The 57,671-nt window shown below is 40.7% G+C and carries 61 protein-coding genes and 1 riboswitch (2 of these 62 only partly in view); of the genes, 46 read left to right on the top strand and 15 right to left on the bottom strand.

Annotated elements, in window-relative coordinates:
• From HCB49_RS10360 to HCB49_RS10340, 5 genes are all read left to right on the top strand, one after another.
• On the top strand, window positions 1-425 hold the 3' portion of the coding sequence (locus tag HCB49_RS10360; protein WP_185399664.1) for a DUF3284 domain-containing protein. The gene continues 40 nt to the left of window position 1, outside the view; the window shows 425 of its 465 coding nt (coding positions 41-465); its start codon lies beyond the left edge, outside the window; the stop codon is at window positions 423-425.
• Between the two features lie 353 nt (window positions 426-778).
• Window positions 779-2,518 (top strand): DNA polymerase III subunit gamma/tau, encoded by a 1,740-nt coding sequence (gene dnaX, locus HCB49_RS10355; protein ID WP_185604884.1) that lies wholly within the window; start codon window positions 779-781, stop codon window positions 2,516-2,518.
• 29 nt (window positions 2,519-2,547) lie between these two features.
• Window positions 2,548-2,865, top strand: coding sequence for a YbaB/EbfC family nucleoid-associated protein (locus HCB49_RS10350; RefSeq protein WP_003722063.1), 318 nt, complete (start codon window positions 2,548-2,550; stop codon window positions 2,863-2,865).
• A 108-nt stretch (window positions 2,866-2,973) separates the two neighbouring features.
• Complete coding sequence (gene recR / locus HCB49_RS10345; RefSeq protein ID WP_003722062.1) at window positions 2,974-3,570, top strand: recombination mediator RecR; 597 nt, start codon at window positions 2,974-2,976, stop codon at window positions 3,568-3,570.
• A gap of 14 nt (window positions 3,571-3,584) precedes the next feature.
• Window positions 3,585-3,830 (top strand): YaaL family protein, encoded by a 246-nt coding sequence (locus HCB49_RS10340; RefSeq protein WP_185480395.1) that lies wholly within the window; start codon window positions 3,585-3,587, stop codon window positions 3,828-3,830.
• A gap of 43 nt (window positions 3,831-3,873) precedes the next feature.
• Here HCB49_RS10340 and HCB49_RS10335 read toward each other — a convergent pair whose 3' ends face one another.
• Window positions 3,874-4,716, bottom strand: coding sequence for an aldo/keto reductase (locus tag HCB49_RS10335; protein WP_185480394.1), 843 nt, complete (start codon window positions 4,714-4,716; stop codon window positions 3,874-3,876).
• Between the two features lie 108 nt (window positions 4,717-4,824).
• Here HCB49_RS10335 and HCB49_RS10330 point away from each other — a divergent pair, with 108 nt between their 5' ends.
• Window positions 4,825-5,280: an NUDIX hydrolase gene (locus HCB49_RS10330; protein WP_185604883.1), complete on the top strand. Its 456-nt coding sequence runs from the start codon at window positions 4,825-4,827 to the stop codon at window positions 5,278-5,280.
• Between the two features lie 13 nt (window positions 5,281-5,293).
• Here the strand turns inward: HCB49_RS10330 and HCB49_RS10325 are convergent, their stop codons facing one another.
• The 5 genes from HCB49_RS10325 to dhaK1 all read right to left on the bottom strand — a co-directional run bounded on the left by HCB49_RS10325 (window position 5,294) and on the right by dhaK1 (window position 9,215).
• The gene (locus tag HCB49_RS10325; RefSeq protein WP_185604882.1) at window positions 5,294-6,133 is read right to left on the bottom strand and encodes a Cof-type HAD-IIB family hydrolase; all 840 of its coding nucleotides are present in this window, start codon (window positions 6,131-6,133) and stop codon (window positions 5,294-5,296) included.
• Between the two features lie 117 nt (window positions 6,134-6,250).
• Window positions 6,251-7,102, bottom strand: a complete 852-nt coding sequence (locus HCB49_RS10320; protein ID WP_185604881.1) for a MurR/RpiR family transcriptional regulator — start codon at window positions 7,100-7,102, stop codon at window positions 6,251-6,253.
• Between the two features lie 127 nt (window positions 7,103-7,229).
• Entirely contained in the window at window positions 7,230-7,604 is a 375-nt protein-coding gene (gene dhaM1 / locus HCB49_RS10315) for a dihydroxyacetone kinase phosphoryl donor subunit DhaM1 (RefSeq protein WP_185604880.1), read from the bottom strand.
• Between the two features lie 3 nt (window positions 7,605-7,607).
• Window positions 7,608-8,204 (bottom strand): dihydroxyacetone kinase ADP-binding subunit DhaL1, encoded by a 597-nt coding sequence (dhaL1, locus tag HCB49_RS10310; protein WP_185604879.1) that lies wholly within the window; start codon window positions 8,202-8,204, stop codon window positions 7,608-7,610.
• Window positions 8,205-8,225: 21 nt separating this feature from the next.
• Entirely contained in the window at window positions 8,226-9,215 is a 990-nt protein-coding gene (dhaK1, locus tag HCB49_RS10305) for a dihydroxyacetone kinase subunit DhaK1 (protein WP_185604878.1), read from the bottom strand.
• Window positions 9,216-9,398: 183 nt separating this feature from the next.
• Here dhaK1 and HCB49_RS10300 point away from each other — a divergent pair, with 183 nt between their 5' ends.
• From HCB49_RS10300 to darA, 3 genes are all read left to right on the top strand, one after another.
• Window positions 9,399-10,778 carry an aminotransferase class I/II-fold pyridoxal phosphate-dependent enzyme gene (locus HCB49_RS10300; protein WP_185604877.1) on the top strand — a complete coding sequence of 460 codons (1,380 nt, stop codon included), beginning with the start codon at window positions 9,399-9,401 and terminating at the stop codon, window positions 10,776-10,778.
• A 52-nt stretch (window positions 10,779-10,830) separates the two neighbouring features.
• Window positions 10,831-11,457, top strand: a complete 627-nt coding sequence (gene tmk / locus HCB49_RS10295) for a dTMP kinase (protein WP_185604876.1) — start codon at window positions 10,831-10,833, stop codon at window positions 11,455-11,457.
• A gap of 108 nt (window positions 11,458-11,565) precedes the next feature.
• Window positions 11,566-11,895: a cyclic di-AMP receptor DarA gene (gene darA, locus HCB49_RS10290; protein ID WP_185403628.1), complete on the top strand. Its 330-nt coding sequence runs from the start codon at window positions 11,566-11,568 to the stop codon at window positions 11,893-11,895.
• Between the two features lie 214 nt (window positions 11,896-12,109).
• Here the strand turns inward: darA and HCB49_RS14450 are convergent, their stop codons facing one another.
• Window positions 12,110-12,196, bottom strand: a complete 87-nt coding sequence (locus HCB49_RS14450) for a putative holin-like toxin (protein WP_220089436.1) — start codon at window positions 12,194-12,196, stop codon at window positions 12,110-12,112.
• A gap of 275 nt (window positions 12,197-12,471) precedes the next feature.
• Between HCB49_RS14450 and HCB49_RS10285 the strand changes: the two genes are divergently transcribed.
• Complete coding sequence (locus HCB49_RS10285) at window positions 12,472-12,795, top strand: hypothetical protein (protein WP_260479521.1); 324 nt, start codon at window positions 12,472-12,474, stop codon at window positions 12,793-12,795.
• Between the two features lie 166 nt (window positions 12,796-12,961).
• Here the strand turns inward: HCB49_RS10285 and HCB49_RS10280 are convergent, their stop codons facing one another.
• Window positions 12,962-14,758: a 1,4-beta-N-acetylmuramoylhydrolase gene (locus tag HCB49_RS10280; protein WP_185604875.1), complete on the bottom strand. Its 1,797-nt coding sequence runs from the start codon at window positions 14,756-14,758 to the stop codon at window positions 12,962-12,964.
• Window positions 14,759-14,920: 162 nt separating this feature from the next.
• Between HCB49_RS10280 and HCB49_RS10275 the strand changes: the two genes are divergently transcribed.
• From HCB49_RS10275 to HCB49_RS10260, 4 genes are all read left to right on the top strand, one after another.
• The gene (locus HCB49_RS10275; RefSeq protein WP_185605081.1) at window positions 14,921-15,487 is read left to right on the top strand and encodes a TetR/AcrR family transcriptional regulator; all 567 of its coding nucleotides are present in this window, start codon (window positions 14,921-14,923) and stop codon (window positions 15,485-15,487) included.
• Between the two features lie 102 nt (window positions 15,488-15,589).
• Window positions 15,590-15,756, top strand: a riboswitch (M-box (ykoK) riboswitch).
• Window positions 15,757-16,041: 285 nt separating this feature from the next.
• Window positions 16,042-18,612: a magnesium-translocating P-type ATPase gene (mgtA, locus tag HCB49_RS10270; protein ID WP_185604874.1), complete on the top strand. Its 2,571-nt coding sequence runs from the start codon at window positions 16,042-16,044 to the stop codon at window positions 18,610-18,612.
• The gene (locus HCB49_RS10265) at window positions 18,613-19,734 is read left to right on the top strand and encodes an FtsW/RodA/SpoVE family cell cycle protein (RefSeq protein ID WP_185604873.1); all 1,122 of its coding nucleotides are present in this window, start codon (window positions 18,613-18,615) and stop codon (window positions 19,732-19,734) included.
• The gene (locus HCB49_RS10260; RefSeq protein ID WP_185604872.1) at window positions 19,731-20,852 is read left to right on the top strand and encodes an FtsW/RodA/SpoVE family cell cycle protein; all 1,122 of its coding nucleotides are present in this window, start codon (window positions 19,731-19,733) and stop codon (window positions 20,850-20,852) included. Before HCB49_RS10265 ends, HCB49_RS10260 begins: the two co-directional genes overlap by 4 nt.
• Window positions 20,853-20,873: 21 nt before the next feature.
• Here HCB49_RS10260 and HCB49_RS10255 read toward each other — a convergent pair whose 3' ends face one another.
• From HCB49_RS10255 to HCB49_RS10245, 3 genes are all read right to left on the bottom strand, one after another.
• The gene (locus HCB49_RS10255; RefSeq protein ID WP_003722042.1) at window positions 20,874-21,176 is read right to left on the bottom strand and encodes a PTS sugar transporter subunit IIA; all 303 of its coding nucleotides are present in this window, start codon (window positions 21,174-21,176) and stop codon (window positions 20,874-20,876) included.
• A gap of 36 nt (window positions 21,177-21,212) precedes the next feature.
• Window positions 21,213-22,520 carry a PTS sugar transporter subunit IIC gene (locus HCB49_RS10250; protein WP_185480381.1) on the bottom strand — a complete coding sequence of 436 codons (1,308 nt, stop codon included), beginning with the start codon at window positions 22,518-22,520 and terminating at the stop codon, window positions 21,213-21,215.
• Between the two features lie 136 nt (window positions 22,521-22,656).
• Window positions 22,657-22,962, bottom strand: coding sequence for a PTS sugar transporter subunit IIB (locus HCB49_RS10245; protein ID WP_185396539.1), 306 nt, complete (start codon window positions 22,960-22,962; stop codon window positions 22,657-22,659).
• A gap of 254 nt (window positions 22,963-23,216) precedes the next feature.
• Between HCB49_RS10245 and HCB49_RS10240 the strand changes: the two genes are divergently transcribed.
• The 7 genes from HCB49_RS10240 to HCB49_RS10210 are packed head-to-tail and all read left to right on the top strand — an operon-like array spanning window position 23,217 to window position 31,883.
• Window positions 23,217-23,306: a potassium-transporting ATPase subunit F gene (locus HCB49_RS10240; RefSeq protein WP_185391896.1), complete on the top strand. Its 90-nt coding sequence runs from the start codon at window positions 23,217-23,219 to the stop codon at window positions 23,304-23,306.
• Window positions 23,303-24,988 carry a potassium-transporting ATPase subunit KdpA gene (gene kdpA / locus HCB49_RS10235; RefSeq protein ID WP_185604871.1) on the top strand — a complete coding sequence of 562 codons (1,686 nt, stop codon included), beginning with the start codon at window positions 23,303-23,305 and terminating at the stop codon, window positions 24,986-24,988. The genes HCB49_RS10240 and kdpA overlap by 4 nt, the downstream gene beginning before the upstream one ends.
• An 11-nt stretch (window positions 24,989-24,999) precedes the next feature.
• Entirely contained in the window at window positions 25,000-27,045 is a 2,046-nt protein-coding gene (gene kdpB, locus HCB49_RS10230; protein WP_185604870.1) for a potassium-transporting ATPase subunit KdpB, read from the top strand.
• 14 nt (window positions 27,046-27,059) lie between these two features.
• Window positions 27,060-27,632, top strand: coding sequence for a K(+)-transporting ATPase subunit C (gene kdpC, locus HCB49_RS10225; protein ID WP_185604869.1), 573 nt, complete (start codon window positions 27,060-27,062; stop codon window positions 27,630-27,632).
• Between the two features lie 18 nt (window positions 27,633-27,650).
• Entirely contained in the window at window positions 27,651-30,341 is a 2,691-nt protein-coding gene (locus HCB49_RS10220) for an ATP-binding protein (RefSeq protein WP_185604868.1), read from the top strand.
• Window positions 30,338-31,033, top strand: coding sequence for a response regulator (locus HCB49_RS10215; protein ID WP_185604867.1), 696 nt, complete (start codon window positions 30,338-30,340; stop codon window positions 31,031-31,033). Before HCB49_RS10220 ends, HCB49_RS10215 begins: the two co-directional genes overlap by 4 nt.
• Before the next feature lie 37 nt (window positions 31,034-31,070).
• Window positions 31,071-31,883 carry an alpha/beta fold hydrolase gene (locus HCB49_RS10210; RefSeq protein ID WP_185604866.1) on the top strand — a complete coding sequence of 271 codons (813 nt, stop codon included), beginning with the start codon at window positions 31,071-31,073 and terminating at the stop codon, window positions 31,881-31,883.
• A 1-nt stretch (window position 31,884) separates the two neighbouring features.
• Here the strand turns inward: HCB49_RS10210 and HCB49_RS10205 are convergent, their stop codons facing one another.
• The 4 genes from HCB49_RS10205 to HCB49_RS10190 all read right to left on the bottom strand — a co-directional run bounded on the left by HCB49_RS10205 (window position 31,885) and on the right by HCB49_RS10190 (window position 34,665).
• Window positions 31,885-33,141, bottom strand: a complete 1,257-nt coding sequence (locus tag HCB49_RS10205; protein ID WP_185604865.1) for a Y-family DNA polymerase — start codon at window positions 33,139-33,141, stop codon at window positions 31,885-31,887.
• A gap of 12 nt (window positions 33,142-33,153) precedes the next feature.
• Window positions 33,154-33,495: a hypothetical protein gene (locus HCB49_RS10200; RefSeq protein ID WP_185480372.1), complete on the bottom strand. Its 342-nt coding sequence runs from the start codon at window positions 33,493-33,495 to the stop codon at window positions 33,154-33,156.
• Between the two features lie 198 nt (window positions 33,496-33,693).
• Window positions 33,694-34,149: a ribose 5-phosphate isomerase B gene (gene rpiB, locus HCB49_RS10195; RefSeq protein WP_185604864.1), complete on the bottom strand. Its 456-nt coding sequence runs from the start codon at window positions 34,147-34,149 to the stop codon at window positions 33,694-33,696.
• Window positions 34,150-34,194: 45 nt separating this feature from the next.
• Window positions 34,195-34,665 carry a universal stress protein gene (locus HCB49_RS10190; RefSeq protein WP_003722030.1) on the bottom strand — a complete coding sequence of 157 codons (471 nt, stop codon included), beginning with the start codon at window positions 34,663-34,665 and terminating at the stop codon, window positions 34,195-34,197.
• A gap of 115 nt (window positions 34,666-34,780) precedes the next feature.
• Between HCB49_RS10190 and HCB49_RS10185 the strand changes: the two genes are divergently transcribed.
• The 25 genes from HCB49_RS10185 to HCB49_RS10065 form a co-directional block, all read left to right on the top strand.
• The gene (locus tag HCB49_RS10185; protein WP_185604863.1) at window positions 34,781-35,587 is read left to right on the top strand and encodes a helix-turn-helix domain-containing protein; all 807 of its coding nucleotides are present in this window, start codon (window positions 34,781-34,783) and stop codon (window positions 35,585-35,587) included.
• A 45-nt stretch (window positions 35,588-35,632) separates the two neighbouring features.
• Entirely contained in the window at window positions 35,633-36,001 is a 369-nt protein-coding gene (locus HCB49_RS10180; protein WP_185604862.1) for a VOC family protein, read from the top strand.
• Window positions 35,998-36,360 carry an MmcQ/YjbR family DNA-binding protein gene (locus HCB49_RS10175; protein ID WP_185604861.1) on the top strand — a complete coding sequence of 121 codons (363 nt, stop codon included), beginning with the start codon at window positions 35,998-36,000 and terminating at the stop codon, window positions 36,358-36,360. The genes HCB49_RS10180 and HCB49_RS10175 overlap by 4 nt, the downstream gene beginning before the upstream one ends.
• Window positions 36,361-36,432: 72 nt before the next feature.
• Entirely contained in the window at window positions 36,433-37,245 is an 813-nt protein-coding gene (locus tag HCB49_RS10170; protein ID WP_185604860.1) for a putative ABC transporter permease, read from the top strand.
• A 369-nt stretch (window positions 37,246-37,614) separates the two neighbouring features.
• Window positions 37,615-39,684, top strand: coding sequence for a BglG family transcription antiterminator (locus HCB49_RS10165; RefSeq protein WP_185604859.1), 2,070 nt, complete (start codon window positions 37,615-37,617; stop codon window positions 39,682-39,684).
• Between the two features lie 33 nt (window positions 39,685-39,717).
• The gene (locus HCB49_RS10160; protein ID WP_003722024.1) at window positions 39,718-40,182 is read left to right on the top strand and encodes a PTS sugar transporter subunit IIA; all 465 of its coding nucleotides are present in this window, start codon (window positions 39,718-39,720) and stop codon (window positions 40,180-40,182) included.
• 56 nt (window positions 40,183-40,238) lie between these two features.
• A complete protein-coding gene (locus HCB49_RS10155; protein WP_003722023.1) occupies window positions 40,239-40,520 on the top strand; it encodes a PTS sugar transporter subunit IIB in 282 nt (93 codons plus the stop codon).
• 61 nt (window positions 40,521-40,581) lie between these two features.
• Entirely contained in the window at window positions 40,582-41,853 is a 1,272-nt protein-coding gene (locus HCB49_RS10150; protein WP_003722022.1) for a PTS galactitol transporter subunit IIC, read from the top strand.
• A 36-nt stretch (window positions 41,854-41,889) separates the two neighbouring features.
• Complete coding sequence (locus HCB49_RS10145) at window positions 41,890-42,942, top strand: galactitol-1-phosphate 5-dehydrogenase (RefSeq protein ID WP_014601183.1); 1,053 nt, start codon at window positions 41,890-41,892, stop codon at window positions 42,940-42,942.
• 1 nt (window position 42,943) lies between these two features.
• Window positions 42,944-43,975 carry a zinc-binding dehydrogenase gene (locus tag HCB49_RS10140; RefSeq protein ID WP_070255231.1) on the top strand — a complete coding sequence of 344 codons (1,032 nt, stop codon included), beginning with the start codon at window positions 42,944-42,946 and terminating at the stop codon, window positions 43,973-43,975.
• Between the two features lie 194 nt (window positions 43,976-44,169).
• Window positions 44,170-44,610 (top strand): ribose 5-phosphate isomerase B, encoded by a 441-nt coding sequence (gene rpiB, locus HCB49_RS10135; RefSeq protein ID WP_003722019.1) that lies wholly within the window; start codon window positions 44,170-44,172, stop codon window positions 44,608-44,610.
• An 8-nt stretch (window positions 44,611-44,618) separates the two neighbouring features.
• Complete coding sequence (locus HCB49_RS10130; protein WP_185604858.1) at window positions 44,619-45,293, top strand: ribulose-phosphate 3-epimerase; 675 nt, start codon at window positions 44,619-44,621, stop codon at window positions 45,291-45,293.
• 33 nt (window positions 45,294-45,326) lie between these two features.
• Entirely contained in the window at window positions 45,327-47,342 is a 2,016-nt protein-coding gene (gene tkt, locus HCB49_RS10125) for a transketolase (RefSeq protein WP_185604857.1), read from the top strand.
• Window positions 47,339-47,983 (top strand): ribulose-phosphate 3-epimerase, encoded by a 645-nt coding sequence (gene rpe / locus HCB49_RS10120; protein ID WP_185604856.1) that lies wholly within the window; start codon window positions 47,339-47,341, stop codon window positions 47,981-47,983. The genes tkt and rpe overlap by 4 nt, the downstream gene beginning before the upstream one ends.
• A gap of 133 nt (window positions 47,984-48,116) precedes the next feature.
• On the top strand, window positions 48,117-48,596 hold the full coding sequence (locus HCB49_RS10115; protein WP_185604855.1) for a GNAT family N-acetyltransferase: 480 nt from the start codon (window positions 48,117-48,119) through the stop codon (window positions 48,594-48,596).
• Between the two features lie 14 nt (window positions 48,597-48,610).
• Window positions 48,611-50,008, top strand: coding sequence for a deoxyguanosinetriphosphate triphosphohydrolase (locus tag HCB49_RS10110; RefSeq protein ID WP_185604854.1), 1,398 nt, complete (start codon window positions 48,611-48,613; stop codon window positions 50,006-50,008).
• A gap of 192 nt (window positions 50,009-50,200) precedes the next feature.
• The gene (gene rpsL / locus HCB49_RS10105) at window positions 50,201-50,614 is read left to right on the top strand and encodes a 30S ribosomal protein S12 (protein ID WP_003720973.1); all 414 of its coding nucleotides are present in this window, start codon (window positions 50,201-50,203) and stop codon (window positions 50,612-50,614) included.
• A gap of 30 nt (window positions 50,615-50,644) precedes the next feature.
• On the top strand, window positions 50,645-51,115 hold the full coding sequence (gene rpsG / locus HCB49_RS10100) for a 30S ribosomal protein S7 (protein WP_003753956.1): 471 nt from the start codon (window positions 50,645-50,647) through the stop codon (window positions 51,113-51,115).
• A 65-nt stretch (window positions 51,116-51,180) separates the two neighbouring features.
• Window positions 51,181-53,268 carry an elongation factor G gene (gene fusA, locus HCB49_RS10095; protein ID WP_003724965.1) on the top strand — a complete coding sequence of 696 codons (2,088 nt, stop codon included), beginning with the start codon at window positions 51,181-51,183 and terminating at the stop codon, window positions 53,266-53,268.
• Between the two features lie 107 nt (window positions 53,269-53,375).
• Window positions 53,376-54,563, top strand: coding sequence for an elongation factor Tu (tuf, locus tag HCB49_RS10090; protein WP_185480361.1), 1,188 nt, complete (start codon window positions 53,376-53,378; stop codon window positions 54,561-54,563).
• 183 nt (window positions 54,564-54,746) lie between these two features.
• Window positions 54,747-55,154: a DUF2712 domain-containing protein gene (locus tag HCB49_RS10085; RefSeq protein WP_069890480.1), complete on the top strand. Its 408-nt coding sequence runs from the start codon at window positions 54,747-54,749 to the stop codon at window positions 55,152-55,154.
• 65 nt (window positions 55,155-55,219) lie between these two features.
• Window positions 55,220-56,005 carry a hypothetical protein gene (locus HCB49_RS10080; RefSeq protein WP_185604853.1) on the top strand — a complete coding sequence of 262 codons (786 nt, stop codon included), beginning with the start codon at window positions 55,220-55,222 and terminating at the stop codon, window positions 56,003-56,005.
• Window positions 55,992-56,690, top strand: coding sequence for a hypothetical protein (locus HCB49_RS10075; RefSeq protein WP_185604852.1), 699 nt, complete (start codon window positions 55,992-55,994; stop codon window positions 56,688-56,690). The genes HCB49_RS10080 and HCB49_RS10075 overlap by 14 nt, the downstream gene beginning before the upstream one ends.
• 1 nt (window position 56,691) lies before the next feature.
• A complete protein-coding gene (locus tag HCB49_RS10070) occupies window positions 56,692-57,441 on the top strand; it encodes a hypothetical protein (protein ID WP_185604851.1) in 750 nt (249 codons plus the stop codon).
• 11 nt (window positions 57,442-57,452) lie between these two features.
• Window positions 57,453-57,671, top strand: partial view of an ABC transporter ATP-binding protein gene (locus tag HCB49_RS10065; protein ID WP_185604850.1) — the 5' end (the start) only. Its footprint extends 426 nt past the window's final position; only the first 219 of its 645 coding nucleotides appear in the window; it begins with the start codon at window positions 57,453-57,455; its stop codon lies beyond the right edge, outside the window.

The raw sequence follows: 57,671 nt of genomic DNA, 5'->3' as shown, positions 1-57,671 counted from the left end.
GCTTTGATACGCTTGTAAGCTCAGCAATCTATGACGTGAAAAATGCCACTGGTAAAACGCTACAAGTACGCAAATTAGAAGGATATAAATACCAACGTACAATGTCTAACGGCGCGCTTGCAACAACAAAAATTGTGAAAGTGACACCTAATGAACTTTATCAATTTGAAACAAGCAGTCGAGTAAACAAACATACAACGACTTATACGATCAAGTCTACAAGCGAAACAACTTGCGAAGTGACGTATAACGAATTAATCGAAACGGAAAAAGCAATGAATAAAATGAATAATATTATTGTTGGTTTTATGTTTGGTTTCTTCCGGAAGAAACGTGTGAAAAACTTGCTGAGATCGATTGAGCTTTCCGTTATTAATGAAAGTAAGAAGAAACAGGAGAAATTAGCTGCTAAAAGTGAACAGTAAGGGTTTGGAATCGGGCTTTTTCGGGGGTCTGGTTCTTTTTTTGGATTGGGGTGTTGGGATGGGTTTTAAGACTGTTTGACTCGGGATGGTTTTGATTGTTGTTTTTTGAGGCTAGCCCGACTCAGAATGTTTTGAAACTTCTATTAAGGATTAAATCATCGCTTGGCTCAGATTTATATTGAAGAAGTAGATCAAAACAAAGTACGTTTTGAAAGTTCTATTAAGGATTAAATCATCGCTTTGCTCGGATTTATATTGAAGAAGTAAATCAAAACAAACAACGTTTTGAAACTTCTTCAACAATACGTTATAATAAAACTACTAAAATGGTTTTAGGTGAAGGAGAGTGGCAGATGGCGTATCAGGCTTTGTATCGGGTTTTTCGGCCGCAGTCGTTTCAGGATGTTGTTGGACAGGAACATGTGACGAAAACGCTTAAGAATGCCATTGTGCAAAATAAAACTTCGCATGCTTATTTATTTTCTGGGCCTCGGGGGACAGGGAAGACTAGTGCGGCGAAAATTTTTGCGAAGGCGATTAACTGTGAACACGGCCATGACGGAGAGCCTTGCAATGAATGTGAAATTTGTAAAGGGACAACGGACGGCTCTATACCAGATGTTCTTGAAATTGATGCTGCCAGTAATAACGGGGTTGAAGAAATTCGAGATATCCGGGAAAAAGTGAAATATGCGCCAACTGTGGCGAAATATAAAGTATATATTATCGATGAAGTGCATATGTTGTCGACGGGAGCGTTTAATGCGCTACTAAAAACGCTGGAAGAACCGCCGAAACATGTCATTTTTATTTTGGCAACAACCGAACCACATAAGTTGCCACTAACGATTATTTCGAGGGTACAACGGTTTGATTTTAAACGAATCACGACACAAGATATTATTGGTCGTTTGAAATTTATTTTAGAAGAAGAAAAAATTCCTTATGATGAAAAGGCGTTAATGATTGTTGCGCGTGCGGCTGAAGGTGGGATGCGTGATGCACTTAGCTTGCTCGATCAAGTTATTTCTTACGGGTCGGAAGAAGTTACCGTGGACGATGCGCTTGAAATCACTGGGTCTGTTGCGCAAAACTTGCTTACAAAGTTAGTTAGTGCAGCATTTGATGGCGACGCAGCAGAAGCTATTTCGACTTTGACAGCGCTACTTGCGGAAGGTAAAGATCCGGTTCGCTTGGTGGAAGATTTACTTGTCTTCTTTAGAGATGTGTTGCTGTATCAAAAAGCGCCAAACCTTGAAGAAACATTAGAACGGGCTTTAATTGACGATGATTTTGTCGCTCTGGCAAAACGAGCAGATTCACTTAAAGTATATGAATTTGTGAAAATTTTAAATGCAGCGCAGCAACAAATGCGTTTTTCAAATCATCCGGGTATTTATGTAGAAGTGGCGCTCGTTCAGTTGACGCAAGCGGGACAATCAGTTTCAGGTGGCGGGAATGTACCAGCCGATGCAGCTTCTGGAAGTGATGTATCTGACTTGAAACGCCAATTAGAGCAAATGAACCAAGAGATTCAAACGCTCAAAAAACAAATTGCTAGTGGAGCAGGAGCAGCTCCGGCCGATAAACCAGCGCAAAGTCGTGGCGGTTCGAAAAAAGCAATCAACAACGGCAAACAATTTAAAGCACCAATTGGTAAAATTAACCATGTGCTAGGTGAGGCTAAAAAAGAGAATTTACAATTGATTCGTGGTTGTTGGGGTGAGCTATTATCCATGTTGATGGCATCTCAAGCAGCTCTTTTAAATGACGCAGAACCTGTAGCTGCATCTCAGGACACTTTTGTGTTAAAATTTAAGCATGAGATTCACTGTCAAATGGCGATGGATAATCCGAATTTTGTTGAAACCATCACATCAAGTATTGCACGACTGACGCAAGTAAATTATACTTTTATAGGAATCCCAGAAGATCAGTGGGCTGATGTAAGAGAGAATTTCCTTCATAGTCATGGTAGTGATGCTGATGCGGAGGACGGTGCAAATCCGGAAGCTAGAAAACCAGCGGAAGATCCTTTTGTTGCAGAAGCGGCGAAACTCGTTGGTGAAGATTTGCTTGAAATTAAAGATTAAAAAACAATAGAAGAAAGAGGAGATTATTCATGCGTGGAATGGGAAATATGCAAGGTATGATGAAACAAATGCAAAAAATGCAAAAGGAAATGGCGAAAGCTCAAGCTGATTTAGAAGCTCAAGAGTTCACTGGAACAGCTGGTGGAGGTATGGTTACAGTAAAAGCTACTGGTAAACGCGTCATTACGGATGTTGTTATAAACGAAGAAGTAGTCGATCCAGAAGATATCGAAATGCTACAAGATTTAGTACTTGCGGCAACAAATGATGTATTAAAACAAATTGAAGATACAACTTCACAAACAATGGGTAAATTCACACAAGGATTAAATATTCCTGGAATGTAATATTGTTTGGTCTGAGACTCTTGGCTTGTATTCAAGAGTCTCAACTATTTTTCAATAGAATGTTCCACGTGAAACATTTGTATTTTGAAGGTGAGAGGAAGACGAATTATGCATTATCCTGAGCCGATAACGAAATTAATAGATAGCTTTATGAAATTACCGGGAATCGGACCAAAATCGGCAGCTCGGCTAGCATTTTATGTGCTAGATATGAAAGAAGACGATGTGCTAGATTTTGCAAAAGCGCTTGTAGATGCGAAAAGAAATCTCAGCTTTTGTTCCGTTTGTGGTCATATTACGGATAAAGACCCGTGTTATATTTGCGCAGATACGTCACGCGATCGAAGTGTTATTTGTGTGGTACAAGAATCCAAAGATGTCATTGCAATGGAAAAAATGCGTGATTTTCATGGTTTATATCACGTGCTTCACGGTACAATCTCGCCAATGGATGGGATTGGACCGGAAGATATTAACATTCCCGATTTGCTGAAACGTTTGCAAGATGACACGATTGAAGAAGTAATTTTAGCAACAAACCCTAATGTTGAAGGGGAAGCTACCGCGATGTATATTTCGCGCTTATTAAAACCTTCAGGCATAAAAGTGACTAGAATAGCGCATGGCCTTCCAGTTGGTGGAGATTTAGAATACGCTGATGAAGTAACGCTCTCTAAAGCAATGGAAGGACGAAGAGAAGTATAAACCGAGGTGATAAAATGGAGTCCAGAAGCAGTAAGTTTGGTCGGAAAAAAGACAAGAAAATTGGTAAACTACACAAATCCTATGATGCTTATCTGATGGAGTTAATTGAAGTCTCGCAAGAAAAATGGCACAAACAAAAAGTGTTAATGCGTAAAAGCTTTGAATACGATCCTGATTTAGAATATGAGGAGAAAAAGGCAGAAGCTCGTTACTTCTATCTTTTCAAAGAAGCACGCAGACGCCAATTAAGAAATAAATAAAAAAAATCTACTAAGCCAGCTTGGTTTAGTAGATTTTTTTTGATTAAATTTCTGATCTCACATACATAACATCTGGTGCATGACTGACGCGTTCCCCGTTATTTAAACGAGCAACTTGGCGCATATCAGCTTCTGTCAATTCAAAATCATAAATATCCGCATTTTCTTGAATTCTGGAAGGAGTTTCTGATTTTGGAATGATGGAAATATTATTTTGTAAATGCCAACGAAGGACAATTTGTGCTGGTGATTTTCCGTGTTTTTTCGCTAAGTCAATGAGGATTTGTTCTTGTAAAACACCACCGCGACCGAGTGGGCTCCATGCTTGGTGAACGATATGTAATTCTTCTAAATAACGATGCAAAAGCTGATTTGGAAAGTGGGGATGCGTTTCAAGTTGATCAACTACCGGAAGTACGTTTGCGCTTGTACGAAGGCGGTCAAGATGGTGGGCTTCAAAATTACTCACGCCAATTGCGCGAACAAGCCCTTCATCATATAACTTTTCTACAGCGCGCCACGTTTCAAAAAAAGTATCTTGCTTTGGCCAATGAACTAAGTATAAATCGACTTGATCTAGCTGCAATTTTTTCTGTGATTTTTCAAAGGCACGAAGCGTTTCGTCATAACCTTGCTCCGTATTCCACATTTTTGTCGTCACGAAAAACTCATCACGTTTTAAACCGCTGGACTGAAAGAAGTCGCCAAGCTCTTTTTCGTTATGATAAAATGAAGCCGTATCAAAGAGTCGATAGCCAACATCCACCGCAGTTTCTAGTGCTGTGCGCATTCGCTGTTCGTCAGTGAGCTTGTAAACCCCAAAACCATGTCTAGGCATTTCGATTCCATTGTTCAATCTGTAAGTATCCGAGAAAGAAAGTGTCATTTAATTTACCTCCTACTTTAGTTTATTAATTTAAGCATACCAGAAAACGAGTGATTTCTGTAGAAAGAAGGGGGCAATTGAAGCAAATTTTTTAAAAGGAGTGAAAGAATGAGGCAACCTTTTCAAGTTTTAGTAATACCGTTTATTAAAAAAGTAGCTGATTATCAGTATGGCGTTTTGCTTAGGAGTGATGGAGCGGTTTGGCAGTTTGTAGCTGGTGGTGGGGAAGATGCTGAGTCGAGTACCGAAGCCGCAATCCGCGAGAGCATTGAAGAATTGAAGGTCAGTGATACTTTTAAAATGTATCAGTTGGATTCGCGTGCTCATATTCCGAGTTTTCATTTCGCTTTTGAAAAGCCATATGTTATTCCGGAATTTTGTTTTGCGATAGATTTAACTAGTCTTTCGTCTGAGGTCGAACTTTCTTTAGAACATAAGGAGCTAAAGTGGCTTTCTTACGAGGCGGCTTCAAATATATTGGCATGGGATAGTAATAAGACGGCGCTTTATGAGCTGAATGAACGCTTGAAAAACAATGATATGATGGTAATAAAAAAAGACTGAATTTCAGTCTTTTTTAACTCGGAATTAAACTATTTAGCACGTGCGCAATGCCATCTTCGTTATTGGATAAAGTTATGGAACTGGCTGCTGCTTTTAATTCAGGGACGGCGTTGCTCATGGCGATGCCTGTTCCAGCGTATTCAACCATGGTGATGTCGTTGTGCCCGTCTCCGAATGCGATAATGTTTTCTGGGCTAATTCCCATTGGAGTTAAAACGGTATCAAGTGCTTTGGCTTTGTCGATGCCTTGTGCGGTGAATTCAAAATAGAAATCGGCCGTGAAGACGCAGTTTAGATTATCTTTGAAAGGTGCCATCATCGCTTGGTAATTTTCCTGCATATAAGCTGGATCGCCGGCAGTTAGTATTTTGCTGATTCGATAATCTAAAAATGCTGCTAAATCATCTTTTTCGCAGAGCTTAAAGTTACCGCCGCGGGATTCGTATTGAATAATGTTGATTTCTTCGCCTTTATAAGGGACGTAGCAGTCGAATACATCGTTCACATACATATAGTCGTCTTTATCAATCATTACTTTTACTTCGAAATTTTTCATATGTTCTAGAACGGCTTTTCCTTCAGAAACAGTGAGTGCTTGGTTGAATAATTCCTCTTTTGTTTGGCAGTCGACCACTTTGGCGCCATTGTATGAAACTAGTAAGCCGTGGTATTTTTCCATTTCTAATTGTTCGGCGTAAAGGTGCATGCCGGTTGTTGGTCTGCCGGACGCGAGGATAAGTTTAACGCCATTTTGTTGGGCTGTAATAAGTGCTTCTTTTGTTTTGGTTGAGATTTTTTTGTCGTCGTTCAATAAAGTGCCATCAATATCTAAAATAATCGCTTGAGTCGTCATTTAATTTAGCTCCTTTTTTTCTTTATTGTATCATTAGAAAATAAAGGAAAGTGAGAAATAGCATAGATTGAGAGCTTTTTTTCAGTTCAAAGGGAAAACGATTGCTTTTTTGAAAAATCATTCCAATTCGCTATTCATTTTTTGGTAATTGGTTGTTTTATATTGGATATTTTTATCGTAATCGTGATTAAAATAAACGGAATATAGCGTGTCGAAAATGCTGAGTAATGACTGCCTTGTTGAGAATGAGGAGACTTTGTTGTAATGGTTTTCAGCGGATGCCATATAGATTTTGTGAGTGGCGAATTCGACTAATGGGTTAGCTTGCATGGAAGTGATTAAGATTATTTCGACGTCGTTTTCGGATAGGATTTTGACGACTCTTTGAAGTGTTCGACTGCGACCGCCGTAAGAAACAACGATGGCGATATGATTTTCATCACTATTTGCTGCGGACAAGCTTTGGATATAATCTTCTTCGGGAACGTTGACCAAAACCCCGATTTCCTGCATTTGGAATTTGAAATTTTGGGCGAAAAAAAGATTGGCGGAGGCGGCATAGACATCAATTGTTTTTGCCTTAGTTAGTTTTTCACCGATACGAACGAGTTCTTCTGGATCGGCGATGTTTAACGTTTCATCGATGGTTCCTTTGTAAATCTGTTGTAGATTGGTCATTATTTGGTAGGGCGTGTCTGATTCTAAAATCGGATAATCGTAATTTATTTCTTTTTCTGCAGTTGCTTCGCGGAGGCTTGTGGCGATTTCGATTTTTAGTTCGCCGATGCCGTTAATTCCTAGTTTATTAATTAAACGGTAAATGGTTGCAGTAGAAACAAAGGCAGCCGCGGCCAGCTCTTTAGGCTTGAATTGCAAGGTTTTTCGCGGATTTGCTAAAATATAGTTGGCAAGTTCTTTTTCACTATTGGTTAAATTAGTTAATTCTCTTATTTTAATTAAAATATTCATCGTTTCAAATCCTAACTTTTTAGAATGGGAAATTATATATGTCATTATACCACGGAAAATCCTCGCCTTTGGTTTCTGCTCGGATAATTAAAAACCCCTCGAACAATAAAAGTTCAAGGGGGTCAGTTTATTTAATTTCGATGCCTTTCAAGTTTTCCGCGATGACTTCTGGTTTTTCATCCATTTGAACTTGAGCCGCAGTAGCATAGGCACCTTCTAAAATTGGTGCATTAAAGAGAATGATTTCTTTTTCGCTAATTTCTTCTACGGTTTCAATATTCATTTTGGCGCTTCCGAGGTCATAGAAAGTGTAGACTTTGTCGGCTTCGTTATTTTCGATGGCTTCATTTACTGCGTCGAAACTTGTGCCGATGCCGCCATCTTCGGTTCCACCTGCGTGGGTGATAGAAACGTCTGGCGCGATTTCTTTGATAATATCATGTACCCCTTTTGCGACATCTTTGGAGTGGGAAATAATAACAACGCCATAAGGTTTAGTCATGAGTTAGCTCACCTCCGTTTGAAGCATTGCATGGAATAATAGGGCGGATGAGTAGGCGCCTGGGTCGAGATGACCAATTGAACGTTCGCCGAGATAGCTTGCGCGTCCTTTAGTCGCTTTTAAATCTTTTGTTTTTTGTAGGGCCGCATCCACCACATCATTGGTCAAATCTTCTTGGTGAAGCGCGTGAACAACTGGTTCCCAAACATCAATCATCGTTTTTTCGCCCGCATGCGATTTACCTCGTTTTTCAATGCCTTCCAGTCCTGCTTCAATTACTTTTGTAAGGCCAACCGCATCGATTGTATCCGCCTCAACAGCTTTACTCATATTTAAAAATGCTGTTCCGTAAAGCGGGCCGGATGCGCCGCCAACTTTGCTGACCATTGTCATTCCGGCTGTTTTGAAAACATCTTTTAAATCGGCAGGTTCTTTTTCTGCAAAAGCTTTTTTGAGTTCGCTGAGTCCGCGAGCCATATTGATACCGTGGTCTCCGTCACCAATCGCTTGGTCGAGATCACTTAATAATTGTTTATTTTCTTGTACACGTTCGCCGAAATCATTTAACCAGCGTAACGCCCAATCTTTATCATAAGTCATGATTCATTCCTCCAAATTTTATTACCAAGCAATTGTGTCCACTGGGAGTTTCAACATATCAACCCATTTTTCATCTTCTAATTTCAAAATGGTTAAGGATAATCCGGCCATTTCGAGTGAGGTCATATAATCTCCAACAAGTGTTTTTTCCACGCGAACGCCGGCATTTTTTAGAAGTACATGGACATCATTTGCGAAAACATATTGTTCCATAAGTGGTGTTGCGCCCATGCCGTTCACAAGGACAACCACTTTATCGCCAGCTAGGAGTTTGCTTTCATTGCTAATCCGTTCGTATAGTTGCTTAGCTAAACTTGCAGATGGCATAATTTTTTCACGAGTAAATCCTGGTTCACCGTGGATACCAATGCCGAGTTCGATTTCGTCGTCGCCGAGCTCAAATCCGGGGTGACCAACTTCGGGAACAGTACACGGCGAAAGTGCAACCCCAAGCGTTTTAACAGAAGCAATTACTTTTTCACCGAGGGCTTTCAGTTCATCAAGTGATGCGCCTGCTTCTGCCGCCGCCCCGATAATTTTATGCACGAGAACCGTTCCAGCTACACCGCGACGTCCCGTTGTAAAAGTGCTGTCTTCCACGGCAATATCATCATCTACTACAATTTGCTCTACTTTAATATCATCGGCATCTGCTAAATCGGCCGCCATTTCAAAATTCATTACGTCACCAGTATAATTTTTTACAATTAAAAGCACACCAGCGCCTTGATCTGCGGCTTTAATACCTTCATAAATTTGGTCTGGAGTTGGGGAAGTGAAAACATCGCCGCACACAGCCGCAGATAGCATTCCGCGACCTACATAACCAGCATGAGCCGGCTCGTGACCAGAACCTCCGCCGCTTACTAGCCCGACTTTGCCTGGACGTTTATCATTTCTTGCAATGACGCGAGTTCCTTCAACACGGTGAACAATATCTGCATGCGATTTAACTAAACCTTCCACCATTTGCTCTACAACTTGATCTGTACCGTTAAGAATCTTCTTCATCTGACAAAAAACCTCCTTTAAAATAGTCCTCTTACCTCAATTTCCCTTTACTAGAAAGTCAAAACGTGGTTGCTGATTTTATTATACAACTTATAAAATGAAAACGCTTTAAAACTGCAAGAATGTGTCATAAATTCAGCAAAATGGTACAATGAAAGAGAGAATTTGAAAAGGGGAATTGTTATGCGAGATCAAACTAAAATGCCTTTAGTGGAACGGTTAGATGCTCATGCTAAATCTTGCCCAATATCACTCCATGTTCCTGGACACAAAAGCGGAGCCGTTTATCCAGATCCATGGCAAAAATTATTAAAATGGGACGTAACAGAAATCACTGGAATGGACGACTTGCACCATCCGGAAGATGTGATTTTGGAAGCAGAAGAGTTACTTGCAGAATGTTATGGGAGTAAAAAAAGTTATTTTCTCGTAAACGGGACTAGCGGAGGAAGCTTGGCGGTTATTATGACGACTTTGAAGCGCGGGGAAAAAGTATTAGTGCCGAGAGATGCGCATAAGTCTATTTTGCATGGCATTGAACTGGCAGGTGGAGAGCCGATTTTCCTAACACCAGCGCTGAATAAAGAAGTCGGCGTTGCAAGCGGAGTAACGCCAGAACTTGTCGAAGCAACCTTACATAATCATCCAGATATAAAACTCTGTATTTTTACGTATCCGAGCTACTATGGAACGACTTTTCATTTGCAAAAATGTATCCGAATTGCGCATGATTTTGGCGCGGTTGTATTTGTCGATGAGGCGCATGGGGCCCATTTTTTAACAAGCTCCGAATTTCCAAAAAGTGCGGTGGAGCTTGGCGCAGACGTGGTCGTTCAATCGGCGCATAAGACGCTACCGGCGCTGACGATGGGATCCTATTTACATGTGGTCAATGATTTGCCGATTTTTGAAAAACTAGCTTATTATCTGCAAGTATTCCAAACGAGCAGCCCATCTTATTTAATTATGGCGTCACTGGATGCAGCCCGAAAATATGCGGCAACCTATACGGCGGCTGATGTGGAAGCTTTTTGGAAAATGCGCGCTAGATGGATTAAATGGCTAACGAAGAATAAATTTGAAGTCATTTTGCCAGATGATCCACTGAAAATAATCGTCCGCAAAACAGGCTATACAGGCTACGAACTGCAAGCGATTTTTGAAGAGAGCTCTTATTTTCCAGAACTAGCCGATGAATCACAAGTGCTACTTATTTTACCGTTAATAAAAAAAGGAATCGATTTCACGCCGATTAGTCGGATTCATTCTCCGGTGAAAAAAGAAATCGCGAAAGAACCGTACGAAATGTCGGCCCCGTGCGCATCTAGCCTCTCGCTAACGTATGAAGAAATGCACACGCGCGGCACCGAGTTTATTTCGATAGACGAAGCGACCGATCGCGTATCCGCCGAAACAATCTCGCTCTATCCGCCGGGGATACCAGCCGTAATCCGCGGAGAAAGCATCACAGAAAAACACATTCGCGAACTAAAAAGCATTCGCACACGTCACTACCAAGGCGGCGAAAAACTAGCCGAGAATTACATCCGTGTCTTCCGCTAATTTATGCTATAATCAAACAGAAAGCGACGCGAAAGGGAAAGGAAATTACTAAATGAAAGCAATTTTTATTACACTCGAAGGCCCAGATGGCTCTGGTAAAACAACAGTAGGAACACTACTCAATCAAAAAATGACGGAAGTTGGCATCGATTTCATTAAAACCCGCGAACCAGGTGGCAGCCCGATTTCAGAAAAAGTAAGAAATATCGTCCTCGGAATTGGCAATGAAGAAATGGACCCGAAAACAGAAGTGCTACTTATTGCAGGAGCGCGCCGTCAACATGTCGTTGAAACAATCCGCCCAGCTTTAGAAGCAGGAAAAACGGTACTTTGTGACCGTTTCATGGATAGCTCGCTTGCTTACCAAGGCGCTGGACGTGACATGGATATGGAACAAGTTTTACAAGTGAATTTATATGCGATTGAAGATACGCTGCCTAACCGGACGTATTATCTCGATGTACCTGCCGAAGTTGGTTTAGCTAGAATCGCCGCCAACAAAGGCCGTGAAGTCAATCGTTTGGATAAAGAAGACATTACTTACCATGAAAAGGTTCAAGCTGGTTATGAAAAAGTCATCAACATGTTTCCGGACCGTTTTATGCGAGTAGATGCTACAAAGACACCAGAAGAAATTGCAGAAACTATTTTAGCCGACATTTTACAACAATTATCCTAACATCCAATGTGACTTAAACACGTTGCCACAAGTGCATATCACTCTTTAAAATGGCATTTATTTGCTATAATAGAAAAAAGATAGATTTTTTAGGAAGGGTTGATTTCTTTGAAACTGATATTTGCGATCGTCCAAGACCAAGATAGCAACCGTTTGTCTGACGCACTAACAAAAGGCAATTTCGGTGCGACCAAACTAGCCACTACAGGCGGATTTTTAAAAGCAGGCAACACCACATTCATCATCGGTACAGAAGATGAACGTGTAGAAGATGCCCTAGCAATCATTAAAGAAAACTGCAAAGCGCGCGAACAAATGATGACACCATCCGCGTCCCTTGGAGTGACAGTAGATACCTACGTGCCATATCCAATCGAAGTCCAAGTTGGCGGCGCAACAGTGTTTGTAATGCCGGTGGAGAATTTTCATCATTTTTAAAACAGATAGTAGGTAAGAGCTATCTTATTGTAGATGGCTAATAAAGTTAGGAACTGTATTTGTCAAACTAACTCAAAGTGTGTTAATATGTATATGAAAAGAGAGCCATGCGCTAACATGACTCCCTAACAGCAGCACCGTTAAAAAGACGGTGGACAAAGTTTAAAAATTGATAAATAATCGTCTTTTCTCACCTGTCAAAGTGTAAAGACGATTATTTTTTTGGTTTATTAAAGTCCAGTATCAGCACAACCAATGTGGCAAAAGCCAACATTAAAGTCATTGCTTCAAATACAGACATGCTTTATTCCTTTCTAGGAGTAAAACCTTTGTAAACCATAGGCATCACCCCCTACTGAGGATTAGCCACCGTCTATTCACTTTGCTACTGCATTTACTATTATAGCATTCAAACTTCTTTGACAAAAGTTATGTATTAAGGATTTTTCTTGATTACGTACAGCGGAGATAAGATCTAGCCCTACAATAAACAATTAGTTCAAAATGCTGAACCTGGTTCAATATAATGTTTTTAATGAGATTAACCAAATTTAGTATAGTAAGAGCAAATAAATATTGTTAAGAAAGAAGGTAGCTATTCTGGGATTAGAATGGTCAATAAAATCAAAAGAAGATTACGAAGAGATTTTGAAAATTATAGAAAAGAGTGTTGTTGATTCGGGGATAAAAGATGTGAGATCATACTCCAATGGTTTTTTTGTACCATCTGGTATCGAAAAGTGCCCCGACTTAATGGATTTCAACATCTATCACGCTAATGATGAAACTTATATATATTGCTTATTAAATTCAAGCCTAGCAGAAGCCGAGTTAACAATGAGAAAGATTAAACGGGAATTGGATGCTTTAAACTATCGATGTGAGATTGATGAATTATAATCATAACCAATAGGTAAAGAATTATTACGAGTAAGAAAGTTAGCACATCTGCTATTTAGATTGTAATTGAAATGTTTAAGTTTAATAAAAAAACCGCAGACAAAGCAATTTCTCGCTTTATCCGCAGTCTCAGGCCTATCTCACTCACGAGCTAGGCTTTTTATAGTCACTTAATCGTCAATTTCTGACCAACATGAATCATATTGCTAGGTAGTTTATTCCAAGCTTTAATGTTATCTACCGTTGTTTTGAACTGTCTGGAAATGGCCCAAAGTGAGTCACCTTTTTTGACAGTGTATGTTTTTACTGTGGAATTGCTTGGTGTGTTTGTGCTTGGTTTAGCTGTGTTTGTATTTGTTGTTGCGGATCCGGCGCTAACTTTAAGTTTTTGGCCCGGATAGATGAAATCGGATTTTAGGTTGTTCCAAGTTTTTAGGTTAGCGATGGTTACTTTGTTGTTGCTCGCGATTCTCCAAAGCGAGTCACCTTTTGCAACTGTGTAAACTTTAGCGTTTGTGCTCGTACCTGTGCTTGGTTTGGATGTATTTGTGTTTGTATTCGGTTTAGATGTGTTCGTATTTGTATTCGTGTTTGTTGTAGTAGACCCAGCGCTTACTTTAAGTTTTTGGCCTGGGTAAATGAAATCGGATTTCAGGTTGTTCCAAGTTTTTAAGTTAGCAATAGTTACTTTGTTGTTGTTAGCGATTCTCCAAAGCGAGTCACCTTTTGCAACGGTGTAAACTTTAGCGTTTGTGCTCGTACCAGTACTTGGTTTGGACGTACTTGTTCCTGTGCTCGGCTTGGATGCGTCTGTATTTGTAGTAGACCCGGCGCTAACTTTAAGTTTTTGGCCTGGGTAAATGAAATCGGATTTTAAGTTGTTCCAAGCTTTTAAATTAGCGATGGTTACTTTATTGTTGTTAGCAATTCTCCAAAGGGAGTCACCTTTTACGACTGTATACATTTTGGCGTTTGTGTTGTTTGTATTTTCGGAGTTGCCAGTATTTCCTGTGTTACCAGTGCTTCCGGAATTTCCGCCAGTTGTTTTGCCGCTGTCATACTGTGTTAAATTATATCGGCTGATTAAATCATTTAGTTTAGTTGCATAGGCTGTGTCGGTTGCGTACGTTCCAGTTAGAGCTTTGGTTGCGTCTTTGTAGGAAGTTGTATTGCTTTTCCAAACTTTTGAGTAGTAGCTTGGGTTCCAACTTGGGCCGCTGCGAATAACTTTGGCGTAGTCTTCTAGTGATTGATGGTAGGATGGGTATTTTCTGAATTTGGCTGTGATTGTGTAGTAGTTTCCTTTGCCATCATCTTCTAGGGTTTGTTTTGTATAAGATTGGCCGTTGTATGCTCCTTTGATTCCGAAAAGGTTGTAGTTTGGAGCTGAGCCTAATTCGCTCGTTCCATAGGCGCTTTCTAAAATTGCTTGAGCGATCATGACAGATGCGTATAAGTCGTTTTCTGCTGCAATTTGGGAAGAAGAGGCTTGGATTGTTTGAATAAAGCTTTGAACCGTTGCACTTGAACGGAGTGCTGATTTTTGTAATAAGTTATAAGTAGCTGGTGTAGAGTAGCTTGTTACGCTGTTTGGATTGCTAACTGTAGCGGGTTCTGCGGGAGCTTGTTCTACTTTGTCAGCTACGGGTTTCGCTTCTTCTTGTGTTTTTGTTTGTTCTTTTGTTTCAGTAGGTTTTGTTTCAGTTGTTTTTTCTGTTGTGTTTTCAGGAGTGGCAGTTGCTGGTGTTTCTGTTGTTGTGTTGGCTTCTGTGCTTTTTGATGCTTCGTCGGCAGGCGCTGTTTCGTCTGCGCTAACGATTACTTCGATTCCTGGAACAGTGATAGAGGTTGCAATGGCAGTAACCCCAGCAATCGTTGCACCAGTTTTGAACTTGTTACTTTTTTTGTTTTTCTTTTGTTCTTTTAAAGTTTCAAGGATACGTTCTTTTCTTGTTTTTTGCATGGTAAGTCACTTCCAATTCTTTTAAATATTCTACATCCATTATTACACACTTCACATAGCTTATGAATGATATCGACAAATTGTAATTAAATTGTCAAAAAGGCTTGTCTTTGTTATACTGAATATAAGCAAGTGCTTACTTAGTTGAACGGGGGTAAAATGATGATTACAAACGAATCCATTATGGATGCGACGCTTTGTATGATGGCAAAAAATGGCATTAAAGGCTCCACAACAAGACAATTAGCAGAAGCCGCTGGAATAAATGAAGCTACGATTTTTAAAAAATTTAAGAGTAAAGATAATCTCATTCATATGACACTAGAAGTCCAATTTGAAAGTATGAAGGCGGAAATTAATCAATTTTTTGATAAAGATTTTGAAAGCGCTAAAGTATTTTTGCGTCAGGCGAGTCAGTTTATTTCGGATATTTATGAAAAATATCGTGATTTTATGGTGATTTCTGTTCGCGAAATGGGCAGCAAAGATATGGAATTTATTGATCCGTCGATTGTGGAATATTTGTATGAGCGGGTTAATCAAAAAGTGAAAGAAATGATTCCGAATAAGAACTCTGCCCAAGAAGCAGATGCGATTTCTTTAATTTTAAATAGTGTTATTTTACTCATTATGGTGGAGAAAGTGCGCGATGACATTTATAAGCGCCCACCAACGATTACAACTACGGCAGATTCTTTAGCAGATGTCTTGTTGAAATTATTAAAATAAATCACGAAAAGTTAAATAAAAGTTAAGTATTTTACATTTTGTCTTGCGGGCTTAGATTTTGTATGTTAAACTCGTAGACGATTAGAGCGATAATAAATATGTAGTTTTGCCTGTTAGGTGAGGCTCCTATGCAAACACAGGCCACTGCCCAAAAATGTCCAAAGACGCCAATGGGTAGAACAGGGATTGTCGGATTAAGGCTTTCCATAATGTGGCTAAGAGTATTCTTTACGTTGCATAGTGCCAAAACTTTAGCGAGGGGAGTCTGTTTTAGTATGCGTATAAATTCAGGGGTCCTTGCCAATGTTTTGGTAAGGACTTTTTTCATGTTTATTATGAAAATAATTATCTGGGAATGACAATCTTTTTTTCAGACAATTAAGCTTAGGTAAAATTCGAAAGGAGATGAAGGCAAATGGCTTATCGACAGGAAGAGGAAGTAGAAGAACCGGATTCATATGATAAAAATCAAGCTGCAAGAGTGACTAACCTTCATCTCTGGCGCACATAAACGTTATTCTCAGCTTGCCTAGAAAGAATTGGAGGCAAGGAAAATGAAAAAACTACATGGAAAAATGCAAGGTAACAATTTGCTCAAAGAATCACAAATGGGCAGAGAGAAAATTTTGGAAAAGTTAGGAGTTATGGAAACGGGGCTAACAAACGTCGAAGTTACGGAACGATTGGCGGAGTTCGGCCCTAATCAAACGGTGGAAGAAAAGAAAGTATCGAATTTACGGTTGTTCATTCGGGCGTTTAATGATCCATTTATCTATATTTTAGTGATGTTAATGGTTGTTTCGTATTTGACGGATGACATGGAAGCGACTGTGATCATGGCACTGATGATTCTTGCGAGTGGAGTGCTTGGCTTTATTCAAACGAGTAGAGCGGAGCGGGCGAGTTATGCACTGAAAAATATGGTGAAAAATAGAGTGAATGTTATACGAAATGGCTCCATGGATTTGGTGATGCAAGACGCAATCGTACCGGGAGATTTGATTGAAATTTCGGCGGGGGATATTATCCCAGCTGATGCGCGTGTGATTTCGGCTACAGACTTATTAATTAACCAGTCGGCCCTTACAGGAGAATCGATTCCTGCTGAAAAATTTGTGGAAGATAAACGTGCCAATCCAGAAATTTTTGAACGGGAAAACTTATTATTTATGGGGACAGATGTGTTAAGTGGGCATGGTCGGGCGGTTGTTTTGCGGACTGGAAGCTCAACCTTCTTTGGTTCGCTATCAATTGCAGCTACCGAACGCCGCGGCGACACGAGTTTTGATAAAGGTGTTAAATCGATTTCGAAGTTGCTATTTTACTTTATGATGGTGATGGTTCCGATTGTGTTTATGATTAATGGGCTCATGAAGGGCAATTGGTTGGAGGCATTTCTTTATGCGGTGGCGATTGCGGTTGGTCTTACTCCGGAAATGCTACCCATGATTGTCAGCACGAACTTAGCAAAAGGCGCCATCAATATGTCGAAGAAAAAAGTAATTATGAAAGAACTAAGCGCCATTCAAAATATCGGTGCGATGGATATTTTATGTACGGATAAAACGGGCACGCTCACTGAAGATAAGCTAGAACTTGTAAAATACATTGATAGCGCGGGCGAAACTTCGGAAAGTGTTTTAAAAATGGCTTATTTAAACAGTTATTTCCAAACTGGCTGGAAAAATGTTTTAGATCATGCTGTAATCGCCAAATTGGATGAAAAGACTGCATCAGGTTGGTCGAAAGTTGGCGAGATTCCGTTTAATTTTGATCGGCGGCGCTTGAGTGTGGTGGTCGAAAATAGCACTGAGACAAGGATGGTTACAAAAGGCGCGGTGGAAGAAATGCTCACTGTATGCACTCATAAGGAATTTTCTGGCACTGTTTCTACACTAACTGAAGCAGAAAAGGATGAACTCCAAGAAATGTGTGCAGAAATGAATCGTTCAGGTATACGCGTGATTGTAGTGGCTTATAAAACTGGAAAAGTCGGTGAAGCGTTCACGAAGACCGACGAAGAACAAATGATTATTGCAGGATTCCTAGGTTTCCGCGACCCAGTAAAAGCATCGACGAAAGAAGCTATCGCCCATCTTTTTAAAAATCAAATTAACGTAAAAGTTTTGACGGGTGATAACGAAATCGTTACGAAGCGGATTTGTCAGGAAGTCGGTATTCCAGCGAATGGGTTTTTACTAGGTGCGGATATAGAAGAGCTTTCCGATGAAGAACTTACGCGCGAACTGCGAAAATACCATATTTTTGCGAAATTAACACCAATGCAAAAATCGCGAATCATTGGTTTGCTAAAAAAAGCGGGGCATACTGTAGGGTTCCTTGGCGACGGGATTAATGATGCGCCGGCACTTAGGAAGGCGGATGTTGGGATTTCGGTTGATACAGCAGCGGATATTACCAAAGACGCCAGCTCGGTCATCTTACTTGAGAAAAGTTTAACGGTATTAAATGATGCAGTGATGGAAGGCCGGAATGTATTTGGGAATATTTTAAAATACTTGAAAATGACGGCTAGCTCAAACTTTGGTAATGTGTTTAGTGTTTTGGTGGCGAGTGCGTTTATTCCGTTTTTACCAATGTTGTCGCTACACCTTTTACTGCAAAATTTATTGTATGATTTCTCGCAATTAACACTTCCTTGGGACAAAATGGATCGTTCGTTTTTGAAAAAACCGCATCAATGGGAACAAAAAGGAATGTTGCGCTTTATTCTCTGCATTGGCCCAGTAAGTTCGATCTTTGATATTGCGACGTTTCTAATTATGTGGTTTGTGTTTAGTGCGAATACGGTGGCGGAGCAAGCTTTATTCCATAGTGGCTGGTTCGTGGTTGGCTTACTTACGCAAACATTAGTCGTACACATGATTCGTACAGAGAAAATACCGTTCATTCAAAGTCGGGCAACTGCACCGGTGATGATTGCAACGCTTATTGTGATGACGCTTGGGATTGTGATTCCGTTTACTGGATTTGGTCACAGCATTGGATTTGTCAGCTTACCAGGTAGTTATTTCCCATGGTTGATTTTAATTCTAGTTGGCTATATGGCAACGATGCAGTTAGTAAAAACTATTTATATTCGGAAATTTCGGGAGTGGATTTAAATGCGGGCAGGACGCGTGCTGTTTGTAACGTATATACTTCTGGCGGTTTGGAGTTTGCTGCTCGTTTATAGTACGAGTTATGGGGTTGCCATCATGCGGTACAAAGTGGAGCCGGGTTATTTCTTTTATAGGCAGTTACTTTTTTACGGACTGGGGTTTGTCGGCTTGCTCGTTTGTTCGCGTATTAATGTGCAATTATTTTATCGGCGGTGGACGTTGCGTGCTTTGGCGGGAAGCTTGGTCGGTTTGCTAATTCTAGTGCTTTTAACGGGCAGTGCGGCGAACAATGCGCAGCGCTGGTTGTCTATCGCAGGTGTTACGTTCCAACCGACAGAAACGGTCAAAATGCTACTAATATTAGTAATCGCAACAGTTTTCTTGAAAAAAGGTTGTGGGGTGCGTGTGCAATATTGGTTGCTCGGATTTTTATTTCTAACAGTGGGGCTTGTGTTCTTACAGCCGGATTTAGGGACGGCACTGATTTTAGGTGTCATTGGGGTCGCTTTGTTTTTAACAAGCGGAGTCGGCCTCACACGCCTTGTCCGGGTAGCGATTTGGGTGTTTGGTCTCCTTTTGCTTGTCGCAACACTGCTTTACTTCTTTCATCCTGACTTTTTTAGTTCTGCAAAATTAGGCCGGTTTGCCTTTTTAGATCCATTTAATCTTAATAATTTGGATGCTTCTTATCAACTTAGGAATGGTTATTATGCGATTGGAAGTGGCGGGATTTTTGGAAATGGGCTTGGTGAGAGTGTGCAAAAATTAGGCTATTTACCGGAGCCGCATACGGATTTTATTATGACGGTGGTTGCGGAAGAACTAGGTGTTTTTGGTGTTATTTGGACGATTTTATTATTGATGTTGCTTAGTTTTACAGCACTTTATATTGCTATTCATAGTCAGTTTATTTTTGATTCAATGGTTTGTATTGGGGTGGCTACTTGGGTTGCGGTGCAGATGTTTTTGAATCTTGGAGGCGTGAGTGGGCTTATCCCGCTTACGGGGGTTCCATTACCATTTATTAGTTATGGTGGAAGTTCGGTCGTGATGCTGTCGTGTGCGGTAGGTTTTGTACTGGCAGCGGCAAGGCGGAATAAATCGAGAGAGGTAGTGTATTTATGAAACGGGATGTGCTTTATAACCGGATTATTTTATCGGTATTTTTATTGTCTTTAGTTAGTTGTGTGGCGATTTATTTTGCACAGAAGACAAATCAGTACGATACGAATTTTTTAGGAATGCAATTGGTGTTCTTAGCGATCGGGGCGCTGACTTGTTATGGTGTTTCGCGGCTTCCGGTGGAGTTTTTACGCCATCATGCGATTTGGCTTTACGCAATTATGGTAGTCACACTACTCGGGATACTCATTCCCAACCCTCTAGTGCAAAATATTAACGGGGCAACACGGTGGTATCGGTTTGCGGGACTATCTTTTCAGCCATCAGAAGTTGTGAAATCAATTTTTATTTTTGTGTTGGCGCATTTTGCAGTGAAATACCAAGCGCAAAAATGGAAGCAATTGGGGATTTTAGCTGTACTCACAGGAATTGTCCTCCTATTAATTATGAAGCAGCCAGACCTTGGAACGACTATTGTTTATGGGGTTACAGCGTTGGCGATTATTTTGCTAGCAATCAGGTCAACGAAGCTAATGGTTGGGATTATTACGTTGATTTTAACTGCGGCGACGGTTGGTATGTATGTCATCGTGTATCATATTAGTTTGCTAGAGAAGATTGGCTTTCATGCGTACCAGTTCTCGCGGATTCAAACGTGGCTTGATCCGACGACCGACCCGGATGCGGTGTACCAACTTAATTTATCGATGAAGGCGGTTGGTTCGGGGATGTTGACTGGTAGTTCAGGAACGAACGCGTATATCCCTGAAAGTCATACAGATATGATTTTTAGTACCATTGGGCATCAGTTTGGCTTTGTTGGCGTAAGTTTGCTACTGATTTTGTTTATGTTGCTTATTCACCAATTAATTATGGCGGCACTTTTAATGAAGAATACTTTTTCGTCGCTTGTTTTAGCGGGTTTTGCAGTGAGTTTTGCGTTTAATATTTTTGAAAATATTGGCATGACTGTTGGACTTATGCCGCTGACGGGGATTCCGCTGCCTTTTATTAGTTATGGTGGTAGCGCTGTGCTTGGTAATTTTATTGCGGTGGGTGTTGTGCTAGCGATTATTCGGTCAGATGCTAATTTAATAGAAGAAAAAAACCAGCTGTCATGACGACAACTGGTTTTTTAAGTTTTATTTATTCTTATAAAGGTCTACAATTTCTTTCGCTAAATCTTTGAAAGTAATTGCATTCATTAAGTGGTCTTGTGCGTGAACGAGTAGAAGGGAAACTTCTGTTTTTTCGCCACGTGCTTCACCTTGTATAAGTTTTGTTTGAGAATGATGCGCTTCAAGTAGTGCTTGTTCTGCTTGGGCGATTTGTTCGTCTGCTTGAGCGAAATCCCCTTTTTTAGCGGAATCAATGGCTAACATAGCATCACTTTTAGCGTTACCACCGAACACGATCAAGCTCATAATAGTTTGCTCTAAATCCATCTGTAAACACGTCCTTAAAGTTTTGGTTTTTAAAAATTATTCTGCAGTAACGCCTTCAGCAGCAAGTGCTTCTTTTTCACGACGTAGCTCTTGGATTTGAGCAATTTTCGCGAATGGAAGGAAGATGATGATAGACAAGCCTAAGTTTACAGCTGCTAAAACACCACCAGCGATACTTTGTGTTGCAAGTGCTCCACCGATAATTGGTGGTGTAGTCCAAGGAGTTACGATAGTACAAGCTGGTACCCAACCGATAGCTGTTGCAAAGTAAGCTACAGTTACAAGTACAAGTGGTGCCAAGATGTACGGAATGAACATAATTGGATTCAAGACGATTGGAAGACCAAACATCATTGGTTCGTTAATGTTGAAAAGACCTGGCGCTGCAGACAATTTAGAAACTGTCATGTACGCTTTGTGTTTGCGTGCTACGATAAAGATAGCAATGATTAAACCGATAGTTGCTCCAGTTCCGCCTAAGTTAACGAAAGAGTCAAAGAAAGGTTTGTTAACGATGTAAGGAAGTTCTTTACCAGCTTCTAGAGCTTTTACGTTAGCTTCGATAGCTGGGATGTTGATTGTTTGCATGAACGGGTCGATAATGTTCGCACCGTGTAAACCAAAGAACCAAAGGAAAGCAGAAACGAATGCAAGTAGTAATGCTGCTGGCAAGGAGTTTGCAAGACCCATGAACGGTTCTTGTACTAATTCGTAGAAAGAAATTACTAAGTTAGTCACACCAGCTGCTTGGAAGAACGCAGTGATAAGACCAAAGATTGAAACAGTGATCATTGCAGGGAATAAAGCTGCGAATGAACGAGAAACTGCCGGTGGAACACCATCAGGCATGTTGATAACTAATTTCGGGCTACCACTTAAACGAGTGAAGATTTCAGTGGAAAGAATTGCAATAATTAAAGCTAAGAAAAGACCAGTAGATCCAAGACCACCAGTGTTAGGGATACCATCAGCACCTGGAGCGATTGCACCAATAGTGAAGAAAGTAGCTACAGAAACTACACCAGAAGATAAAGCATCTTTGTCATAAGATTTAGCTAAGTTATAAGCTACAGTGAAAGCGATAAGTAATGCTAAGATAGCAAAAGTACCGTTCCAAACGTTTCCGCCGAATGCTTGCCAAGTTCCTTCACCAAATAAGTTATTCATGAATTTTTGGTAAGCTGCAATTGGGAAGTTGTTAATTAAAACGGCGAAAGACCCTAGAATCATTAGAGGCATAGTCGAGATGAAACCATCACGAATTGCTACTAAATGACGTTGCCCACCAATTTTGGCAGCGTAGGGAATGAAATATTTCTCCATAAATGCGATAAAACCATTCATTTTTTATTCTCCTTTTTTGAGGATAAAGTAATAACACTGATTAAGACAGATACATAATTTCTAAAACGTCATGTTATTACGTTACCTCTTCCATTTTTTTATAATTTTCAGCTAGACAGCTGTAATTACCCTCTTTTTACTTCATTAAATCTAATGCTTGTTCTAAAACTTTGTCGCCTTTCATCATTCCGTAATCAACACTGTTAATAACAGCTAGCGGAATACCTTTTGGCTCTAATTTTTTCTTCATGTTTCCTTCTAAGAAACGTACTTGAGGTCCAAGTAATAAAACATCGATTTCGTCTAAATGGTTAGCTGCTTCTGCTTCGGCAACTGCGAAGATTTTTGCTTCAAGACCTTTTTCTTCAGCTGCTTTTTCCATTTTTGTAACTAGTAAGCTGGTAGACATACCTGCTGAACATACTAACATGATTGTTTTCATGATTATTTCCTCCTCTAGATAATTCTCTTAACACTTATTTATATATGCAAGTACCGTGCCAACTTTAAATGTGGCTATAAAAGGGTTTTCATTTTGTTTTTTGCTTACACATTGGCTTTTTTTGTGTGTAATTTTTACACACATTGGAATATTAACGGAATCTTTATGCGGGTCTTGAGAATCTTAACACTGTCTTTATGCATTTGTTGTTAGGATTAGTGGTGGAAAGAGTACGGTGAAGGGGTGAACGGAAAATGGGTGTTGTTCTAGTAGTTGCTGGAATCATCGGTTTAGCTTTGTTGGTGTATTTATTTTATGTGTTGTTTAGAGGTGAAGATTTATGAAGTATATCGTGATGCAAGATGTGTTTTTTGTTGTATTGTTGTTAGTTTTAGCAGTGCCGCTCGGGATTTATATGTATAAAGTGATGAGTGGTGAGAAGGTGTTTTTGTCAAGGGTGCTGGAACCGGTTGAACGGTTTGGTTATCGGTTGATGGGTGTAAGTGAAGCTGGGATGTCGGCGAAACGTTATGCAGTTTCGGTGCTTGCTTTTAGTGCGGTTGGCTTTATATTTGTGATGGCTGTGCTAATGTTACAAGGATTTTTACCACTTAATCCAGAAGGTATGAAGGGGCTTAGCTTTAGTTTGGCGTTTAATACGGCGGCAAGTTTTGTGTCGAATACGAACTGGCAAGCTTATTCTGGTGAGACGGCGTTATCTTATTTTTCGCAGTCAATTGGCTTAACGGTACAGAACTTTGTTTCGGCAGCTACTGGGATTGCGGTTTTATTTGCAGTAATTCGCGGCTTTATATGGAAGAAACAGAAAACGGTGGGGAATTTTTGGCAAGATTTATTTCGGGTGACGCTTTATATTTTGTTGCCGCTTTCGCTTGTATTGGCGCTAGTTTTGGTGTCGCAAGGGGTGGTGCAATCATTTGCAGATTATTCGGTTGTGGAAACGCTTGAAAGTGGCGCAAAACAATTGATTCCGCTTGGGCCGGCTGCTAGTCAAATAGCTATTAAGCAACTAGGTACAAATGGTGGTGGCTTTTTCGGAGCGAATTCTGCTTTTCCGTTTGAAAATCCATCTAGTTTTACTAATTTAATCGAGATGTTGGCGATTTTACTTATTCCGGTGGCGCTTGTTGTGATGTTTGGGCGCGCGGTGAAAGATAGTAAGCAAGGGCGCGCAATTATGACAGCGATGTTAATTGTTTTTGTTGTTGGGGTCGTGGCGATTACTGTTTCCGAACAATTTGCGGGACCGAGTTACCAAGGTGTTGCGACTTCTGGCAGCATGGAAGGGAAAGAGGTACGTTTTGGAGTTGGAGGATCGTCGCTTTTCGCGGCTTCAACGACGGCAGCTTCAAATGGAGCGGTGAACGCGATGCATGATAGTTTGACCCCGCTTGGTGGGCTTGTGCCAATGTTCTTTATGCAGCTTGGCGAGGTCATTTTTGGCGGAGTTGGTAGTGGGCTTTATGGCATGATTGGCTTTATTATTTTGACGGTGTTTATCGCGGGGCTTTTGGTTGGGCGGACGCCGGAATATTTAGGGAAGAAAATTGAACCTTATGATATGAAAATGGTTTGTTTGCTTATTTTAGTTCCTCCACTGTTGACGTTGTTTGGTACGGCGGTTGCGGTGATGATGCCGAGTGTGCAAGCTTCGGTTTCGGCGAGTGGGGCGCATGGTTTCTCTGAGGTGCTCTATGCGTTTACTTCGATGGGCAATAATAACGGTAGTGCTTTTGCGGGATTTGCGGCAGACACGACGTTTACAAATATGGTCGGCGCAGTAATGATGTTACTTGCTCGTTTTATTCCGCTAGTTGCGGCGCTTTACTTGGCGCAAAATATGGCGGGTAAGAGTCCGGTTGCAGCGAGCAGCGGGACGTTATCGACGAAAAATGGCATGTTTGTTGGTCTTTTAATTGGCGTTGTGGTGCTTGTTGGCGCACTTAGTTTCTTGCCGGCGCTTGCACTTGGACCGATTGCGGACTTCTTTACAACTTTCAAATGAGGTGAATGGAAATGATGGAAAAAGGTATTTGGAAAGATTCGCTGATTCAGTCGATGAAAAAACTGTCTCCTAAACTACAAGTGAAAAACCCGGTCATGCTACTTGTTTATGTCGGTGCGATTTTGGCAACGAGCCTTTATTTTCTTGGTTTTTTTGGGATTTCAGATGAGAAGTTAGGATATACACTCGCGATTGCGCTGATTTTATGGTTTACGGTGTTATTTGCGAATTTTGCGGAGGCGATTGCGGAAGGTCGTGGTCGAGCGCAGGCGGATAGTTTGAAAATGGCTCGAAAAGACGTTTTAGCTCGGAAGTTGAAAAAGATAGAGGATAAATCTGATGTCGTTGAGGTAGCTTCGAATGATTTGAAAAAAGGCGATATTGTGTTTGTGCTTGCGAATGAGCAGATTCCGATGGATGGTGAGGTTATTGAAGGCGCGGCGTCGGTTGATGAAAGTGCGATAACTGGGGAATCCGCGCCGGTGATTCGTGAGTCTGGTGGGGATAGAAGCGCTGTGACTGGCGGGACTACACTTGTTTCTGACTGGCTTGTTATTCGGATAACTGCGGTTTCTGGGGAAAGTTTCTTAGATAAAATGATTGCGATGGTGGAAGGGGCTTCGCGGAAAAAAACGCCAAATGAAATCGCTTTGCAGATTTTGCTTGTGACGCTTTCGATTATTTTTCTGGCGGTTTCAGCGACACTTTTACCATTTACTGAATTTGCGAGTAAACAGGCGGGTGCTGGCTCGGCGATTTCGATTACGAATGTGATTGCTTTGCTCGTTTGTTTGGCGCCAACTACTATCGGCGCGTTACTTTCATCGATTGGGATTGCTGGGATGAGCCGTTTAAATCAAGCGAATGTTTTGGCGATGAGTGGTCGTGCGATTGAGGCGGCTGGAGATGTGGACGTGCTTTTGCTTGATAAAACCGGGACAATTACACTGGGAAATCGGAAAGCGAGCGAATTTTTGCCAGTGGATGGTGTGACAGAACAAGAACTGGCGGATGCGGCACAACTTTCATCGATTGCGGATGAAACGGCGGAAGGTCGCAGTATTGTTGTTTTGGCGAAAGAACGCTTTGATATTCGCGGTCGAGATTTTGCTGAAATGCACGCAGAATTTGTTCCTTTTACTGCAAACACACGAATGAGCGGGATTGATTATCAAGAAAATACGATTCGAAAAGGCGCAGCAGATGCGGTCCGTGCTTATGTAACGGCGAATGGCGGAACGTATCCGAAAGAGTGTGACGCGATTGTTAGTAAAGTTGCTGGCGCTGGTGGAACGCCACTTGTCGTCGTTCGAAACAACCAAGTGCTAGGCGTGATTTATTTAAAAGATATTGTGAAAAATGGTGTGAAAGAACGTTTTCTCGATTTACGAAAAATGGGTATTAAAACAATCATGATTACAGGGGATAATCCGATGACGGCGGCTGCAATTGCGGCGGAAGCAGGAGTCGATGATTTTCTAGCAGAAGCAACTCCTGAAGCCAAATTGGAATTAATTCGCGAATATCAACGGGAAGGCCATTTAGTTGCGATGACAGGTGACGGGACGAATGATGCACCAGCGCTTGCACAAGCCGATGTGGCTGTGGCGATGAATACGGGAACGCAAGCTGCAAAAGAAGCTGGGAATATGGTTGACCTTGATTCTAGCCCAACAAAATTAATTGATATTGTGCGGATTGGCAAACAACTTTTAATGACGCGTGGCGCGCTGACTACGTTTAGTGTTGCGAATGATTTAGCTAAATACTTTGCGATTATTCCGGTGCTTTTTTACGGGATTTTTCCACAGCTTGAGGCGCTTAATTTAATGGGATTAACAAGTCCGACGAGTGCAATTTTATCCGCGATTATTTACAATGCGGTGATTATCATTGCCCTCATTCCGTTATCGTTAAAAGGCGTGAAATACCGCGAGATGCCGGCGGGGAAATTACTCAGCCGCAACATGTTGATATATGGGCTGGGCGGATTGATTGCTCCATTTATCGCGATTAAATTGATTGATATGCTGTTAACTGTTCTGGGAATCGTTTGAGAGGGGGAGAAAACATGAAAAGATTTATGAAAATTTGGAAGCCGGCAGTTGTTGGATTTCTACTTTTGACATTGGTGTGTGGCGTGGTTTATCCGGGTGTTGTCACGATTATTGCAGGTGCAGCTTTCCACGACAAAGCAAATGGCAGTATAATAGAAGAAAAGTTAGCAGATGGCTCAACTGGAAAATATGGTTCTGCTGAAATTGGCCAAACGTTTACGAAGCCAGAGTACTTGATTGGACGGGCGGCAAGTGACGGTGCGGCGACCAACTTGAACCCGACAAGCGAAGAACAAAAACAATTAGTAGAAAAACGGATTGCTTGGTGGCACAAACTAGATCCAACCAACAACCGAGTTATTCCAATGGATCTCGTGACCGCATCAGCAAGTGGTGTGGATCCAGATATTTCCGAGGCAGCGGCAGCATACCAAGTAGACCGGATTTCAAGAGAACGCGGGATTTCCACCAAAGTAGTTAAAGAAATTATTGCGGACAACACAAATTCGCGATTATTAGGTTTTTGGGGTGAGCCGACTGTGAACGTTTTACAAGTCAATTTGGCATTAGATAGTTTGAAAATGTAGGTAGTTGGAGGCGAGAATATGGAAACGAATCGTCCAAGTCCGGATGCGCTACTAGTGAATTTGCAAGAAGAAACAGATTCATCGGTAGGTAAATTAAAAATATATTTTGGCTTTGCAGCAGGTGTTGGGAAAACGTACGCGATGTTAAGTGATGCCAAAGATCAACTAGCAGCCGGTGTCGATGTTGTTGCTGGTTATATTGAACCTCATGCTCGGGAAGAAACGCTGAGAATGTTAGTTGGAATCCCAGTTATTCCACCTAAAGCAATCAACCATAAAAACATTGCGCTCAAAGAATTCGATTTGGACGAAGCGTTGAAACGGAAACCAGAACTAATTTTGGTAGACGAGCTCGCACATACGAATGCTGCTGGCGTGCGTAATAAGAAACGTTTTCAAGATGTGGAAGAGTTGCTTCAAGCGGGAATCGATGTGTACACAACGGTAAATGTGCAGCATATCGAAAGCTTGAATGACATCGTGGAAGGCATCACCAAAGTGGCTGTCCGTGAAACCATTCCGGATTATGTTTTTGATGAAGCGGACCGTGTAAAGTTAATCGATATCGAACCAGATGAACTTTTAAAACGACTTGAACAAGGCAAAATTTATCAACCAGAACGAGCTCGCACCGCCATGCAGAACTTTTTCACTAGAGAAAATTTGAAATTGTTACGCGAAATTGCGATGCGAAAAGCGGCGGACCGAATTAGTCATGAATACGACCAGACCGGCATTTATCCAGAAAAGCGCGCAAGTAGTAAGTGGCTCGTCTGCATCGGGACGTCCCCATCATCTGCGAAACTAATTCGCTGGACAGCGCGCACTGCTGAAGCTTTCCGCGCACCATGGACTGCTCTTTATATTGAAAATGAAGAAAATGATTATATGACCAAAGCGGAGAAAAAATGTTTGCGTGAAACGATGGAACTAGCTGAACGGCTTGGTGCAGAAATTGTCACACTCGCTGGACACGATATTGCAGAAACCGTAGCCGAATATGCCCGTTTGACTGGGGTGACGAATATTGTTGTTGGTAAATCGCGCCGTCGCATGGGGCTGCGGTCTTTATTTGAGGATGATTTTGAAGACCAGCTAATTACACATCTCGATAATGTCGATATGCATATTATCCCTTCCAGCCAGCCTGAGACGAAAAAACGCCGAATGAAAGTCCGTTTTAAAAGCTTCCTAACGTGGCACGATATGGCGAAAATGGTCTTGCTACTTACGCTGGCGACAGCGATATGTGTTGGCTTAAGTGAATTCGGCATCGGCGATCAGAACGTTATTATGGTATATATTTTGTCCGTTTTAATAATTTCTCGAGTAACAAGTGGCTATGTTTACGGAGTCCTCGGCTCCATCATTGGCGTCATGTTATTTAATTTCTTTTTCACGTCGCCGCTTTATACATTTAATACGATTCAAGCGGGTTATCCGGTAACTTTTGGAATTATGCTCTTAGTGGCTTTGATTACGAGTGCGCTAACCGTCCGGATTAAAACACAAGCGAGCCTTGCCGTTGAGCGGGAGCGTCGAACCGAAGTGCTTTATGAAATCAATAAACAGCTGTTAGTAACCCGGAATTTAAAAGGAATTATCGATTTAACCAATGAATATATTTTGCATTTATTTGGTCGTTCCGTGATTTTCTATTCATCTGACCCAGCCAAAAGTAACGAAGGGATTTTCGTTCAAGCGGAAGGGAAAGAGGATGCGAACGCGCTTCTTGGTGCTGATGAGGAAGCTGTCGCGCATTGGGTTTTTAAAAATAAAAAAAGGGCGGGCGCTGGAACGGATACGCTAATGGGCGCATTTGGTTATTACATGCCAGTGATGTCGCAAGGGAAAGTGCTTGGTGTCATTGGGGTTTCTTGCTCGGCGGAAGAAGGCCCACTCACACAAGATAACCGGATATTTTTACGGATGATTAGTTCGCAAGTTGCACTGGCTTTAGAGCGGCAATATTTATCAGAAGAACAGCGTCAAATCGTCATCGAATCAGCGAAAGAAAAAATGAGAAGTAATTTACTACGGGCAATTTCGCATGATTTAAGAACACCACTTACTGGCATCATTGGCGCAAGTTCGGCTTTGCTTGAAAAAGAAACCGAACTAGATAAAGAGACTGAGCGAAACTTAATTAAAGGTATTAAAGATGACTCTGGTTGGCTCATTCGGATGGTCGAAAATCTACTTTCTGTCACGCGAATTAGCGAAGGTTTAGTCAGTTTGGAACGAGCGCCCGAAGCTGTGGAAGAGATTGTTGGCGAAGCAGTTGGACGTATTAAAAAACGTTTTACAGACCGAACTATCCATGTTAAAGTACCGCGCGATTTGCTAATGGTTCCGATGGACGGCACGCTCATTGAGCAAGTGCTTATTAATTTGATGGAAAATGCGCTACGTCACGGTGGCCCTGCTGCGGAAGTGTGGGTAGACGTGACGAAAACGAAGCAAAGTGCTATTTTCAGTGTGCGTGATAATGGAAAAGGAATACCGGAAAATCGTTTGCCTGATTTATTTGATACGTTTGCGGTAGAAGCGAGAGAACGTTCGGATATGTCTCGTGGTTTGGGGCTCGGTTTATCGATTTGTATGTCGATTATTCGGGCACATAATGGGACTTTAGAAGCAAAAAATAACGAACATGGCGGGGCGACATTCTGGTTCACTTTGCCATTAGATGGAGGAGATGGAAAATGAACAGCAAGCGACTTGTGCTAATTGTGGAGGATGAAGATGGCATTAGTAATTTTATCACGGCTGTGTTGACGGCTAGCGATTATGCGGTAATTAAAGCAACGAATGGCAAAGAAGCGTTGGAACAGACGGCTAGCCATTCACCTGATGTGGTATTGCTTGACCTCGGTTTGCCAGATATGGAAGGACTAGACGTGCTTCGGGCTATTCGCGTTTGGTCCAAAGTGCCGATTATCGTTGTATCCGCGCGCGATCATGAACGAGAAAAAGTGACTGCACTTGACCTTGGCGCAGATGATTATATTACGAAGCCATTTGGTACATCAGAACTACTGGCGCGCATTCGGACTGCACTGCGGCATATTCAACCGAGCAGCAAAGAAACGCCAAATGACCACGTAATTCAAATTCAAAACCTGTATATCGATGACGACCGCCGACTTGTCAAAATGGGTGACACGGAAATTCATTTTACACCAATCGAATATAAAATTTTACTCTTGTTAGCGCGCCATGCTGGGAAAGTTCTCACGCACGATTTTATTATTCGTGAAATTTGGGGACCTTATTCAAGTGAAAATCAAGCACTCCGGGTCAACATGAGTAATATCAGGCGCAAAATCGAAAAAAATCCTGCCGAACCTGCTTACATTTTGACAGAAGTAGGGGTTGGGTACCGGATGGCGGAAGAATAATATGTTATGATAAAAGTAAACGCCAGGAGGAATTAAGATGCATAAAACAATCCGTAGCGTAGACGTTTATTATGAAAAATATGGTGAAGGAATACCCATTATAATGATTCATGGCTTCGCGCCAGATTCGCAGTTAATGATTGGTTGTATGGAGCCAGTGTTCGATAAGGAAAGCCCGTTTTCGCGCATTTACCTGGATTTACCGGGAATGGGAAAAACCGAGAATTACGACTCGATCCAAAACGCCGACCATGTGCTCACACTTTTATTAGAATTTATTGAAGCAGTCATTCCGGGCGAGCAATTTGTACTCGCCGGGGAATCGTATGGTGGTTATTTGGCTCGCGGAATCGCAGCGAAAATACCGGATAGAGTGCTTGGTGTCTTACTTATTTGTCCGGTAATCTATCCGGAAAAAGAACGAAGAACCTTGCCTGAACAAAAAGTCTTGTATCAAGATGAGACATTTGTAAGTACGCTGTCTAAAGAAGACCGCGCCTACTTTTCGAAAAGTGGTGTCATTTTAACGGCGCGAAATTGGAATCGTTTCTTGTCGGAAGTGATGGCTGGGATGATTAATGCGGACGGTGAATTTTTGAACCGATTATCTGCGAACTATGCGCTGAGCTTTGATCCGGATGAAAAAGCGCAATTTGATGTGCCGGCATTATTCTTATTTGGTCGGCAAGATGACCATGTAGGATATGCGGACGGACTTACTTTGCTAGAAAAATATCCACATGCATCGTTTGCTATCCTTGATTTTGCGGGTCATAATTTGCAAATTGAACAACCGAAAATATTTACGACAATGGTACAGGATTTCTTATTCCGCGTGAAACCAGAATAAGCTAGCCTTTATGACCACCAACCATTTCAGACCGTTTTAGCCCAGTCGCTCCATTTAGCAAACTGCTTGCGTGCATAAGTGATTTAAAACCATATCGCGTGCGGATTTTATCGACAGTTATTTCTAATTGCTCGTGATTCAACGTGCGGGTAGCATCTTCAAACAAATTGAGTTGCAGCCCGGTTTTTAAAGTGATTTTGTCGCATGAAATCGCAATGGAGCGCACCGGTTCTCGTTCATCGTAACGTCTGAATAATTGTAGGAAATAAGGAATAAGCGCATGACTACTACTTGTAGGAGGGATTTTAGCTTGATGGCTGAATCCTTTTTTTATGCTGTATTTGCTGTATCCGACACTCAAATGAATAACCGCGGTATCCACATGATTTTGCCGCAAACGCATAGCCACTTCCTCAACCATTTCGCGAATCACAATTTCCACCTCAGCCGGGACGTGATAGTCTTTTTCAAGAATTTGGCTTTTTCCGTAGCTTTTACTAATCGGGACATATTTTTCATTTAAAAGACTGTAATCAATCCCATGAGCGTGGTAATAAAGTTGCTCGCCGACTACGCCCATCGCATTTTTTAACACTTGGGGTGGTGTTTGACTGAGTTGGTACATATTAAAAATCCCCATTTTTTGCAGGCGAACAGCAGTCCGGCGACCAATTCCGCACACATCATCCAAATGCCTAATCTTCCAAATGGTTTCGGGGACATCCTCGTAGCGCCATTCAGCTATCCCATCATCGCGATTTTTGGCAACATTATCGAGTGCGAGTTTGGCAAGAAGCGGATTGTCACCAATCCCGACCGTGACATAAAGTCGCAACTCCTCTAAAATGTCACGCTGGATTTTGCGAACAATCTCCTCCGTACTACCAAATAGCAAATGCGACCCGGTGATGTCTAAAAAACATTCATCAATACTATAAACGTGAATAAACTCAGCAGGAACGTAACGTCTGAAAATGGCTTGAATCATCGCGTTAACTTTTAAATATAATTTCATTCGTGGGGGTGCGATAATTATTCGTTTGTCCCAAGTTGGTAGCTCGTACATCCTCGAGCCGGTTTTGATATGATGCACTTGTTTCATTTTTGGTGTGGCGGCTAAAACCAAGCCACCAGCTCGTTCGGCGTTACTCATGACGACTAAGTAAGCTTCAAGTGGATTCAGTCGGCGTTTGACACACTCAACCGAAGCGAAAAAACGATTTAATATCAATGCACAAAATATCGCGGCGCGGTGCACGGCTATAATCTTCTACTTGTACCATTTGTCGACACTCCTTTCTTCTACGTTTCGAATAGCAGAGAAGGAAAGCGGGGTAATACCGTCAGAGTTTTTAATATAAATAATGTTGTTTTCTACTCCTGAAATACGACCAATAAGATCGCTTTCGGGAAATGCTTCTGGATCTAGCGGCTTTTTCTGGATAACAAGCATAGACTGATGTGTCATCGCGCTAGCTAGTACGCTCTCGATAAATTCTGTAGTCATAGCTTCTTTCCATACTAACGTTGGCTCAGCGTTTTGCATTGCCTCGGTATGCTCGCTCAATAAAAAACCGCCCCATTTCTTCATGCCGCGATCTTGGTAGCTCATGTGATGACACCTCCAATAATTCAAATAATTAGCTGTTGCTTAAATATATTATACGAACAAATGTTCTTGTTTACAATGCGTAAATATTCTCATTTGTGATATTAAAACGGGAACAAATTACTATTTGTGAACAATTAATAAAATGGACATAAAAAAACGACCAAGCCCCTAATTAGACTTAGTCGTTATGATTATTTTTTAAGCGTGGTTATCTTCATACGCCGTAATTTGTCCAACACGATTGGCATGTCGACCACCTTCGTAATCGGTGTTTAGCCAAATTTTGACAATATCTTCTGCTAAACCTGGGCCTATGACTCTCGCTCCAAGCGCAAGGACATTTGTATCATTGTGTTCACGCGTTGCATGAGCGCTAAATGTATCACCAACAAGCGCGCAACGAATACCTTTTACTTTATTAGCTGCAATACTCATACCAATCCCTGTGCCGCAAACTAAAATACCGCGGTCGACTTCTTGGTTCACAACTTTTTCACTAACGGTAATAGCGAGCCCTGGATAATCCACTGATTCTGGTGCTTCGGGACCAAATTCCTCATAACTAATGCCAACACTTTCAAGATAAGAAATAATACTTTTTCGTAATTCAATTCCGCCATGGTCTGAAGCAATGGCAACTTTACTAACTGTCATTTTTTCTCCTCCTGCCGTATGATCAATACCTTTATTATACATGAATTAGAGTTTTTCGACAGTCTTTCTGTTGCGCCAAGGTTTCGCGTGAACAATAATAACGTCACAAGGTGCATGAGCGGCCGTATATTCAGAAACACTACCAAGAATAAATTGCTCCGTTGCGGAAAGCCCAGTTGCACCGACTAAAATTAAATCGGGTTCGAAATTCCGCGTTATTTTTTTATTAAAAGTAGTTTTTGGCGTACCAAAGTGAACAAAAGTTTCAACGTGTGCGACACCAGCTTTTTCGGCTTCTTTTTTATACATTTCAACCAGTTCTTCCCCGTAGGCTTTGGCTTTTTTTGCATAAGTTTGTTCATAATCAATTAATGGTGCAATCCGACGAACATCCGCGACAAAGCCAATACCAAGTGTGGCGCCATCCATTTTGGCAAATTGAACAGCTCGTCTTAGCGCGGCTTCCGCTTCATTTGATCCATCTACACCAACAAGAATCCGTTTGTAAGCAGACATTTTGTATCACCCTCTCAAAAGTTTTCCCCTTATTTACTTAATACCCATAAATAAAAGAAAGAAGCATGATTAAAGAGAAAATTTTGTGGTACTATGAGGAAAAGGAGGTTTCTTTATGGCAAAATTAAGCTCGTTTTATCCTATTGTAGCTACACCGAAACGTGCTGGCTATAAAGAATATCTACCAAGCCCGGCGCTAGCGGGGTATATTCGTTGTTTTTGGGAAGCAGATGATAGAAATTTCCCGGGAAATAATTTAGTAGTTCCTGATTTATGTGCGGATATTATTTTTACAATTGATAGCGAGACAAGGTTAGTTATGGAAGCTATGTTTGTTGGCGTCAGTGATGCACCATTTGAAGCTGATGATGAAAGTAGTTCTGAGCTTTTTGCCGTGCGATTTTATGCGTGGTCACTGTTTTTATTTGTAGAACAGGATTTGGCCGGTAGTATGAATCGGGTGAATGAGCCGGAAGCTATGTTTGCCGGCTTTACCCAGTTTTTTCGAGAGGGATTTGCAGAAACGACGACAAATAGAGAAAGAATAGCTTTGCTAGAAGAGTTTTTATTACGAAAATTAATGACGCTTGGTAAACAAATGCACGCTGATTTTCTCAATGGATTAGATCAATTGCTACAAAATCCAAATCAACTTCAACTAAGCGCGATTTCGGTTCGGCAATTAGAACGACTTTTCCAAAAGCACATGGGACTTGCGCCAAAACAGACTGCGAAACTTATCCGTTTTCAAAAAGTGTTGCAGGATTTGTACGGAAATTCAAATGTATCAGGAGCGGAACTGGCTTATCTCAATGGCTTTTCGGACCAAGCGCATTTAATTAAACAATTTAAACGATATAGTAATCACACCCCAGAAGAAATGAAGCGAATTTTTCTGCAAAATGTCGTAAATATACAATAAAAACTAAAAATATATTGTTAAACTATCGATATGGAGGTGCTTTAAATGATTAATGAATTTGTTTGTACGAATATTTCTACGGAAGATCCGGCGGCATTGGTCGCTTTTTATCATGAAAAACTGGGAATTCCGATTGTGTTTGAAGGATACGATAATTACGATGGCGCGAAACTGGGCTTTTCCGAAAATGCTCCCGGGATTATTGTTTGGAATAGTAGTAAATGGGGCAAATCAAGTGAATCTAAGGTGGAATTTGTATTCTCTTGTGATACCAATTTGGATAAGATGTATCAGGAACTTCAAGCAGTGGGAGTGGATACTCCGGAGCCGCGTGTGGCCGAGTGGGGTGGACGCGAACTGAACTTGCTTGATCCAGATGGTAATAAAATTATGATTTTGGAACCTGCACAATGAGCGAGGAATTTGCTTGGATACGCGAAGAAATAAGCAAGTTGCCGGGAGTCCAATATTCTTTTAAAGAAGAGTGGGGGGCAGAGCGCTACCACGTTTTGGATCAACTAATGGCAATGCGTGGAACGAATAAAGAAGGCGAACCAATTTTAACCTTGAAGTGCGATGCCGAAAAAAGTGAGCAACTTCGCGCAGAAAATCCAGTCATCGTTCCCGGTTATTACATGAATAAACGGGTTTGGATTTCTGTTTTATTAGAAGAAGAACGGGATAAAGACTTGATTCGCGCGTTAATCCACCATGCCTACTCAGAAGCGAAGAACAAGCTGCCAAAATATAAACAAGCGGAACTTTTTGACTAATTTAGTTAAGAAGTTCTTATTTCTGTTATAATAAAGATGATTGTGAAAAAGAAAACAAAAGGAGATGAAAAGATGGATATCAACATGTTTATCCTATACTTCTTCATTTATTCTGTTCTAGGATGGGCTTGGGAGGAAGTTTTTTGCTCGATTTCAGAGAAGAAGTTGGTGTATCGTGGTTTTCTTTATGGACCGTATTGCCCCATTTACGGGTTTGGGGTAACGGCAGTTTTAATGATGATTTTACCGTTTCAAAACAATTTATGGGCCTTATTTATTTTCTCGATGATTATTTGCACAGTAATTGAATACATAACCGCAACGATTTTGGAAGCATTGTTCCATACAACATGGTGGGATTATCACAACTGGCCCCTTAATGTTAAAGGACGGATTTGCTTACCGATTTCGATTTTCTGGGGATTTGCTTGTATCATCGTTGTGCGTTTCCTGCACCCAGTTGTAACCGAGTTTGCGGATTGGGTATTAAGCTGGGGCGGCTGGATTATCCCCGCCCTCATCGTTGTTATTATGCTCATCGATACGATTAAATCCGTTACAAGTATGCTATCATTCCAAAAAGCACTTGCTGAATTTAATGAAAAACTAAACGTACAAGCGGCTGAACTAAAAGCTAGCGTAAAAGAACGCGCGAAAGAATTTGAAGAAGGACTTTTGAAAAAACAAGAGAATGTCGATATTAAAATTGCTGAAATGGAAGCCAAACGCAAACAAGACAAAGAGCTTGCGGCTAGTATGCGCAAACTTAAATTCAATGAACGGCGGATGTTAAAATCGTTCCCGAAAATGAAAGTAAAACGCGCGGCACCCTTTAAAAACTTCAACAAAAGTTTACTTAGAGTTGATAAGCAAAAAAGAAAATAATCACACTGGATATGGCGCGAATGGTATTTTTTATCATTTGCGTCTTTTTTTGCGTTATTTTTTACAAAACGTATAGAAAGAGCAGACCATTTTTTGTATGATTAAGGAGAAACAACGCCTCGCAAAACGCCATTACTTCATTCTCATTTTTGTTTCAAAGTAGATTTCGCCTTACTTCAAGAAGTTTCGCAAGCCCGCTACATATCAACCTTTACAACCAACTTTCACCCATTTCCAAAGAACAGGTTTGTTAAAAAAGTCACAAGTAAAGCCCAATGATGTACATTCTTTCCGCAAGTTATTGGGATGAAAGCGTGTACATTTTTATTAGAATTAGATTTATAATTAAAACGAACAGGAGGGAACGACATGTATTTGGATGAGAGAAGTAATTCACTTTTAAAAGAACTTTTACGACATCCTGACACATCGAGTACGAACTTACAAGCAAAATTTGGTTTAACTCGAAGACAAGTCGACTATAGTTTCCAAAAAATTAATAACTGGCTAGAGGAACAAACTTATCCGAAGATTCATCGGGCAGCAAATGGTCGATTTATCGTAGAACCTGACCTGTTTCAAATCATTGGTGAGGAAGATGGCGAAAAAACTGACTGGTACATCCCGTCAGAAAAGGAACGTGCCAGTCTAATCATCCTCATGTTAACAACAGGAAGTGAAGAGTTATCCCTTAATCACTTTATAAGCGAGCTGGAGGTGAGTAAGAATACCGTATTACGAGACTTGAAACTGGTACAGAAGACGCTCGATAAATTCAACCTCGAAGTGAAATATTCACGAATGCGTGGCTATTTAATTGACGGAGACGAGTGGAATCAGCGGACGGCGCTCATTTATGCGGCAGAACACATCATAGAAAGTTTTGGCGGCGAAGAGTATTTACAGGATTTCATGCAAGTGGATGAAGCGAGAATTAAAGAGCTTCGGGAAAAATTGGAACAAGTCGAGCATCATCTGAATTTGCATTTTATTGACAATAAAATGCAAATACTGCCTTACATTTTAGAAGCTGTTTTTCGGCGGATGAAGAAAGGGCAAACAATTACGACATCTTTCCTGATTGACTACAATGAATTGTCAGATACTCGGGAATACGGAGCAGCAGAGATTTTTATTGAAGAAGAGCCGAATATGCCAGAAGCAGAGCGAATGTACATCACCTTGCAACTTCTAACTTCCAATGTACTTCCGAAACAATATTTAAAATCGGAGGAAACGCACAAGTTAAGGCTGGCACTGGAACAAGTTTTAAGCGAATTTGAGAAAAAGGCTTGTATTCAACTAGTAGACAAAGAATCGTTACTTGAAAAATTATTTGCACACATTAAACCTGCGTATTATCGAATTAAGTATCATCTTACAACAGATTACAGCATTTTAGACAAGATTGATCAAGAATTCCAAGCCGTGCATTACATCGTGAAAGAGTCGCTCATGCCATTAGAACGTTTTATTGGTAGCAAGGTTCCTGAAAATGAAAGCATATTTATCACCCTTTTCATTGGAGGGCATTTAATCGAATCCACGGAAAAATTACAAACGAGGCTAAAAGCAGTTGTAGTTTGTCCGAACGGATTGTCGATTTCGCGATTGATGGAAAAAACATTACGCAGCCTGTTCCCGGAAATATTTTTCTATCAAGCGATGTCGATTCGAGAATTTGAACAAACAAAGGTAGGTTATGACATTGTGTTTTCCGCAGTGCCACTTTCGACCGACAAGAAATTTTTCCTAATCAACCAATTGATGGATGGAAAAGAGCGCCTCGAGCTTAGACGCCGGGTGATGCGGTCGGTTTACTTAGTGGATGAGGTGAATATCAGCGTTGACCAATTAATGAAAACTATTTCCAAATTTGCTGATATTAAAGATGCTGCCCGTCTTGAAAAAGTGCTAGCAGACTATTTAATGCCAGTTCCAGAAGAAAACACATCCAAACACGAAGGCAAAAGCACGCTCGCAGATTTACTTGAAGTAACGCGAATCACACGTAAGAAATCAGTGGAAGATTGGCATGAAGCAATTTATCATGCGGCTTTACCGTTACTTTCAGCGGGAGTGGTGGATCCAGCCTATGTGGAAGAAATGAAACGGCAATATCCGGCACCGATTATGAACATCATTCTCCGTAATACGATAGCTATCCCTCATGCTGAAACGGAAAAAGGAGTAAATAGCCTCGGAATGAGCTTGCTTTATCTAGAAGAAGGCTTGCCACTAGAAGGCGGTAAAGAGCTACATTTTATCGTCGTCATCGCAGCCGTGGATAAAAACGCTCACTTCACAGCTTTACTGCAATTGATGGAATTATCGGAGAACAAAAAAGAACTGAAAAAACTTGCGGATGCTGCGAATACAGAAGAAATGCATCAAATAATTAAAAACTTCACGGACTTGGAAACAAAAAAGACAATGTAGAGAAGTCAGAAAGAATTACAGGAGGATTTCGTAATGGATTTAGTACAATTTTTGAAAAAAGGAATGGTTTGGGTTCAATCGGATATCGAGAAACAAGAGGACCTATTCCAAATGGTCGCAGAAAGTGGAAAGTCTGAAGGGTATGTTACGGATGACTTTTTAACGAGACTAACAGACCGTGAACAAACCTTTCCAACGGGGCTAAAATTAGATGGATACGGCGTGGCATTACCGCACACGGATCCAGAATGCGTTACGGAACAATTTATCGCCGTAATCACTGTGAAAGATGGCATTCCATTTAAATTAATGGAAGATGCTGGTCAAACGGTTGAAGCGAATTTGATTTTCGTACTCGGACTAAATGAACCACACAGCCAGCTCGCGGTACTTCAGCAATTGATGGGGACGATTCAGGATAAAGACAATGTAGCCGCATTACTCAGAGCGAAAGATGAAGACGAAGTAAAACAAATTTTAGAAACAATAGCCGTTTAAAAAAACAGGAAAATTAGCCGCGGGAAATCGCAGCAATTAATTAGGAGGAATTTATCATGGGACAATTTAAAATTTTGGTAGCTTGTGGAGCAGGAATTGCAACATCAACAGTAGTAACGGACAGAGTAGAACGTTTGGTAAAAGAAAACAACGTGGATGCAGAAGTAAAACAAATTAAAATTTCAGAAGCAGCATCCATGCAAGACGGAGCAGACTTGATCGTATCAACAACTATTTTACCAACAACGTACAAGATCCCAGCTATTATTGCAACTTCTTACATCACTGGTATGGGTATGGAAGAATTAGACGAAGAAATACTTGCGCACCTTAAATAAAAGGCTGCGCAAGGGAGTTTAGAAATCATCATTAAACAGAGAAAAAAGGAGGAAATATTAAATGGATACACTTCTGTCAGGAGTACAGTATGTTTTAAACTTGGGGCCTACAGTTATTTTGCCTATTATGATTTTCTTTATTGCATTAATTTTCCGAGTACCAGCAAAGAAAGCGCTTCGTTCAGCGATTACGATTGGTATCGGGTTTGTAGGTATTAACCTTGTTATTAGTTTACTATCTAGTAACTTAGGTCCGGCAGCGCAACAAATGGTTGAGCGTTTTGGACTGAATTTAACAATTATTGATGCGGGTTGGCCAGCAGCAGCCGCGGCTTCATGGGCTTCTCCAGTTGCAGCAATTTTAATTCCAATCTGTTTGGTAGTTAACTTAGCACTTATTTTCTTCAAAGTTACGAAAACACTTGATATTGATATTTGGAACTACTGGCATTTTATCGCAGCAGGTGCGACTGGTTATATCGTAACTGGTGGTAACTGGTGGTTCGCGATTCTTTGTGCCATCATCTATGAAGTTGCTGTTCTTTGGATGGCAGATAGAACACAACCTATGGTAGAAGAATTTTACGGCTTAAAAGGGATCTCCTTGCCAACAGGTTCTACAGCAGCATTCGGTTTCATCGGTATTCCGGTTGGTTGGCTAATCGCTAAAATCCCTGGTATTAAAAACATCCATGTAGACCCAGAAACTATTCAAAAACGTTTTGGTATTTTCGGGGAACCAATGATGATGGGTCTTATTCTAGGTATTGCAATCGGTATTCTTGCTGGCTATGACGTTGGGGCAGTTGCACAACTTGGTATGTCCATGGGTGCGGTAATGTTCTTAATGCCTCGTATGGTTAAAATTTTAATGGAAGGTTTAATTCCAATTTCAGAATCCGCTCGTGAATTCATGAAATCTCGTTTCAAAGGCCGCGAACTTTATATCGGGCTTGATGCAGCACTTTCAATCGGTCACCCAGCGAATATTTCTACTGGTTTAATCCTTGTTCCAATCACTCTTTTCTTAGCTGTTATCATTCCTGGTAACAAAGTACTTCCTTTTGGTGACTTGGCAACTATTCCATTCTACGTATCATTCGTAGTAGCATCTCGTAAAGGTAACATTCTTCACTCCGTTTTAGCTGGAACTGTAGTTATTGCACTAGCGCTTCTTATGGCAACTGACTTCGGTCTTGTTCATACAGAAATGATGAAAGGTGTTTACGAATTCCCTAAAGGAGCAACACAAGTTAGTACACTTGATATGGGTGGTAACTTCTTTAACTGGGTTATTCTTAAATTCTCTCAAGCTTGGGCAGCTATTTTCTAAGTTTTGTCTTAATGATATAGAAGAGGTGATAGTAACATGAGAGCAGCTGTGTTATACGAGAATAATGTAATAAAAGCAGAACAAATTGATGAAGCGACTTGCGGGAAAGATCAAGTTCGTGTTGAAGTAAAAGCAGTCGGAATATGTGGATCAGATATTCATAAAATGCAGACTCGCTGGAAATACCCACTGCCTGCTGTAATGGGACATGAATTCGCAGGTGTGATTACGGAAATTGGTAGTGAAGTAACAAATGTAGCTATTGGTGACCGGGTTGCAGGGATTCCACTTGAGCCTTGTATGGAATGTAATTATTGTAAAGCAGGCGATTTCGCGCTATGTGATAACTACCGGATGGTGGGGTCACATTTTCACGGGGGATTTGCAGAAAATGTTGTCATGAAAGCCGACAATGTCATTTCTATCGGCGACCTTGATTTTGAGGAAGGTGCGATGATTGAGCCACTTGCTGTATCGATGCATGGGGTACTTGGTATTCAGCCGAGACTTGGCGATACGGTCATTGTCTTCGGAATTGGCACGATTGGAATCTTGGTTGTACAATGCTTACTTCTTGCGGGAGTGAAAGATATTATCGCGGTTGACATTAGTGATAAAAAATTAGCAGACGCGCGGGAATTCGGTTGTAAATACACCATTAATCCAAAAAATGAAGACTTAAAAGAACGCGTTTTTGCTTATACAAATGGTCTTGGAGCTGATATCGCGCTCGAGTGTGCTGGTTCAAAAATAACCCAAGAACAATGCTTACTTGTAACGAAGAAAAAAGGTAAAGTTGGTTTTCTAGGAATAGCTTACGCAGATGTACTTTTACACGAAGAAGCTTTTGAAAATATTTTCAGACGCGAATTAACGCTGAAAGGTTTTTGGAATTCTTACTCGGCCCCATTTCCAGGTGAGGAGTGGCGTACGTCGATTGAATTCGTGAAACAAGGTCGAATTAAACTGAAACCACTAATTTCGCATCGTTATAAGCTAGAGGAAACGAAAGAAGCGTTTGATATGATTCTTTCCAGAGAGCATGATTATAACAAAGTGATGATATTGCCGCAGAAAGGTGACGATTAATTTGAAAGCAGTAGTAAAAACAAATCCCGGATATGATCAAATGGAGCTAAAAGATGTGGAAGAACCACAAGTTTATGGCGACAAAGTAAAAATCAAAGTAGCATTCACAGGTATTTGCGGATCAGATATCCATACGTTTAAAGGAGAATACAAAAATCCAACAACTCCCGTCACACTTGGACATGAATTTTCTGGTGTCGTTGTAGAAGTTGGGCCAGATGTAACGAGTATCAAAGTGGGAGACCGTGTCACAAGTGAAACAACTTTTGAAACTTGTGGAGAATGTATTTATTGTAAAGAACATGATTACAATTTATGTAGCAATCGTCGCGGCATTGGTACGCAAGCAAATGGTAGTTTTGCAGAATTTGTTTTATCTCGCGAGGAAAGTTGCCACGTGCTTGATGAACGGATTTCGCTCGAAGCAGCTGCACTGACAGAGCCACTTGCATGTTGCGTGCATTCGGCGCTTGAAAAAACAACGATTCGTCCAGATGACACAGTACTTGTTTTCGGACCAGGTCCAATTGGTTTATTACTAGCTCAAGTTGTGAAAGCGCAAGGGGCGACGGTGATTATGGCAGGAATTACCAAAGATAGCGACCGTTTACGTCTAGCAAAAGAACTTGGAATGGACCGGATTGTCGATACCTTAAAAGAAGACTTGGCTGAAGTTGTGCTCGGCATGACAGATGGTTACGGAGCGGAACGCGTATTTGATTGCTCTGGCGCAGTACCCGCTGTAAATCAAGGATTACCTCTAACGAAGAAAAAAGGCGATTTTGTTCAAGTAGGACTTTTTGCCGAAAAGAAAAATGCGATTGATGAAGAATCCATTATCCAACGTGAAATTGCTTATATCGGTAGCCGTTCGCAAAAACCATCTTCTTGGATTTTAGCGCTCGATTTACTGGCAAATGGCAAAATCAACACGGATAAAATGATTACTAAAGTATACGGTTTGGATGACTGGCGCGAGGCTTTCGAGGCAGTTATGGCAGGAAATGAAATTAAAGTATTAGTGAAATCTTAATAATGGAGGATGGGCTGTATGAAAAAACATCAAAAAAAGGATAACCGTGCAAACGAATCCAAAGCTTCTCGGGCTCAGATGTTTTACAGTAGTCATCCTTAGAAATGAGCCGAGAACATATTCGCGTATGTTCTCGGTTCCATTTCATTATAAGACGTTAAAAGAAAAAAATCTATTAATGAAGGTGAAATTAAATGAAATTAACAATTGGTTGTGACCACGGCGGACGTAGACTAAAAGATGCCATTGTGAAACATTTACGTGAAAAAGATATTGAAGTTGTTGATATTGGAACCTATACGGACGAAAGTGTTGATTTTCCGTCGTATGCAGAAGAAGTTGCCAATCAAGTAGTAAGTGGGCAATCTGAACTCGGAATCTTATGCTGTGGAACTGGAATTGGTATGAGTATCGCTGCGAATAAAGTCGATGGAATCCGTGCTGCAGTTGTTTCAGATACTTTCTCAGCGCGTGCTACTAGGGAACATAATAATAGCAATATTCTCTGTCTTGGCGAACGCGTCATCGGTGAAGGACTAGCGCTTTTACTTGTTGATACTTGGCTTGAGGCATCTTTTGCAGGTGATCGCCATAAACGCCGCTTGGATAAAATTACTGAACTTGAGAGAAAGTGAGGATGAACATGAGGAAAATAGCCGCTTCAATTATGTGTGCAGACCAACTACATTTAGGTGATGAGCTCCGGCGCCTTGAATCTGCTGGCGTGGAACTATTACACTGCGATGTGATGGACGGTGTATATGTGAATAATCTTGCGCTTGGTCCGGAATATTTGGAAATAGTGCGAAACAATACAGAAATCCCTCTAGACATACATTTGGCTACTATTACCCCACTTAAATATATTGACATGTTTGGCCCTGTGAAACCGGAATATATTTCTTTTCATGTAGAAGTAGCGGAAGACGTGTCAGAAGTCATCCAGAAAATTCGCTCTTACAACGTTAAACCATCTATCGCGATAAATCCGGAAACCCCGATTGAAGCCATTTATCCGTATTTAGATGATGTGGAAATGGTGTTGATGATGACCGTAAATCCAGGTTTTGCGGGGCAGAAATTTCAAACAGATGTATTGCAGAAATTGGATGATTTAAAAACGAAACTAGCTGGAAAAGTCCATGTGCCGCTCATCGAAGTGGATGGCAATATTAATAAAGAAACAGTAGGCTTAATGCGAGATTGTCTACCAGATATTTATGTACTGGGGACATCGGCACTTTTTCATAACCGAGATAAAACGAGTTATGCAGAAAGACTGGTACACATTTGGTCCGACGTAGAAAAACATGTGTAATAAAGCACAAAGAATTTAAGGGAGATGATCGTTTTGAAAAAAACATTAGATAGACAAGCAGTGGATACGATTCGTTCGTTATCTATTGATATGATTGAGAAAGCAAATTCAGGACACCCGGGAATGCCGATGGGAGCAGCACCAATGGCGTATATGCTATTTGCGAAACATTTAGTATTTAACCCAGCCAACCCAGAATGGTTTAACCGCGACCGCTTTGTCTTGTCAGCAGGACACGGTTCCGCGCTACTTTATAGCATGCTTCATTTATTTGGTTATGATGTAAAAATGGAAGACTTGAAGCAGTTCCGTCAGTTAGATAGCTTAACGCCGGGACATCCTGAATTTGGCTGGACTGCTGGGGTGGATGCAACGAGTGGACCGCTTGGACAAGGGATTGGTATGGCAGCTGGAATGGCACTTGCGGAGTCCCATTTGGCAGCGGAATATAACCAACCAAACTACCCAATTGTCGACCATTACACGTATGCGATTTGCGGTGATGGCGATTTGATGGAAGGTGTGGCATCAGAAACAGCCTCACTTGCAGGACATTTAGGACTTGGAAAATTAATCGTACTATACGATTCCAACGATATTTGTTTAGATGGAGATTTAAGCGCAACGTTCAGTGAAAATGCAGCAGACCGTTTCCGAGCATATGGCTGGCAAGTTTTGCGCGTAGAAGATGGCAACAATTTAGCAGCTATTCAAGAAAAAATTGTCCAAGCAAAACTAGAAACATCGAAGCCAACGCTAATCGAAGTGAAAACAGTCATTGGTTACGGCGCGCCAACAAAAGCAGGTAGCTCCGCAAGTCACGGTGCTCCGCTTGGTGAAAAAGAAGCGAATGGCGCGAAAGAACATTATGAATGGGCAGAAGAGCCTTTCACAGTACCGGCTGAAGTTCGAGATTATTTAAGAAATTACAAAGCGCGCGGGGAAAAACTAGAGGGCGCTTGGAACACAATGCTCGCTAATTACAAAAAAGAATTCCCAGAACTTGCGAGTCAATTAGACCGCGTGTTAGCGGGAGAAGTAGCTGCTGATTGGAATGCTAATTTGCCAACTTTTGAAGCAGGCACAAATGTCGCAACGCGCTCTGCTTCTGGAAAAATGATCAACGCGATTGCAGCCGAATTACCGGAACTTTTCGGTGGGTCTGCTGACTTAGGTTGCTCGAATAAAACATTTATTGATGCGAGCCCAGCATACAGTATTCAAGACCCAGCTGGTAAAAATATCTGGTTCGGTGTGCGCGAATTTGCGATGGGAGCAATGTTAAACGGAATGGCTCTTCATAGCGGTTTACGAGTATTTGGCTCCACTTTCTTTGTCTTCTCAGACTATGTCCGCCCAGCAATGCGGATGGCTGCTTTAATGCAACTTCCAGTAACCTACGTGTTCACGCATGACAGTATCGCTGTTGGTGAAGACGGCCCGACACATGAACCAATCGAACAATTAGCCTCGCTTCGTGCTATGCCAGGTCTAACCGTTATCCGCCCAGCAGATGCCAAAGAAACGCGCGCTGCTTGGGAAATTGCTGCAACCAACACAAATGGCCCAATCGCACTAGTGCTGTCACGCCAAGACTTACCAGTACTCGAAAACGACCAAGAAGAAGTAGATGCAGGGGTCGAAAAAGGTGCCTACATTGTCGCACCAGCAACTAGTTCCAAACCAGACGCCATCATTATCGCAACTGGGTCCGAAGTGTCTCTTGCAATCGAAGCGAAAGCCGAACTCGCGAAAAAAGATATTGACGTTTCTGTAGTTAGTTTATCCAGCTGGGAACGCTTCGAAAAAACAACCGATGCGTATAAAGAAAGCATTTTACCAAAAGAAGTGACAGCGAGATTTGCGATTGAAGCCGGAGCAACATTTGGTTGGAAAGAATTTATTGGATCAGAAGGCGATATGCTAGGAATCGACCATTTCGGCGCATCTGCCCCAGCGAAAGATTTGTTTAACGCTTACGGCTTCACTCCAGAAAATGTGGCGGATCGTGTCGAAGCTGTAATTGCGAAAGCCGGTGTGCGCGTATGACATTCGTAGCGCCATCGTTACTTGCAGCTGATTATATGAACATGGCAAACTCCATTAAAGAAGCAGAAGATGCCGGAGCTGACTACCTTCATATCGATGTCATGGACGGACATTTTGTGCCGAATCTGACATTTGGAATCGACATGGTCGAGCAAATTAGCAAAACAGCGACTATTCCACTGGATGTCCATTTAATGCTTTCAAACCCAGAAAACTATATTGAAAAATTTGCCGCAGCTGGTGCGCACATTATTTCCGTGCACATCGAAGCGTCACCGCACATCCACCGCGTCATTCAACAAATTAAAGCAGCGGGCTGTAAAGCGGGAGTCGTGCTTAATCCAGGAACTCCGGCGAGCGTGCTGGATGCCGTTTTAGCAGATGTAGATTTAGTTTTACAAATGACTGTAAATCCTGGTTTTGGTGGACAAGCATTCATCGAGTCAACTACCAAAAATATGCGCTATCTGGATAATTGGCGCCGTGAAAACCACGGTAGCTACGTTATCGAAGTAGATGGCGGCGTAAATGCTGAAACCGCAGAGAAATGTAAACAAGCCGGCGTGGACGTCCTTGTTGCTGGATCTTACTTCTTTGGAGCGGCAGATAAAGCAGCTTGTATTCAAGGCTTAAAACAATAAAACATCCCAAAAAACTAGGTCGCCCAAAAAGCACCTAGTTTTTTTATATTATATAGTAGATATTTTTTTAATTGATACATCCATCGCTCTAGCTTATACTTAAATTAATACGACAACGCAAAGGAAGAGATATATGACACAACTCACATTTCGAAACGCGACAGAACAAGACACGAAGCTAATTCTTCGTTTTATTACAGAACTCGCAACACACGAAGGCATTGAAAAAGATGTGGTAGCAACGGAAACCGGTTTACAGAAGGCCCTTTTTCAAGAAAAATCCGCCGAAGTAATTATCGCTGAATACGAAGACGTGCCAGTTGGTTTCGCACTCTTTTTCCATAATTTTTCCACATTACTTGGCAAAAAAGGCTTATACCTAGAAGACCTGTACATCATTCCAGAAATGCGCGGAAAGGGCTGTGGAACAGAGTTTTTCAGCTATTTATCTAAACTAGCCATAGAGCGAGATTGCGGCAGATTTGAATGGTGGTGCCTAAATGAAAATAAATCAGGCATGGACTTTTACGAAAAAATTGGCGCAGAAAAAATGTCAGAATGGACCGTACATAGGCTCACTAAAGCCAAAATGGAAAAACTAAGCAATTTATAAAGGATGGGATTTAAATGAAATGGGACAAACTATTAAATGACAAACGCCGCCGCGAATCCGGTGTCACTCGTTCCAAAAACACCGACGTACGTAGCGCTTTCGAAAATGATTTCCAGCGCATCGTCATGAGTGCATCATTTCGCCGTTTACAAGATAAAACCCAAGTATTCCCACTAGAAAAAAGCGATTTTGTTCGTACACGACTAACTCACTCAATGGAAGTAAGTACTATCGCAAAATCAATGGGAAACATGGTTACACACACGATTCAAGAAGAAAACCTAGATGAAGAATTTACAAAAGAACACGCAGATAAAATTCCCGAAATCCTCGCTTGTGCAGGGCTTTTACATGATATGGGGAATCCGCCGTTCGGTCATTTTGGTGAGGAAAGTATCCGCGAGTGGTTCCGCGATAATTTAGCAACAATCACTTACAAAAATAAAAGTCTAGCAGAAATCCTAACACCGCAAATGAAAGAAGACTTTTATTACTTTGAAGGTAACGCGCAAGTGCTTCGTGTAGTTTCCAAACTGCATTATCTTTTCGACCAATACGGCTTAAACCTAACATTTGCCACTTTAAATGCGGTTATCAAATACCCAGTTTCTTCTTTAAAAGTAAATAAAAAACAAATCAAAAGTAAAAAACTAGGCTATTTTTACGCCGATGAATCTCTTTTTAATGAAATAACAACTGCAACAGAAGCGCGCGATAACCGTCATCCGCTGACTTATTTACTAGAAGTAGCAGACGACATCGCTTACCTAAACGCCGACCTAGAAGACGGCGTGAAAAAAGGCATCGTCAACATCACGCAAATCTTAAAAGGTTTTGAAGAAGTAGAAGAGCACAATAAAGTCACTGCCGCATGCTACAACGAACTCAAGAAAAAAAGCGAGCGCTACGAAGGGCAAGAAGAAAGTTTCATCGTACAACAATGGCTAGCATCGAATGTCCGTGGTCAATTAATCAATCGCTCACTCGAAGTGTTTTACGAGAACTACGACGCAATCATGGCTGGTACATTCAACGACTCACTTATCGATGCTTCAAGCGCCGAACAACTTGTTCATATTTTACAAAGCCTATCATTCACGTATATTTACCAAGATAAAGGCATTGTTGAATCCGAAATCGCCGGCAACGAAATCATCTCCAAATTGCTCGAAACGTTTATTCCGGCAGTTATCTACTATGATAGCGAAACACCAGAACGCCAAACAGCAAAAGACAAACGCCTACTAACCTTGATTTCCGACAACTACCTAGGTTGCTACCGCAAAAACGCAGAAGGCGAAAGCGAAACAATGAAACTATACCTCCGCCTGCTACTCGTAACAGATTTCATTTGCGGCATGACCGACAGCTACGCGAAAGATTTATATCAACGTTTGAATGGACTAAGCTAATTCACTAAATTTCAAGTAACACCTTGACATCTAAACCTCAAGGTGTTACTATATTCAAGGTGCCTCTACTATAAACAGAGGTCTGAAAATAAAACAGCGTTGTAGGTCGAACTTACAGCCATTTTATTTTACCGAAAAAATGAACCACCTGGATGTGTGGAACTACTAAATAAGGAAGGAGGAATTTATCCCATGCCTACAATTAACCAATTAGTACGCAAACCTCGTCAATCTAAAATCAAAAAATCTACATCACCTGCTTTGAACAAGGGCCTAAACAGTTTTAAAAGAGAATTAACAGACGTTAACTCTCCTCAAAAACGTGGCGTATGTACTCGTGTTGGTACCATGACTCCTAAAAAACCTAACTCGGCGCTTCGTAAATATGCCCGTGTACGTTTGAGTAATGGTATTGAAGTAACAGCTTACATTCCTGGTATTGGTCACAACTTACAAGAACATAGTGTTGTTCTTATTCGTGGTGGACGTGTAAAAGATTTACCAGGGGTACGTTATCATATCGTTCGTGGAGCGCTTGATACAGCTGGTGTTGAAAATAGAGGACAAAGCCGTTCTAAATACGGTACGAAAAAACCTAAAAAATAATACTTATAAAATATGAAAGGAGGATATCCGATGCCTCGTAAAGGTCCTGTTACTAAACGTGACGTGTTACCAGATCCGATTTATAATTCGAAACTAGTAACTCGTTTAATTAATAAAATGATGGTTGACGGAAAACGTGGAAAGTCTCAAGCTATCCTATATTCCGCATTCGATATCATTGCACAAGAAACTGGTAAAGATCCGATGGAAGTATTTGAACAAGCTATGAAGAACATTATGCCTCTTCTTGAAGTTAAAGCTCGCCGTGTAGGTGGTGCTAACTATCAAGTACCTATCGAAGTACGTGCTGACCGTCGTTCTACTCTTGGTCTTCGTTGGTTAGTAAATTATGCTCGCCTTCGTGGAGAGAAAACAATGGAAGTACGTGTTGCTCGCGAAATCATGGATGCTGCCAATAATACTGGTGCTTCTGTTAAGAAACGCGAAGATACACACAAAATGGCTGATGCTAACAGAGCGTTCGCTCACTATCGTTGGTAAAAAAATCACTGACAAATTCCAGGTATATTGCCTGAAAAATTGTTTTATGGAAGGAGAAATACAACATGGCTAGAGAGTTCTCCTTAGAAAAGACTCGTAATATTGGTATCATGGCCCACATTGATGCGGGTAAAACTACCACTACTGAACGTATCCTTTTCTATACAGGGCGTATTCACAAAATTGGTGAAACCCATGAAGGTGCTTCTCAAATGGACTGGATGGAGCAAGAGCAAGAACGTGGTATTACTATCACTTCTGCTGCGACAACAGCTCAATGGAAAGGCTACCGAGTAAACATTATCGATACACCAGGACACGTAGACTTCACAGTTGAAGTTGAACGTTCGCTTCGTGTACTTGATGGTGCTGTTGCGGTTCTAGATGCACAATCTGGTGTAGAACCACAAACAGAAACAGTTTGGCGTCAAGCTACTACTTACGGGGTTCCTCGTGTAGTATTCGTCAACAAAATGGACAAAATCGGCGCAGACTTCCTATATTCTGTAGGTACTTTGCATGAACGTTTGGCTGCCAATGCGCACCCAATCCAACTCCCAATCGGGGCCGAAGATACATTTGAAGGTATCATTGACTTAATCGAAATGAACGCGTTGTATTACGAAGACGATTTAGGTAATGACCCTCATATTAAAGAAATTCCAGCTGATCTGAAAGACTTAGCAGACGAATACCGCGGTAAATTAGTGGAAGCAGTTGCTGAACTTGACGAAGAGCTAATGATGAAATACCTAGAAGGCGAAGAAATTACAAAAGAAGAACTTAAAGCTGGTATCCGTAAAGGAACACTTAACGTTGAGTTCTATCCTGTAGTTTGTGGTACAGCATTCAAAAACAAAGGTGTTCAACCAATGTTAGATGCAGTACTTGATTACCTTCCAGCACCAACAGATGTTCCAGCTATTAACGGCGTATTGCCTGATGGAGAAGAAGCTGCTCGTCACGCTGATGATTCAGAACCATTCTCTTCCCTAGCATTCAAAGTTATGACTGACCCTTATGTTGGACGCTTAACTTTCTTCCGTGTTTATTCCGGTACTTTGAATTCCGGTTCATATGTACAAAACTCGACTAAAGGTAAACGTGAACGTGTTGGACGTATCCTTCAAATGCACGCTAATCACCGTGAAGAGATTTCGATCGTATACGCTGGTGACATCGCTGCTGCCGTAGGACTTAAAGATACAACTACTGGGGACACTTTATGTGATGAAAAAGAACAAATTATCTTAGAATCCATGGAATTCCCAGAACCAGTTATCCAAGTCGCTATCGAACCTAAATCGAAAGCTGACCAAGATAAAATGGGGCAAGCTCTTGCGAAACTAGCGGAAGAAGATCCAACTTTCCGTGCTGAAACTGACCAAGAAACTGGCCAAACTCTTATCTCCGGTATGGGTGAACTTCACCTTGACATCCTTGTTGACCGTATGAGACGTGAATTCCGCGTTGAAGCTAACGTTGGTGATCCACAAGTTTCTTATCGTGAAACATTCCGTAAATCTGCTCAAGTTGAAGGTAAATTCGTACGTCAATCCGGTGGACGTGGACAATATGGTCACGTTTGGATTGAATTCGGACCAAACGAAGAAGGTAAAGGATTTGAATTTGAAAATGCAATCGTTGGTGGGGTTGTTCCACGTGAATACATCCCAGCTGTACAAGCAGGTCTTGAAGGCGCACTAGATAATGGTGTACTTGCAGGCTACCCACTGATTGACATCAAAGCAAAACTTTACGACGGATCTTACCATGACGTCGATTCCAATGAAATGGCCTTCAAAGTGGCTGCTTCAATGGCATTACGTAATGCTGCTAAGAAATGTGATCCTGTAATCCTTGAGCCAATGATGGCTGTAGAGGTTGTTATCCCAGAAGAATACCTTGGTGATATCATGGGTAACATTACTTCCCGTCGTGGTCGTGTAGATGGTATGGAAGCTCGCGGTAACGCTCAAGTTGTTCGCGCATTTGTACCACTTGCAAACATGTTTGGTTATGCAACTCACCTTCGTTCAGGTACGCAAGGTCGTGGTGTATACACTATGCAATTTGACCACTATGAAGAAGTTCCTAAATCTATTGCTGAAGAAATCATTAAAGCTAATGGTGGAAACAACAAAGAAGATTAATTGATTTTTTTCGCAACATCAAGTATAACTTTAGTTAGAAGTATTGCTTAGTTTAATTTAAGCTAAGTAAAAAATAATTATCGAATTATCGAGGAGGATATTTTAAAATGGCAAAAGAAAAATTTGACCGCTCTAAACCCCATGTTAACATTGGTACTATTGGACACGTTGACCATGGTAAAACAACTTTAACTGCTGCAATTACAACTGTACTTGCTAAAAAAGGCTATGCTGATGCACAAGCTTACGACCAAATTGATGGTGCTCCAGAAGAAAGAGAACGTGGTATCACAATCTCTACTGCTCACGTTGAGTACCAAACTGACAGCCGTCACTATGCACACGTTGACTGCCCAGGACATGCCGATTACGTTAAAAACATGATCACTGGTGCTGCACAAATGGACGGAGCTATCTTAGTAGTATCTGCTGCTGATGGCCCAATGCCACAAACTCGTGAACATATCTTACTTTCACGTCAAGTTGGTGTTCCATACATCGTTGTATTCATGAACAAATGTGACATGGTTGACGATGAAGAATTACTAGAATTAGTTGAAATGGAAATTCGTGATCTATTAACTGAATATGAATTCCCTGGCGATGACATTCCTGTAATCAAAGGTTCAGCTCTTAAAGCACTTCAAGGTGAAGCTGACTGGGAAGCTAAAATTGACGAGTTAATGGAAGCTGTAGATTCTTACATTCCAACTCCAGAACGTGATACTGAAAAACCATTCATGATGCCAGTTGAGGATGTATTCTCAATCACTGGTCGTGGAACAGTTGCAACTGGACGTGTTGAACGTGGACAAGTTAAAGTTGGTGACGAAGTAGAAGTTATCGGTATCGAAGAAGAAAGCAAAAAAGTAGTAGTAACTGGAGTAGAAATGTTCCGTAAATTACTAGACTACGCTGAAGCTGGCGACAACATTGGCGCACTTCTACGTGGTGTTGCTCGTGAAGATATCCAACGTGGTCAAGTATTAGCTAAACCAGGTTCGATTACTCCACACACTAACTTCAAAGCTGAAACTTATGTTTTAACTAAAGAAGAAGGTGGACGTCATACTCCATTCTTCAACAACTACCGCCCACAATTCTATTTCCGTACTACTGACGTAACTGGTATTGTTACACTTCCAGAAGGTACTGAAATGGTAATGCCTGGTGATAACATTGAGCTTGCAGTTGAACTAATTGCACCAATCGCTATCGAAGACGGTACTAAATTCTCTATCCGTGAAGGCGGACGTACAGTAGGCGCTGGCGTTGTTTCTAACATCAGCAAATAATATCTGATACGATTCAAACCGACAAAGTCATTTGGCTTTGTCGGTTTTTTTGTGTAAAAAAAGCTGAATAATCTAGTAATAAAGAATTAGTTCATATTTCTAAAAAATTAGATATATACAATTTTTGATAATTGTGCTATATTTGGAATGCACATAAATAATTTACAGAGGAGAGAGAATGAAATGAAAAAGAAATTAGTTACTTTAGGGTTAGCGGGTGCAATATTTTTATCAGGAATGGGAATCTTAAACGTAAGCGCAGCAAATTATTCGGATACAAAGTTTAGTTTTACACTAGGTAAACTTGGTGCAAATGATTACACTGGTTCTAGACAAAAACAGAACACTACATCATCTTATGTGAAATTAAATTCAATTGGAAAAGGAACAATGGATACATGGCTTTTAAAATCTAATGGAGCTAGCGTTCGAAGTAAATATGTGACTGTGAGGCAAGGTGAAAGTAAAAAAATTGCTAACTACGCTTATGAAGATTATGGCAAATGTAATGTTAAATTAGCTGCTGAAACTAGTAAAACTCAATTTGTTAGAGTTACTGCTACAGGCCTTTGGAGTCCAGATAGTATTTAAATAATGATAGGGTAGGTTTCTGAATCAATGGAAGCTTACCCTATATTTGTAAAAGGAGAGTTTAAATGAGTCGATTTTTAAAAATAGAATTTAATAGAGTTTTTAAAAGTAAATCATTTCTTGCTGCTCTTGCACTGGGAGTGTTAATTGTGCTAATTCAACAAATAACTGTCGCACGTTACTATTCCACGGCAGAAGAAAATGTATTTTTATATTTAACAGGTTATGATACAACGGGGCTTGGAACAAACCTTTATTATTTATTGTTACCATGTTTAGTGGCTTTAGCTGGTGCGGATTTATTGGGTGAAGATCGGCGTAGTGGCTTAGATATATTTTCGCGAATAAGAGGAAATGATAAACAGTATTATTTTTCGAAGAGCATCGTTGCTTTTATTGCTGGAGGGGTAGTATTTTGTTTGCCTTTAATTATGGAACTTTGTGCATTAATGTTAGTGTACCCCTCTATACCACTTGATTATTTCGTAGCAGAAGTACCGGTTACATATGGTGCGATGTTTTCGAATATTTTTTATAACAGTCCGCTTACGTATGAGATGATATTTCTTGTAATAGGCTTTGTTTACGGAGGGTTATTTGCTTTAATTGGAATTCTAGTGTCCTTTTTTAGTTCTAGTAAATATGTAGTTTTATTGAGTCCACTAGCTATTTATTATGGTGTTTGGGTTGTGTTTTCTTTGATTGGCTATCCAGAGTTTAGTCCGTTTGGTTTCTTAACTCCAAAGCAAGGTTACCCCTTAAATTTCCATATTATTTGGATAGAATTTCTACTTCTTTTAGTAGTGATAATTATGGGTATTATTTGGAGTGTGAAAAATGAAAAATCATAATTTAGTTCGGTTGAATTTTGATTTTGAAAGAAGAAAATATTTACTGCTTTTATTGATATTTGTTTTTATAATTGTATTACGCTTGTTGTACACAAAAAATGTCGAGACAGATGTCCTTTACATTGTACAGAGCTCCGTATCAGTTGAAGTTCTATTTATAATTTTGAGCCCGTTCTGTTTATGGATGAATCAAATATTGTGTTTTCAACATAGGGAACTAGCTGTTGTTCGGATTAAGAACAAATATACACTTTGGAAAGTCAATGCAACTGTTATTTTGTGGAATGCCTTTTTGCTTGCAGTATTAACTAATGCCTTAAATTATGCAAATGGTGTTATTGTAATGAATTCCCAAATAGTACAAATTTACATTTATTCTTTTATATTATTTGGTTTAGGTTTAGTTCTTGTAGGTGTTTTACAGAATATACTACTTGTAATTACAGGTAATAAGGCAATTGCTTTTTTTGTAGTATTTCTGGTATTTTTCTTTGATACTAGCACAATCAAATTGCAGCTAATTTCCAATCTGTTTATAGTGAACCCTAATGATCTTACTGACTTGTTGTCATTTGCTGGGCGAGTTTTCTGCTTGGTTGGTGGGATTATTGTATTATTTTTAATAAGTTGGTTACTTACAGAGAAAAAAGATATGTTTCGAACTTCGAAAAAGAAGGTGCGTTAATATGTGGTTATTTTTTAAACGGGATATATTATGGTTCCTTCAAGGGAATAAATTGAAAATAATAGGCTTGGGAATGCTTCTGATATTAGCAATTTTAATAAATGTTGTTAATGCAAAAAATGCATCGGGGACGATAGCAGATGTGTTTTTGAGCTTTTTAAAACAGGATAATGGGGCGGAAAATCCGCTCAAAAGTAGCTTGAATTGGATTATCATTCAAAGTTTGCCAGTTTTTCTATTTGGGAGTTATTTTTACAAGGAATTGTTTGCATTAGAGGAATTTATTACTATTCGCTTTAATAATAGAATGCTGCCCTTTCTTTCCAAAATTTTACTCATAATTACGATGATGTTGATTTATTATTTTGTAATTATTGGGCTAGTAGTGTTTATTAGTTTTCTTTTTGGTATTCGTTTTGATGTGCAACCGGTGCTATTATTTATAGATTTAAATATGCCACTTTATGAAATTGGGTTGTACTTTTTTGTTGGTGGGCTAGCGCTTATCACGCTGCAATTGTTGCTTTCAATATTAATTAAGCCATTTTACGCTATCACAGTAGTGCTTGTCATTATTGTCACCAACTGCTTTATTACTAACTCTTGGATTATAGGAAGCATTTCAAATGTTGCTGGATTCGCTGATGTAAATAATTGGCTGTTATTTAGTATTCAATTGGGATATATTATTTTGGCAATACTCATTGGCGGAAATATTTATCGAAAGACAGATTTATATAAACTAAACTAGGGAGAAGATCGATGAATTATATAAAAGTTAATCATTTAACAAAAGTAATCAACAACAACACTGTGCTAGATGATATTGATTTTGAATTAAAGCGAGGTGGGATTTATTCGTTCATAGGTCATAATGGCTCTGGAAAAACGATGCTTTTTAGGGCGTTATGCGGTTTTATTGCACCAACAAGTGGTGAAGTTACAATTAATGGCGTTAGTATTAGTAAAACTAAATCTTTC

This window comes from Listeria cossartiae subsp. cayugensis (assembly GCF_014229095.1).
Classification (GTDB): Bacteria; Bacillota; Bacilli; order Lactobacillales; family Listeriaceae; genus Listeria; species Listeria cayugensis.
Note: the sequence above shows the minus strand (reverse complement) of the source record. Positions and strands in the feature narration are given on the sequence as shown.

Coding starts and splice junctions, on each gene's coding strand:
- dnaX (WP_185604884.1), top strand. CDS start 779: ATGGCGTATCAGGCTTTGTATCGGGTTTTTCGGCCGCAGTCGTTTCAG.
- HCB49_RS10350 (WP_003722063.1), top strand. CDS start 2,548: ATGCGTGGAATGGGAAATATGCAAGGTATGATGAAACAAATGCAAAAA.
- recR (WP_003722062.1), top strand. CDS start 2,974: ATGCATTATCCTGAGCCGATAACGAAATTAATAGATAGCTTTATGAAA.
- HCB49_RS10340 (WP_185480395.1), top strand. CDS start 3,585: ATGGAGTCCAGAAGCAGTAAGTTTGGTCGGAAAAAAGACAAGAAAATT.
- HCB49_RS10335 (WP_185480394.1), bottom strand. CDS start 4,716: ATGACACTTTCTTTCTCGGATACTTACAGATTGAACAATGGAATCGAA.
- HCB49_RS10330 (WP_185604883.1), top strand. CDS start 4,825: ATGAGGCAACCTTTTCAAGTTTTAGTAATACCGTTTATTAAAAAAGTA.
- HCB49_RS10325 (WP_185604882.1), bottom strand. CDS start 6,133: ATGACGACTCAAGCGATTATTTTAGATATTGATGGCACTTTATTGAAC.
- HCB49_RS10320 (WP_185604881.1), bottom strand. CDS start 7,102: ATGAATATTTTAATTAAAATAAGAGAATTAACTAATTTAACCAATAGT.
- dhaM1 (WP_185604880.1), bottom strand. CDS start 7,604: ATGACTAAACCTTATGGCGTTGTTATTATTTCCCACTCCAAAGATGTC.
- dhaL1 (WP_185604879.1), bottom strand. CDS start 8,204: ATGACTTATGATAAAGATTGGGCGTTACGCTGGTTAAATGATTTCGGC.
- dhaK1 (WP_185604878.1), bottom strand. CDS start 9,215: ATGAAGAAGATTCTTAACGGTACAGATCAAGTTGTAGAGCAAATGGTG.
- HCB49_RS10300 (WP_185604877.1), top strand. CDS start 9,399: ATGCGAGATCAAACTAAAATGCCTTTAGTGGAACGGTTAGATGCTCAT.
- tmk (WP_185604876.1), top strand. CDS start 10,831: ATGAAAGCAATTTTTATTACACTCGAAGGCCCAGATGGCTCTGGTAAA.
- HCB49_RS14450 (WP_220089436.1), bottom strand. CDS start 12,196: ATGTCTGTATTTGAAGCAATGACTTTAATGTTGGCTTTTGCCACATTG.
- HCB49_RS10280 (WP_185604875.1), bottom strand. CDS start 14,758: ATGCAAAAAACAAGAAAAGAACGTATCCTTGAAACTTTAAAAGAACAA.
- HCB49_RS10275 (WP_185605081.1), top strand. CDS start 14,921: ATGATTACAAACGAATCCATTATGGATGCGACGCTTTGTATGATGGCA.
- mgtA (WP_185604874.1), top strand. CDS start 16,042: ATGAAAAAACTACATGGAAAAATGCAAGGTAACAATTTGCTCAAAGAA.
- HCB49_RS10265 (WP_185604873.1), top strand. CDS start 18,613: ATGCGGGCAGGACGCGTGCTGTTTGTAACGTATATACTTCTGGCGGTT.
- HCB49_RS10260 (WP_185604872.1), top strand. CDS start 19,731: ATGAAACGGGATGTGCTTTATAACCGGATTATTTTATCGGTATTTTTA.
- HCB49_RS10255 (WP_003722042.1), bottom strand. CDS start 21,176: ATGGATTTAGAGCAAACTATTATGAGCTTGATCGTGTTCGGTGGTAAC.
- HCB49_RS10250 (WP_185480381.1), bottom strand. CDS start 22,520: ATGAATGGTTTTATCGCATTTATGGAGAAATATTTCATTCCCTACGCT.
- HCB49_RS10245 (WP_185396539.1), bottom strand. CDS start 22,962: ATGAAAACAATCATGTTAGTATGTTCAGCAGGTATGTCTACCAGCTTA.
- HCB49_RS10240 (WP_185391896.1), top strand. CDS start 23,217: ATGGGTGTTGTTCTAGTAGTTGCTGGAATCATCGGTTTAGCTTTGTTG.
- kdpA (WP_185604871.1), top strand. CDS start 23,303: ATGAAGTATATCGTGATGCAAGATGTGTTTTTTGTTGTATTGTTGTTA.
- kdpB (WP_185604870.1), top strand. CDS start 25,000: ATGATGGAAAAAGGTATTTGGAAAGATTCGCTGATTCAGTCGATGAAA.
- kdpC (WP_185604869.1), top strand. CDS start 27,060: ATGAAAAGATTTATGAAAATTTGGAAGCCGGCAGTTGTTGGATTTCTA.
- HCB49_RS10220 (WP_185604868.1), top strand. CDS start 27,651: ATGGAAACGAATCGTCCAAGTCCGGATGCGCTACTAGTGAATTTGCAA.
- HCB49_RS10215 (WP_185604867.1), top strand. CDS start 30,338: ATGAACAGCAAGCGACTTGTGCTAATTGTGGAGGATGAAGATGGCATT.
- HCB49_RS10210 (WP_185604866.1), top strand. CDS start 31,071: ATGCATAAAACAATCCGTAGCGTAGACGTTTATTATGAAAAATATGGT.
- HCB49_RS10200 (WP_185480372.1), bottom strand. CDS start 33,495: ATGAGCTACCAAGATCGCGGCATGAAGAAATGGGGCGGTTTTTTATTG.
- rpiB (WP_185604864.1), bottom strand. CDS start 34,149: ATGACAGTTAGTAAAGTTGCCATTGCTTCAGACCATGGCGGAATTGAA.
- HCB49_RS10190 (WP_003722030.1), bottom strand. CDS start 34,665: ATGTCTGCTTACAAACGGATTCTTGTTGGTGTAGATGGATCAAATGAA.
- HCB49_RS10185 (WP_185604863.1), top strand. CDS start 34,781: ATGGCAAAATTAAGCTCGTTTTATCCTATTGTAGCTACACCGAAACGT.
- HCB49_RS10180 (WP_185604862.1), top strand. CDS start 35,633: ATGATTAATGAATTTGTTTGTACGAATATTTCTACGGAAGATCCGGCG.
- HCB49_RS10175 (WP_185604861.1), top strand. CDS start 35,998: ATGAGCGAGGAATTTGCTTGGATACGCGAAGAAATAAGCAAGTTGCCG.
- HCB49_RS10170 (WP_185604860.1), top strand. CDS start 36,433: ATGGATATCAACATGTTTATCCTATACTTCTTCATTTATTCTGTTCTA.
- HCB49_RS10165 (WP_185604859.1), top strand. CDS start 37,615: ATGTATTTGGATGAGAGAAGTAATTCACTTTTAAAAGAACTTTTACGA.
- HCB49_RS10160 (WP_003722024.1), top strand. CDS start 39,718: ATGGATTTAGTACAATTTTTGAAAAAAGGAATGGTTTGGGTTCAATCG.
- HCB49_RS10155 (WP_003722023.1), top strand. CDS start 40,239: ATGGGACAATTTAAAATTTTGGTAGCTTGTGGAGCAGGAATTGCAACA.
- HCB49_RS10150 (WP_003722022.1), top strand. CDS start 40,582: ATGGATACACTTCTGTCAGGAGTACAGTATGTTTTAAACTTGGGGCCT.
- HCB49_RS10145 (WP_014601183.1), top strand. CDS start 41,890: ATGAGAGCAGCTGTGTTATACGAGAATAATGTAATAAAAGCAGAACAA.
- rpiB (WP_003722019.1), top strand. CDS start 44,170: ATGAAATTAACAATTGGTTGTGACCACGGCGGACGTAGACTAAAAGAT.
- HCB49_RS10130 (WP_185604858.1), top strand. CDS start 44,619: ATGAGGAAAATAGCCGCTTCAATTATGTGTGCAGACCAACTACATTTA.
- rpe (WP_185604856.1), top strand. CDS start 47,339: ATGACATTCGTAGCGCCATCGTTACTTGCAGCTGATTATATGAACATG.
- HCB49_RS10115 (WP_185604855.1), top strand. CDS start 48,117: ATGACACAACTCACATTTCGAAACGCGACAGAACAAGACACGAAGCTA.
- HCB49_RS10110 (WP_185604854.1), top strand. CDS start 48,611: ATGAAATGGGACAAACTATTAAATGACAAACGCCGCCGCGAATCCGGT.
- rpsL (WP_003720973.1), top strand. CDS start 50,201: ATGCCTACAATTAACCAATTAGTACGCAAACCTCGTCAATCTAAAATC.
- rpsG (WP_003753956.1), top strand. CDS start 50,645: ATGCCTCGTAAAGGTCCTGTTACTAAACGTGACGTGTTACCAGATCCG.
- fusA (WP_003724965.1), top strand. CDS start 51,181: ATGGCTAGAGAGTTCTCCTTAGAAAAGACTCGTAATATTGGTATCATG.
- tuf (WP_185480361.1), top strand. CDS start 53,376: ATGGCAAAAGAAAAATTTGACCGCTCTAAACCCCATGTTAACATTGGT.
- HCB49_RS10085 (WP_069890480.1), top strand. CDS start 54,747: ATGAAAAAGAAATTAGTTACTTTAGGGTTAGCGGGTGCAATATTTTTA.
- HCB49_RS10080 (WP_185604853.1), top strand. CDS start 55,220: ATGAGTCGATTTTTAAAAATAGAATTTAATAGAGTTTTTAAAAGTAAA.
- HCB49_RS10075 (WP_185604852.1), top strand. CDS start 55,992: ATGAAAAATCATAATTTAGTTCGGTTGAATTTTGATTTTGAAAGAAGA.
- HCB49_RS10070 (WP_185604851.1), top strand. CDS start 56,692: ATGTGGTTATTTTTTAAACGGGATATATTATGGTTCCTTCAAGGGAAT.